38 protein-coding genes, 1 rRNA gene and 1 riboswitch (1 of these 40 running past the window's edge) are annotated in these 45,023 nt (G+C 38.9%); of the genes, 35 read left to right on the top strand and 4 right to left on the bottom strand.

The genetic code is table 11. From position 1 onward, the window contains the following. The first annotated feature begins 11 nt into the window (after positions 1 to 11). From rrf to purD, 14 genes are all read left to right on the top strand, one after another. Positions 12 to 127, top strand: a 5S ribosomal RNA gene (gene rrf / locus MMB68_RS22930). A 166-nt stretch (positions 128 to 293) separates the two neighbouring features. Next, positions 294 to 494 (top strand): NETI motif-containing protein, encoded by a 201-nt coding sequence (locus tag MMB68_RS22925; RefSeq protein WP_014461942.1) that lies wholly within the window; start codon positions 294 to 296, stop codon positions 492 to 494. 84 nt (positions 495 to 578) lie between these two features. Beyond that, positions 579 to 680: riboswitch (purine riboswitch) on the top strand. Positions 681 to 808: 128 nt separating this feature from the next. After that, complete coding sequence (purE, locus tag MMB68_RS22920) at positions 809 to 1,297, top strand: 5-(carboxyamino)imidazole ribonucleotide mutase (RefSeq protein ID WP_013055034.1); 489 nt, start codon at positions 809 to 811, stop codon at positions 1,295 to 1,297. Continuing rightward, entirely contained in the window at positions 1,290 to 2,435 is a 1,146-nt protein-coding gene (purK, locus tag MMB68_RS22915) for a 5-(carboxyamino)imidazole ribonucleotide synthase (protein ID WP_013081438.1), read from the top strand. The genes purE and purK overlap by 8 nt, the downstream gene beginning before the upstream one ends. Further along, a complete protein-coding gene (gene purB, locus MMB68_RS22910; RefSeq protein ID WP_013055036.1) occupies positions 2,432 to 3,724 on the top strand; it encodes an adenylosuccinate lyase in 1,293 nt (430 codons plus the stop codon). Before purK ends, purB begins: the two co-directional genes overlap by 4 nt. Positions 3,725 to 3,798: 74 nt before the next feature. Beyond that, positions 3,799 to 4,506 (top strand): phosphoribosylaminoimidazolesuccinocarboxamide synthase, encoded by a 708-nt coding sequence (purC, locus tag MMB68_RS22905; protein ID WP_128821365.1) that lies wholly within the window; start codon positions 3,799 to 3,801, stop codon positions 4,504 to 4,506. 7 nt (positions 4,507 to 4,513) lie between these two features. Continuing rightward, positions 4,514 to 4,765 carry a phosphoribosylformylglycinamidine synthase subunit PurS gene (purS, locus tag MMB68_RS22900; protein ID WP_221785707.1) on the top strand — a complete coding sequence of 84 codons (252 nt, stop codon included), beginning with the start codon at positions 4,514 to 4,516 and terminating at the stop codon, positions 4,763 to 4,765. Next, entirely contained in the window at positions 4,762 to 5,448 is a 687-nt protein-coding gene (gene purQ, locus MMB68_RS22895; protein WP_013055039.1) for a phosphoribosylformylglycinamidine synthase subunit PurQ, read from the top strand. The genes purS and purQ overlap by 4 nt, the downstream gene beginning before the upstream one ends. Then, the gene (purL, locus tag MMB68_RS22890; RefSeq protein WP_221785705.1) at positions 5,432 to 7,663 is read left to right on the top strand and encodes a phosphoribosylformylglycinamidine synthase subunit PurL; all 2,232 of its coding nucleotides are present in this window, start codon (positions 5,432 to 5,434) and stop codon (positions 7,661 to 7,663) included. Before purQ ends, purL begins: the two co-directional genes overlap by 17 nt. After that, positions 7,639 to 9,054 carry an amidophosphoribosyltransferase gene (gene purF / locus MMB68_RS22885; protein WP_013055041.1) on the top strand — a complete coding sequence of 472 codons (1,416 nt, stop codon included), beginning with the start codon at positions 7,639 to 7,641 and terminating at the stop codon, positions 9,052 to 9,054. The genes purL and purF overlap by 25 nt, the downstream gene beginning before the upstream one ends. Before the next feature lie 26 nt (positions 9,055 to 9,080). Continuing rightward, the gene (gene purM / locus MMB68_RS22880; protein ID WP_028412529.1) at positions 9,081 to 10,118 is read left to right on the top strand and encodes a phosphoribosylformylglycinamidine cyclo-ligase; all 1,038 of its coding nucleotides are present in this window, start codon (positions 9,081 to 9,083) and stop codon (positions 10,116 to 10,118) included. After that, positions 10,115 to 10,693, top strand: a complete 579-nt coding sequence (purN, locus tag MMB68_RS22875) for a phosphoribosylglycinamide formyltransferase (protein WP_221785704.1) — start codon at positions 10,115 to 10,117, stop codon at positions 10,691 to 10,693. The genes purM and purN overlap by 4 nt, the downstream gene beginning before the upstream one ends. Positions 10,694 to 10,796: 103 nt before the next feature. After that, positions 10,797 to 12,335, top strand: coding sequence for a bifunctional phosphoribosylaminoimidazolecarboxamide formyltransferase/IMP cyclohydrolase (gene purH / locus MMB68_RS22870; RefSeq protein WP_221785703.1), 1,539 nt, complete (start codon positions 10,797 to 10,799; stop codon positions 12,333 to 12,335). A gap of 13 nt (positions 12,336 to 12,348) precedes the next feature. Continuing rightward, a complete protein-coding gene (gene purD, locus MMB68_RS22865; RefSeq protein WP_025752919.1) occupies positions 12,349 to 13,623 on the top strand; it encodes a phosphoribosylamine--glycine ligase in 1,275 nt (424 codons plus the stop codon). A gap of 30 nt (positions 13,624 to 13,653) precedes the next feature. Here purD and MMB68_RS22860 read toward each other — a convergent pair whose 3' ends face one another. Further along, on the bottom strand, positions 13,654 to 13,911 hold the full coding sequence (locus MMB68_RS22860; RefSeq protein ID WP_016762773.1) for a YgaP family membrane protein: 258 nt from the start codon (positions 13,909 to 13,911) through the stop codon (positions 13,654 to 13,656). 102 nt (positions 13,912 to 14,013) lie between these two features. Between MMB68_RS22860 and MMB68_RS22855 the strand changes: the two genes are divergently transcribed. Further along, positions 14,014 to 15,762, top strand: coding sequence for an adenine deaminase C-terminal domain-containing protein (locus MMB68_RS22855; RefSeq protein ID WP_221785702.1), 1,749 nt, complete (start codon positions 14,014 to 14,016; stop codon positions 15,760 to 15,762). A gap of 147 nt (positions 15,763 to 15,909) precedes the next feature. After that, on the top strand, positions 15,910 to 16,215 hold the full coding sequence (locus MMB68_RS22850) for a YerC/YecD family TrpR-related protein (protein WP_013055048.1): 306 nt from the start codon (positions 15,910 to 15,912) through the stop codon (positions 16,213 to 16,215). 37 nt (positions 16,216 to 16,252) lie between these two features. Here the strand turns inward: MMB68_RS22850 and MMB68_RS22845 are convergent, their stop codons facing one another. Further along, the gene (locus MMB68_RS22845; RefSeq protein WP_193426970.1) at positions 16,253 to 17,635 is read right to left on the bottom strand and encodes a glycine--tRNA ligase; all 1,383 of its coding nucleotides are present in this window, start codon (positions 17,633 to 17,635) and stop codon (positions 16,253 to 16,255) included. 513 nt (positions 17,636 to 18,148) lie between these two features. Here MMB68_RS22845 and pcrB point away from each other — a divergent pair. From pcrB to MMB68_RS22825, 4 genes are read left to right on the top strand one after another with little or no spacing between them, the layout of a single operon-like run. After that, positions 18,149 to 18,847 (top strand): heptaprenylglyceryl phosphate synthase, encoded by a 699-nt coding sequence (gene pcrB, locus MMB68_RS22840; protein WP_221813535.1) that lies wholly within the window; start codon positions 18,149 to 18,151, stop codon positions 18,845 to 18,847. 52 nt (positions 18,848 to 18,899) lie between these two features. Continuing rightward, complete coding sequence (gene pcrA / locus MMB68_RS22835; protein WP_042992602.1) at positions 18,900 to 21,125, top strand: DNA helicase PcrA; 2,226 nt, start codon at positions 18,900 to 18,902, stop codon at positions 21,123 to 21,125. 20 nt (positions 21,126 to 21,145) lie between these two features. After that, positions 21,146 to 23,152 carry an NAD-dependent DNA ligase LigA gene (ligA, locus tag MMB68_RS22830; protein WP_221813533.1) on the top strand — a complete coding sequence of 669 codons (2,007 nt, stop codon included), beginning with the start codon at positions 21,146 to 21,148 and terminating at the stop codon, positions 23,150 to 23,152. Positions 23,153 to 23,165: 13 nt separating this feature from the next. Then, positions 23,166 to 24,359 (top strand): CamS family sex pheromone protein, encoded by a 1,194-nt coding sequence (locus MMB68_RS22825; protein ID WP_221813532.1) that lies wholly within the window; start codon positions 23,166 to 23,168, stop codon positions 24,357 to 24,359. A gap of 54 nt (positions 24,360 to 24,413) precedes the next feature. Here MMB68_RS22825 and MMB68_RS22820 read toward each other — a convergent pair whose 3' ends face one another. Further along, positions 24,414 to 24,899, bottom strand: a complete 486-nt coding sequence (locus MMB68_RS22820) for a DUF3920 family protein (RefSeq protein ID WP_221813530.1) — start codon at positions 24,897 to 24,899, stop codon at positions 24,414 to 24,416. Between the two features lie 365 nt (positions 24,900 to 25,264). On the opposite strand from MMB68_RS22820, the gene gatC reads away from it, so the two are divergent. The 12 genes from gatC to MMB68_RS22760 all read left to right on the top strand — a co-directional run bounded on the left by gatC (position 25,265) and on the right by MMB68_RS22760 (position 41,403). Beyond that, on the top strand, positions 25,265 to 25,555 hold the full coding sequence (gatC, locus tag MMB68_RS22815; RefSeq protein WP_013055055.1) for an Asp-tRNA(Asn)/Glu-tRNA(Gln) amidotransferase subunit GatC: 291 nt from the start codon (positions 25,265 to 25,267) through the stop codon (positions 25,553 to 25,555). A 16-nt stretch (positions 25,556 to 25,571) separates the two neighbouring features. Continuing rightward, entirely contained in the window at positions 25,572 to 27,029 is a 1,458-nt protein-coding gene (gene gatA, locus MMB68_RS22810) for an Asp-tRNA(Asn)/Glu-tRNA(Gln) amidotransferase subunit GatA (protein WP_013055056.1), read from the top strand. 14 nt (positions 27,030 to 27,043) lie between these two features. Continuing rightward, positions 27,044 to 28,474: an Asp-tRNA(Asn)/Glu-tRNA(Gln) amidotransferase subunit GatB gene (gene gatB / locus MMB68_RS22805; RefSeq protein ID WP_013055057.1), complete on the top strand. Its 1,431-nt coding sequence runs from the start codon at positions 27,044 to 27,046 to the stop codon at positions 28,472 to 28,474. Between the two features lie 234 nt (positions 28,475 to 28,708). After that, positions 28,709 to 29,641: a diacylglycerol kinase gene (locus MMB68_RS22800; RefSeq protein ID WP_016762783.1), complete on the top strand. Its 933-nt coding sequence runs from the start codon at positions 28,709 to 28,711 to the stop codon at positions 29,639 to 29,641. Positions 29,642 to 29,736: 95 nt separating this feature from the next. Beyond that, positions 29,737 to 31,110: a 23S rRNA (uracil(1939)-C(5))-methyltransferase RlmD gene (gene rlmD, locus MMB68_RS22795; protein ID WP_264408776.1), complete on the top strand. Its 1,374-nt coding sequence runs from the start codon at positions 29,737 to 29,739 to the stop codon at positions 31,108 to 31,110. 194 nt (positions 31,111 to 31,304) lie between these two features. Continuing rightward, entirely contained in the window at positions 31,305 to 33,476 is a 2,172-nt protein-coding gene (locus MMB68_RS22790) for a S8 family serine peptidase (protein ID WP_221785695.1), read from the top strand. Between the two features lie 87 nt (positions 33,477 to 33,563). Next, positions 33,564 to 34,211, top strand: a complete 648-nt coding sequence (locus MMB68_RS22785; RefSeq protein ID WP_221813526.1) for a hypothetical protein — start codon at positions 33,564 to 33,566, stop codon at positions 34,209 to 34,211. Positions 34,212 to 34,427: 216 nt separating this feature from the next. Further along, positions 34,428 to 35,243, top strand: a complete 816-nt coding sequence (locus MMB68_RS22780; protein ID WP_013055060.1) for a YitT family protein — start codon at positions 34,428 to 34,430, stop codon at positions 35,241 to 35,243. Positions 35,244 to 35,438: 195 nt separating this feature from the next. After that, positions 35,439 to 38,177, top strand: coding sequence for a GTPase domain-containing protein (locus MMB68_RS22775; RefSeq protein WP_221785693.1), 2,739 nt, complete (start codon positions 35,439 to 35,441; stop codon positions 38,175 to 38,177). Positions 38,178 to 38,190: 13 nt separating this feature from the next. Further along, positions 38,191 to 38,421, top strand: a complete 231-nt coding sequence (locus tag MMB68_RS22770; protein ID WP_013055062.1) for a helix-turn-helix domain-containing protein — start codon at positions 38,191 to 38,193, stop codon at positions 38,419 to 38,421. A 169-nt stretch (positions 38,422 to 38,590) separates the two neighbouring features. Then, positions 38,591 to 39,574: a BMP family ABC transporter substrate-binding protein gene (locus MMB68_RS22765; protein WP_221785692.1), complete on the top strand. Its 984-nt coding sequence runs from the start codon at positions 38,591 to 38,593 to the stop codon at positions 39,572 to 39,574. A 23-nt stretch (positions 39,575 to 39,597) separates the two neighbouring features. Beyond that, positions 39,598 to 41,403: an ATP-binding protein gene (locus tag MMB68_RS22760; RefSeq protein ID WP_221785691.1), complete on the top strand. Its 1,806-nt coding sequence runs from the start codon at positions 39,598 to 39,600 to the stop codon at positions 41,401 to 41,403. Between the two features lie 26 nt (positions 41,404 to 41,429). Here MMB68_RS22760 and map read toward each other — a convergent pair whose 3' ends face one another. Beyond that, positions 41,430 to 42,176 (bottom strand): type I methionyl aminopeptidase, encoded by a 747-nt coding sequence (gene map / locus MMB68_RS22755; RefSeq protein WP_221785690.1) that lies wholly within the window; start codon positions 42,174 to 42,176, stop codon positions 41,430 to 41,432. Between the two features lie 333 nt (positions 42,177 to 42,509). On the opposite strand from map, the gene MMB68_RS22750 reads away from it, so the two are divergent. From MMB68_RS22750 to MMB68_RS22740, 3 genes are all read left to right on the top strand, one after another. Beyond that, entirely contained in the window at positions 42,510 to 43,574 is a 1,065-nt protein-coding gene (locus MMB68_RS22750; RefSeq protein WP_221785689.1) for a lactonase family protein, read from the top strand. Positions 43,575 to 43,906: 332 nt separating this feature from the next. Beyond that, entirely contained in the window at positions 43,907 to 44,086 is a 180-nt protein-coding gene (locus MMB68_RS22745) for a hypothetical protein (RefSeq protein WP_264408778.1), read from the top strand. Between the two features lie 92 nt (positions 44,087 to 44,178). Continuing rightward, positions 44,179 to 45,023 carry the 5' portion of a nitronate monooxygenase gene (locus tag MMB68_RS22740; protein WP_221785248.1) on the top strand. 169 nt of this gene lie beyond the right edge of the window, so the window shows 845 of its 1,014 coding nt (coding positions 1-845); it begins with the start codon at positions 44,179 to 44,181; its stop codon lies off the right edge, out of view.

The following is a 45,023-nucleotide window of genomic DNA, read 5'->3' as shown; positions in this document are numbered from 1 at the left end:
GCAATCTCTTGTCTGGTGGCGATAGCGAAGAGGTCACACCCGTTCCCATACCGAACACGGAAGTTAAGCTCTTTAGCGCCAATGGTAGTTGGGACTTTGTCCCTGTGAGAGTAGGACGTTGCCAGGCCAATAAAAAGACTAGTCATTCAATGACTAGTCTTTTTTGTTTCTAAAAATTACAGCGTGAATTTAACTTTTAAATTATGTTACACTATAGTGGATTCATTTAATTTTTTATTATAAAAGTTCTTTTTGACTTTGTAAGAAACTTCTTTCAAACTGGAGGCTGCATTTTGGGTAAGAAATCAAAAAAAGTACTATACGAATTACAGGAAAATGAAACAATCGCAAGTTGTTTAGATCGAATGAAAAAAGATGGGTATATGCCCGTTCGACGCATGGAAAAGCCTATCTTTGAAGAAAAAGAAATAAATGGTAAAAAAGAGTATGTTCCGGTAAAGCAACAGATTGTTTTCGAAGGGAAAAGTCTCTAAATACGAACATTTTAATGATAAAAATAGTAAACATTCGATTTTTAGGTTGACTTTTTTCCGGTTTGGCTGTTATTATTAAGTTGTCAATTGAGATATCCGAAACCTCATATAATAGTGGGAATATGGCCCACGAGTTTCTACCCGATGACCGTAAATCATTGGACTATGAGGAGAGTACAATTACTAAATAGGTAAACATGATTCCTTTTCAAAAGGAATGTTGATACATGAAACCTAGGGTAGTTGTGGCTTTCCTTTAGTGAGCCATAACGTACCCTAGGTTTTTTTATAACGTGAAAAAGGAGCTTTTATTCATGAATGTAAAAGTTGCTGTTGTAATGGGCAGTCAGTCAGACTGGAGCACTATGAAATATGCGTGTGACATTTTAGATGAATTAAATATTGAATATGAAAAGAAAGTTGTATCAGCACATCGAACGCCGGATTATATGTTTGAGTATGCTGAAACTGCTAAAGAACGAGGGATTAAAGTTATTATTGCTGGCGCTGGTGGCGCTGCTCACTTACCTGGTATGATTGCTGCAAAAACAATTTTACCTGTAATAGGTGTACCGGTTAAATCAAGTAACTTAAACGGTTTAGATTCACTTTTATCGATTGTTCAAATGCCAGGTGGCGTACCGGTAGCTACAGTAGCTATTGGAAAAGCTGGTTCTACGAACGCTGGCCTGCTAGCAGCACAAATCTTAGCAACACAGGATCCAACGTTAAGTGATCAACTTGAAAATCGTAGAGAGTCTATTAAATCATCTGTGTTAGAAAGTAGTGATCAACTTGTCTAATTTACTTATACCTCCTGGTAAAACAATTGGAATCGTAGGCGGTGGACAGCTAGGAAGAATGATTGCACTATCTGCTAAAGAAATGGGTTATTACATTGCAGTGCTTGAACCAACAGAAGATTCTCCTTGCGGTCAAGTAGCAGATATTAAAGTCATTGGCAACTATGATGATAGAAAAGCGGTTGAACAGCTTGCTGAAGTGTCAGATGTCATCACCTATGAATTTGAAAACGTTGATGTTGAGATGATGAAGTGGCTAGAAACAAAATGCTACGTGCCACAAGGCAGTCATTTACTAGCCGTTACACAAAATCGTCGTTTAGAAAAAGAAATGATTACAAAGCTTAATCTAGACGTTCCTGATTACGCAATCGTTACGACTGAAGAAGAACTTTTAAAAGCTGTCGAAACAATTGGTTATCCATGTGTCGTAAAAACTTGCCGAGGCGGATATGACGGTAAAGGGCAAGTTCTAGTGAAAAATGAGAATAATATTCGTGAAGCAGCTGAGCTATTAGCACAGTCGGAATGCATTGTAGAACAGTGGATGAACTTAGATAAAGAAGTATCAGTTATTGTACACCGCAATGCAAAAGGCGAAACGGTATGTTTACCAGTAGCTGAGAACATTCATAAGCATCATATTTTGCACCAAACGATTGTTCCGGCACGTATTACAGCAGATCAAGAAGCGAAAGCTCTTCAATATGCGCAAGAAATAGCAAAAGGATTAGATTTAGTTGGTACATTAGCAGTTGAGATGTTCCTAACTGAAGAAGGTCAGCTTTATATAAATGAAATGGCACCTAGACCTCATAATTCAGGTCATTATTCAATCAATGCTTGTGATCTTTCTCAATTTCAGCAGCATGTAAGAGCCATTTGTAACTGGACCCTAGCACAGCCGACTTTATTAAAACCTGCTGTTATGGTTAACCTATTAGGGGAACATATTGAGAACACAATGGCAAAAATCGAATGTTTAGATGATATGCACTTGCATTTGTACGGAAAAAAAGTTGCAAAAGAGAAGAGAAAAATGGGACATATCACGGTATTAGCTGATAAGATAGATGAGGCGATAGAAAAAGCCGAATCTCTAGGAATTTGGGAAAGAACGGAGGAAGTAACAACATGATTGAACGTTATACAAGACCAGAAATGGCAGCTATTTGGACAGAAGAAAATAAATTTAAAGCTTGGTTAGAAGTTGAAATTCTAGCTTGCGAAGCATGGTCAGAATTAGGACATATTCCGAAAGAAGATGTGAAGTTAATTCGTCAAAATGCATCTTTTGATATTAACCGCATCAATGAAATTGAATTGGAAACGCGTCATGACGTAGTAGCTTTCACTCGTGCAGTATCTGAAACGCTTGGTGAAGAGCGCAAGTGGGTACACTACGGTTTGACTTCAACTGACGTAGTTGATACAGCTCTATCTTATTTATTAAAGCAAGCTAATGAAATCTTGCTAAGTGACGTAGAGCGCTTTGTAGAAGTACTAAAGGAAAAAGCTCAAGAACATAAGTATACGGTTATGATGGGACGTACGCACGGTGTACACGCTGAGCCAACGACATTTGGTTTGAAAATGGGATTATGGTATGAAGAAATGAAGCGTAACCTAGAGCGTTTAAAACGTGCTGCAGCTGAAGTGGAATTCGGTAAAATGTCAGGAGCAGTTGGAACGTTCGCTAACATCGATCCTTTCGTTGAAAAATACGTATGTGAGAAGTTAGGAATTTCACCAGCACCAATCTCTACGCAAACATTACAGCGTGACCGTCATGCACACTATATGTCAGTACTAGCGTTAATTGCAACATCTATTGAGAAATTTGCAGTAGAAGTTCGCGGTCTTCAAAAGAGTGAAACACGTGAGGTTGAAGAGTACTTTGCAAAAGGTCAAAAAGGATCATCTGCAATGCCTCATAAACGTAATCCAATCGGTTCTGAGAACGTAACGGGACTTGCTCGCTTAATTCGCGGCTATATGGTTACAGCTTATGATAATGTACCGCTTTGGCATGAGCGTGACATCTCTCATTCATCGGCAGAGCGTGTCATCTTACCCGATGCAACGATTGCTTTAAATTACATGTTAAATCGTTTTGCAAACATTGTTAAAAACTTAACAGTATTCCCTGACAACATGAAGCGCAACATGGATCGTACACTAGGATTAATTTACTCACAGCGTGTACTGTTAACACTAATCAATAAAGGCATGGTACGCGAAGAAGCATACGACTTAGTGCAGCCAAAAGCAATGGAAGCATGGGAAACGCAAGTTCCTTTCCGTTCTTTAATTGAAGGTGAAGAGCGCATTACTCGCCACTTATCACCAGAAGAGATTGAAGATTGCTTCGATCATAAGCACCATTTAAAAAATGTAGATATGATTTTTGAACGTTTAGGTCTTTAATAAAAAAGGCAAGGCACGTCCTTGCCTTTATCTAAGAAAGTGTATCTGAATATTCTGTATGTAGAGGTGACAGCATGGAAAAGCAAGAGTTACTTTATGAAGGAAAAGCGAAAAAAATTTACGCTACTGATGAGCAAGATGTATTGTGGATTGCTTATAAAAATGAAGCTACAGCATTCAACGGTCAGAAAAAAGCGGAGATTAGCGGAAAAGCACAGTTGAACAATCAAATTAGTAGTTTACTATTTTCAATGTTACATGAGCAAGGGATTACAACTCACTTTGTGAAGCAGCTTTCAGATCATGAACAAGCGGTTAAGAAAGTAGAAATTGTTCCGCTTGAAGTTGTTGTACGAAATGCTACAGCAGGAAGCCTTGCGAAGCGAATTGGCGTAGAAGAAGGTATTCGTTTTGAACAGCCAATCGTTGAACTTTACTACAAAGATGATGCGCTTGGTGATCCATTAATTCTTGCAGAACATGCGATTTTCCTTAAGGCTGCAACTCAAGAAGAGATTGATAGTTTAAAGGCACAAGCACTTCAAATCAACGAAATATTATCGAAATTTTTCAAAGATAAAGATATTTTCTTAGTAGATTTTAAATTAGAATTCGGCCGTACTTCTCAAGGCGACATTATTTTAGCGGATGAAATTTCACCTGACACTTGCCGCTTCTGGGATGTTCATACGAACGAAAAATTAGATAAAGATGTATTCCGCAGAGATTTAGGCGGGTTAACAGAAGCATACGAAAAAATCTTACAGCGAATCGGAGGATAACCCAACCATGTATAAAGTAAAAGTATTTGTCACATTAAGAGAAAGTGTATTAGACCCTCAAGGAGTAGCCGTTAAAAATTCATTGCACCGTATGTCTTATGAAGAAGTAGAAGAAGTACGCATCGGTAAATTTTTAGAGCTAACAATCGACAACACAGATTCATTAGATGAACGCGTAAAAGAAATGTGTGAAAAGCTTTTAGTTAATACAGTAATTGAAGATTACCGTTACGAGGTTGAGGAGGTTGTCGTACAGTGAAATTTGCTGTAATTGTTTTTCCAGGATCAAACTGTGACGTCGATATGTATCATGCTATCAAAGATGAGCTTGGTGAAGAAGTAGATTACGTTTGGCACGATACAGAATCATTAGATCAATATGATGGTATCTTGCTTCCAGGTGGTTTCTCATATGGAGATTACCTTCGTTCAGGTGCTATCGCTCGCTTCTCAAATGTAATGGACGCTGTAAAAAAAGCAGCAAGCCAAGGAAAGCCAGTACTAGGTGTATGTAATGGATTCCAAATTTTATTAGAAGCAGGATTACTGCCAGGTGCTATGCGCCGTAATGAAAACTTAAAATTCATCTGTAAAACAGTGAATTTGAAAGTAGCTAATAACGAAACAATGTTTACAAATGCTTATGGCAAAGATGAAGTAATTGCTATTCCAGTGGCACACGGTGAAGGCAACTACTATTGTGATGAACACACGTTACAAAAATTGATTGAAAACAACCAGATTCTTTTCCAATACGCAGGTGATAATCCAAACGGAAGTCTTCAAGATATTGCAGGGATTACAAACGAAACAGGCAACGTATTAGGAATGATGCCTCACCCAGAAAGAGCGGTAAGCGATCTTTTAGGAAGCGCGGACGGACTTAAATTATTTCAATCAATCGTAAAGCAGTGGAGGGAACAAAATGTCGTTACTTCTTGAACCAAATGTAGAGCAAATTAAAGAACAAAAGTTATATCGAGACATGGGATTAACAGACGAAGAGTTTGCAAATGTAGAGCAACTGCTTGGTCGCACTCCTAATTATACAGAAACAGGTTTATTCTCTGTTATGTGGTCAGAGCACTGCAGTTATAAAAACTCTAAGCCTGTACTGAAAAAATTCCCTATCACGGGTGAAAAAGTATTACAAGGTCCTGGTGAAGGAGCTGGTATCGTTGATATTGGTGACAACCAAGCCGTTGTATTTAAAATCGAAAGTCATAACCATCCATCAGCGATTGAACCTTATCAAGGAGCAGCAACTGGTGTAGGTGGTATCATTCGTGACGTCTTTTCAATGGGAGCAAGACCGATTGCACTTTTAAACTCTTTGCGTTTTGGTGAATTAACATCTCCAAAGGTTCGTCATTTGTTTGAGGAAGTAGTAGCGGGAATCGCAGGTTACGGTAACTGTGTAGGAATCCCAACAGTAGGCGGAGAAATTCAGTTTGAAGCTTCATATGAAGGAAATCCGCTTGTTAACGCTATGTGTGTGGGTTTAATTAATCACGAAGACATTCAAAAAGGTCAAGCTAAAGGCGTTGGCAACACGGTTATGTACGTAGGAGCAAAAACGGGCCGCGACGGTATTCACGGCGCAACATTTGCTTCTGAAGAACTATCTGATCAGTCAGACGAAAAACGTCCTGCTGTACAAGTAGGAGATCCATTTATGGAAAAACTTCTTCTTGAAGCTTGCTTAGAACTTATCAAGTGTGACGCTTTAGTCGGTATTCAAGATATGGGTGCTGCGGGCTTAACAAGTTCTTCAGCAGAGATGGCAAGTAAAGCAGGTTCTGGTATTGAAATGAACCTTGATCTTGTACCTCAGCGTGAAACAGGTATGACACCATATGAAATGATGCTTTCAGAATCTCAAGAGCGCATGCTCATCGTTGTTGAAAAAGGCCGTGAAAATGAAATCGTAGAAATCGTAGAAAAATACGGATTAGAAGCTGTTTCAGTTGGTCACGTAACCGATGATAAGCGCCTTCGTTTAACGCATAACGGAGAAGTAGTAGCAGATGTTCCTGTAGATGCATTAGCAGAAGATGCACCGGTATACCACAAGCCATCTAAAGAGCCAGCATACTATCGTGAGTTCCAAGAGCAGTCAGCATATGCTCCTACTGTTGAAAATCACAGTGATATGTTAGTAACACTTTTAAAACAGCCTACTATTGCAAACAAAGAGTGGGTTTACAACCAATATGACTATCAAGTACGTACAAACACAGTTGTATCTCCTGGATCTGACGCGGCGGTTGTTCGTGTACGTGATACAAATAAAGCATTAGCGATGACAACAGACTGTAACTCTCGCTATTTATACCTAGACCCAGAAGTAGGCGGCCGTATTGCAGTAGCAGAAGCTGCTCGTAACCTTGTATGTTCAGGTGCACAGCCTCTTGCAATTACAGATTGCTTAAACTTCGGTAACCCTGAAAAACCAGAAATCTTCTGGCAAATTGAAAAAGCAACAGACGGTATGAGCGACGCTTGCCGTGAGCTATCGACTCCGGTTATCGGCGGTAACGTATCTCTTTACAATGAAACAAAAGGTGAAGCAATTTACCCAACTCCTGTTATCGGAATGGTTGGTTTGATCGACGATATCAACCATATTACAACTCAATATGCGAAGCAAAAAGATGACTTAATCTATGTTATTGGTAAAGCTGAAGCAGAATTCGCAGGTACTGAGCTTCAAAAAGTACTAGAAAACGGTACGGTATTTGGGCACTCACCTAAATTAGATTTAGCAGTTGAAAAAACACGTCAAGATCAGCTTCTTCAAGCAATTCGTGAAGGTGCAGTTCAATCTGCTCACGATATTGCAGAAGGAGGATTCGCGGTAGCCCTAGCTGAAAAAGTGATGAACGGCAGCGGATTAGGTGTGGACGTAACGGTAGACGGAGAAGCAACAGCAGAGCTATTCAGTGAAACACAATCGCGTTTTATCGTAACGGTTTCTCCAGAGAATAAAGAAAAATTCGAAATGCTTGTACAAGATGTAACATTAGTAGGACGCGTAACAGAAGACGCAACATTAACTGTTAAACATCAAGAAAATGTTCTTGTTCAATTATCAGTTGAAGAATTAACTACTGCTTGGAAAGGAGCGCTTCCATGCTTGCTGAAATCAAAGGCTTAAACGAAGAATGTGGCGTATTCGGTGTATGGGGACATGAAAATGCAAGCCAGATTGCTTATTACGGTTTGCATAGCTTGCAGCACCGCGGACAAGAAGGCGCTGGTATTGCTGTAACAGACGGAGAAAAAGTGACAGTAATGAAAGGCGTCGGTCTTGTTAACGAAGTATTTGGCCACGGAGAGTTAGAGCAACTAAACGGTAAAGCAGCAATTGGACACGTTCGTTATGCAACAGCTGGAGGCGGAGGGTTTGAAAATGTTCAACCCCTTCACTTCCGCTCTCATAGCGGAAGCCTTGCGTTAGCTCATAATGGAAACTTGGTTAATGCAAATGCATTAAAGCATCAGCTGGAAAACCAAGGGAGTATTTTTCAATCAACATCGGATACAGAAGTACTTGCTCATTTAATTAAGCGAAGCGGCTATGAAGATATGAAAGATAAAGTGAAAAATGCTTTATCAATGGTTAAAGGCGCATACGCATTCGTTATCTTAACAGAAGATACGATGATGGTTGCACTTGACCCTCACGGATTGCGTCCGTTATCAATTGGACGATTAGGTGATGCTTATGTAGTAGCTTCTGAGACATGTGCGTTCGATATTGTTGGAGCAGTTCATGAGCGTGATGTAGAGCCGGGTGAATTACTCATTATTAACGATGAAGGTATTCAATCAGAACGTTTCACATTAAATGTAAACCGCGCAATTTGCAGTATGGAATATATTTATTTCTCAAGACCAGATAGCAATATTGATGGAATCAATGTTCACTCTGCTCGTAAAAACCTTGGGAAACAACTTGCAGTTGAGTCGCCAATTGAAGCAGACGTTGTAACAGGCGTTCCCGATTCAAGCATTTCAGCAGCGATCGGTTTTGCAGAACAGTCAGGAATTCCATACGAATTAGGTTTAATTAAGAATCGATACGTAGGCCGTACATTCATTCAGCCTTCACAAGAACTGCGTGAACAAGGTGTAAAAATGAAGCTGTCTCCTGTACGTAAAATTGTAGAGGGTAAACGTGTTGTCATGGTAGATGATTCTATCGTTCGCGGCACAACAAGCCGTCGCATTGTTCGTATGCTTCGAGAAGCAGGAGCAACTGAAGTACATGTACGCATTAGTTCACCCCCTATTAAAAATCCATGTTTTTATGGAATTGACACGTCGTCATCCTCTGAGCTAATTGCTGCTACGCGCTCTGTTGAAGAAATTCGTGAATTGATTGAAGCAGATTCACTTGTTTTCTTAAGCAACGAAGGGTTAGTAGATGCAATCGGCAGACAGTATGAAGGCAACGGCGGACAGTGTATGGCATGTTTCACTGGAAAGTATCCAACTGAAATTTATCCAGATACTGTACACCCTCATGAAAAGGTAACTTGTTAGTTTTAACGTAAAAAAGGAGTGACAACATGTCATATTCATATAAACAAGCTGGAGTTGACTTAGAAGCAGGATATGAAGCTGTTTCACGTATTAAAAAGCACGTAGAACGCACTGCTCGTGCAGGTATTATGGGAACAGTCGGCGGCTTTGGCGGAATGTTCGATTTATCTACATTGAATTTAAAAGAGCCTGTTCTTGTTTCTGGTACAGATGGAGTAGGAACAAAATTGAAACTTGCTTTTCAAATGGATAAGCATGACACAATCGGTGTGGATGCAGTGGCCATGTGTGTAAACGATGTTTTAGCACAAGGAGCAGAGCCTCTTTACTTCTTAGATTATATTGCTTGCGGGAAAGCAGTTCCTGAAAAAATTGAATCGATTGTAAAAGGAATTGCAGACGGCTGTGAACAATCCAACTGTGCGTTAATTGGCGGAGAAACAGCTGAAATGCCAGGTTTATACGAAGAAGATGAATATGATCTTGCAGGATTTACAGTAGGAGCAGTAGAAAAGTCAGAAATTATTACTGGAGATGAGATTAAAGCTGGACAGCTGTTGATCGGTATTTCATCTAGCGGTATTCACAGCAACGGCTACTCTCTTGTACGTAAAATTGTTGATGATCAAGGATTAAACCTTCACGAAACTTACGCTGGTTTTAATGAAAAGCTTGGAGTTGAGTTATTAACACCAACAAAAATATACGTGAAGCCGGTCCTAAAAGCATTACATGCAGCTAAGATTGCAGGTATGGCTCATATTACTGGAGGCGGATTTGTTGAAAATATCCCTCGTATGCTTCCTGAAGGTCTAGGTGTAGAAATCGATTACGGTTCTTGGCCAATTCCATACGTGTTTGATTTCCTTGAAGAGCAAGGCAAGTTGGACCGTAAAGAAATGTTTGAAGTATTCAACATGGGAATCGGATTTGTTTTAGCTGTTGAACCTGAAGATATGAATAAAGTCATTGAAGCAATTGAAAACGAAGGCGAAAAAGCATTTGTTATCGGACGTGTAAAAGAAGGAACAGGTGTTGAGTTTGCTGGAGGGACGTTTGCATGATAAATATTGCAGTGTTTGCTTCTGGAAACGGCAGTAACTTTCAATCCATCTACGAAGCAACTCAGTCAGGTCGATTAAAAGCAAATATTGCGCTTGTTGTTTGTAATAAACCCGATGCATACGTAATTGAACGAGCAAAAGCATGTGGAATACCATGCTTTGTTTGTTCGCCTAAAAACTATGAAGATAAAGAAGCGTATGAAGCAGCAATTCTTGCAGAGCTTACATCAGCTAAAGTAGAATTTCTTGTTTTAGCAGGATATATGCGATTAGTTGGCTCGACGTTGCTTAAGCCATACAAAAATCGTATTGTTAATATTCATCCGTCGCTTTTACCTGCATTTCCTGGGATTGATGCTATTGGTCAAGCTTTTGATGCAGGAGTAAAAGTGATTGGAATTACCGTGCATTTTGTAGATGAAGGAATGGATACAGGACCAATTATTGATCAGCAGGCTATTCGCATTGAAAAAGGCGATACAAGAGAAACAGTTGAGGCCCGCATTCATGAAATTGAACATCAATTTTATCCCGCGGTACTAAATGAATTATTTGAACAAGCCGCAGTTAAATAAATAGGATGTAACCTTGTCAAAAAAGTTTTAATCCTTTACTATGGTAGAGTAGTAGTGAAAGAAAGATTTTAAATGAGAGATCGGATCAGGAGGAGTTTACAAAATGACAGCAAAACGCGCGCTTATTAGCGTATCTGATAAAGAAGGTATTGTTTCATTTGCACAAGAATTAAAGGACTTAGGAGTAGAAATTATTTCAACTGGCGGTACAAAACGCACGCTAGAAGAAAACGGCATTGACGTTATCGGAATTTCTGAAGTAACTGGTTTCCCAGAAATTTTAGACGGCCGTTTAAAAACATTGCATCCTAACGTTCACGGTGCTTTATTAGCGTTACGCGATAACGAAGAGCATCAAGCACAAATGAAAGAGCATAATATCTCGCCAATCGACTTTGTAGTTGTAAACTTATATCCATTTAAAAAGACAATTGAAAAAGAGGATGTAACGCTTGCTGAAGCGATTGAGAATATTGACATCGGTGGACCTACAATGCTTCGTTCAGCTGCGAAAAACTATCGTTCTGTCTCAGTTGTAGTAGATCCAAGCGATTACGCAACCGTAGTAGAAGAGTTAAAAGCTGATGGCAATGTTTCGTTTGAAACCAATCAACGATTAGCAGCAAAAGTATTCCGTCATACGGCAGCTTATGATGCATTAATCGCTGAATACTTAACAAACATTACAGGTGAAACAACTCCTGAGAAATTAACAGTAACGTATGAGCGTGTTCAAGGCTTACGATACGGAGAAAATCCTCACCAACAAGCTTCTTTCTATAAAAAGCCGTTAACACAAAAAGGTTCTATTGCAACAGCTACGCAGCTGCATGGAAAAGAGTTATCATACAATAATATCAACGATGCAAATGCAGCTCTTCAAATCGTAAAAGAATTCAAAGAGCCGGCTATCGTAGCGATCAAACATATGAATCCTTGCGGTGTAGGTGTGGGTGAAACAATTGCTCAAGCTTATCAAAAAGCATACGAAGCGGATCCTACATCTATCTTTGGCGGTATCGTAGCAGCTAACCGTCCTATCGACCGTGAAACGGCTATTCAGTTAAAAGAAATTTTCTTAGAAATCATCATTGCTCCTGCGTTCGATCAAGAAGCATTAGATGTATTAACAGCTAAGAAAAACCTTCGTTTACTAACGATAGAGCTTGATGAAAAGGCAGAAAAAGAAGCTTTCTTAACATCTGTAAAAGGCGGCGTGCTTGTCCAGGATGAAGACGTATTCGGATTTGATGACGCAACGATTACTGTTTCAACGAAACGCGAGCCAACGGAAAAAGAGTGGGCAGATTTAAAATTAGCATGGAAAGTTGTTAAAAATGTTAAGTCTAATGCTATTGTACTTGCAAAAGATGACATGACAATTGGCGTCGGGGCTGGTCAAATGAATCGCGTAGGCGCTGCAAAAATTGCGATTGAACAAGCTGGTGAAAAAGCACAAGGTTCAGCTTTAGGTTCAGATGCGTTCTTCCCAATGGGGGATACAGTAGAAGCAGCAGCTAAAGCAGGAATCACAGCTATTATTCAGCCAGGCGGATCAATTCGTGATGAAGAGTCAATTGCAAAAGCAGATGAATACGGCATTGCAATGGTATTTACAGGCGTAAGACATTTTAAACATTAATGAGGTGAAGAACGTGAATGTTTTAGTTATTGGAAAAGGCGGAAGAGAGCATACAATTGCATGGAAAGCTTCAAAAAGTCCACTTGTTAACGAAGTGTTTGTAGCACCAGGAAATCCGGGCATGAGAGATGTGGCAACGATTGTACCAATCGATGAAAGCAGCCAAGAAGAGCTTGTGCTATTTGCAAAAGAAAACAAGATTGGATTAACAATTGTTGGACCAGAAAATCCGCTAATTGAAGGCATTGTTGATCGATTTGAACAAGAAGGTCTTCCAGTCTTTGGACCGCGCAAACAAGCAGCGATGATTGAAGGAAGCAAAAGCTTTGCAAAAGAGCTCATGAAAAAGTATGATATTCCAACCGCAGCGTATGAAACATTTACGTCTTACGAGGAAGCAAAAGCATATGTGGAAAAGCAAGGCGCTCCAATTGTTATTAAAGCAGACGGCTTAGCCGCTGGTAAAGGTGTAACTGTTGCTTTAACAGTGGAAGAAGCTGTAGATACATTACGTGATTTTCTAGTTGACCAAAAATTTAAAGAAGCAAGTGCAAAAGTAGTTGTAGAAGAATTTTTGGATGGTGAAGAATTTTCATTAATGGCATTTGTACGCGGTACAAATGTATATCCAATGGTAATTGCACAAGATCATAAGCGAGCTTTTGACGGAGATCAAGGTCCGAACACAGGAGGCATGGGAGCTTACTCTCCTGTTCCGCAAATCAGTGATGCAGAAGTACAAGAGGCTGTAGAAAACATCTTACTTCCAATGGCTAAAGGATTAGCTGAAGAAGGCTGTGAGTATACAGGAATTCTATATGCTGGTCTGATTCAAACACAAAAAGGACCAAAAGTTATTGAATTTAATGCGCGTTTTGGAGATCCTGAAACACAGGTCGTACTGCCGCGTATGAAAAGTGATTTAGTCGATGTGCTTCTTCGCATTTTGAAAGAAGAAAAAGTAGAAATTGAATGGGATGATGAAGCGGCTATCGGAATCGTATTAGCAGCAGCAGGCTACCCAGAAGATTATCAAAAGGGTGCGCCAATTAACGGTTTGGATGCGATTAGTGAAGACGCGCTTGTTTTCCACGCTGGTACAGCTTTAGAAAACGACACATACGTTTCAAACGGCGGCCGTGTTCTATTAGTAGGTGCTAAAGGAGCAACTCTTCAAGAAGCGCAGCAAGAAGTATACAAGCAAATGGCTCATATCGATGTAGAAAAAGGCTTTTTCTATCGCAAAGACATCGGCCATCGTGCATTAACAAAAGCAGCTTTAAAATAAAAAAGGAGAGCTTAGGCTCTCCTTTTTACCTTATGAAGGATTATACGTTTCTTCATTTCCATTTGGATGGTGTTCATGTTCATCATGTTTTTGACATGAATCATATGCGTACGTAAGAGGGCAAAAACGCGTGATGCCTTCTGCAACTTTTAAAGCTCCCATTAACCCTAAGAAGATGTATGAATCTTTGTACGGTCTGCGAGATAAACGAGATGTTGTCCAAGAAAGAAGGGTAAAGCCCAGTGTAAGTCGAATTAATGCGTTAACAATACCGATATTTGGTTTCATGTTTTATCACCTTTATTCATAAAATTAATAACAGTTTCTGAATGCGTTTACATCACGGATGTGTTACGATAAAAATACATAGTAAATTAGGGGGAATTTAGCATGCCGGAACAAAGATACCGCTGGAAAAGCAAACATATTAGACAGCAGCTCTTAGTATTAAACGGTCAAAAAGCACCAACTATTGTCTTAAAAGATGCAACATATTTGAACGCTCGAATGAAGCAGTGGAAAAAAGCACATATTTGGGTTTACCAAGATCGTATTGTATACGTTGGCTCAGAGATGCCTAAGCACACAGACGCTTCTACAGAGATTATAGACTGCAGCGATAAATATGTGGTTCCTGGGTATATTGAGCCGCATGTTCACCCGTTTCAGTTATATAATCCCCAGACTTTTTCCCAATATGCAGCCAAGCACGGAACAACGACTTTATTTAATGATAATTTAATTCTCGCTTTACAGCTTGAACAAAAAACGGCATTTTCATTGATTGAAGAAATGAAAACGTTACCACAATCGCTGTACTGGTGGTGCAGATTTGATTCCCAGACGGAAATTGATGAAGAGGCTGACATCTTCTCACATACGAACATTACTTCTTGGCTACAAAATGAAGCTGTCTTACAAGGAGGCGAACTGACAAGTTGGCCGAAGCTTTTAGACGGAGATGATTTAATGCTTCACTGGGTTCAAGAGACAAAACGGATGAGAAAGCACATTGAAGGACATTTCCCGGGGGCGTCAGCATTTACCTTGGCAAAAATGAAATTGCTCGGGGCAGACAGCGATCATGAGTCTATGACGGGGGAAGATGTTGTTGCTCGGTTAACACAAGGCTATGACGTTGCTTTGCGTCACTCTTCAATTCGGCCGGATTTGCCAAAATTGCTTCAGGAGTTAAAAGAGCTTCAGGTAGATTATTTTGACCATATTACGATGAATACAGACGGTTCTCCGCCTTCTTTTTACCAAAATGGCGTGTCAGATATGTTAATTACATTAGCTATTTCAGAAGGGGTTCCCTTGTTAGATGCTTATAATATGGTGTCTGTAAATATTGCTCGCTATTATAACATGGAACATTTGCACGGGCATGTAGCAACAGGCTGTGTGGCTAATATTAATATTTTAGAAGATCCTATGCGGCCTACTCCGGTCTCTGTGCTAGCAAAAGGAAAGTGGATGAAAAAAGAAGGCAAAGAACAAGCATTAGCCTCAGCAGAATTTCCTTGGGAAAAGTTTGGTTTTTCACCGTTAAAGTTGGACTTTGATTTAACGATGGACGATTTTCAATTTTCAATGCCAGTAGGCGTAAAAATGAAAAATGCTGTTATTATGGAGCCGTATTCAATTCACTTGAATGTGAGCGGAGATGTATTAGCCTCTGATCATGATGAAAGTTTTTTAGTGTTGGTGGACCGAGAAGGCAAGTGGCGGATCAATACGCTGTTAAAAGGATTTGCGACAAATGTATCGGGACTGGCGAGTTCATTTTCAAATACAGGTGATTTTATTTTAATTGGAAAATCGAAAAAAGATATGATGTGTGCATTTAAACGTATGAAAGAAATTGGAGGCGGTATTGTCATTACCGAAGATGAGAAAGTAGTATACGAACTGGATCTTCCGTTAAAAGGAGTCATGTCGAATCTGCCGATGGAGGAGTTAAGTAAACGAGAGGTGGAACTCAAGAAAGTGCTGGGTGAGCGAGGATACAAACACGATGATCCTGTCTATTCACTGCTGTTCTTTTCGTCTACACATTTGCCTTATATTCGTATCACGCCAGTAGGAATTTATGATGTTATGAATAAAAAAGTACTTTTTCCGTCTATAATGCGTTAAAATATAAAAGTATCAAAGGAATTTGAAATTTGTATGAAATTGGCTGTCTTCATACAGAATGAATGTATGTGCAAACAAATATAGAAACTGTATTTTATAGATAGAAACAACCAGTAAAGAAAGCCAATGATAAAGGAGTTCGATACGATGCAAATCAACAAACTACGAGGAAAAGAATTAGATCAGCTATTTCAAGCGATTTTATCATTAGAAAACATTGAAGAATGCTATCAATTTTTTGATGACCTGTGTACAGTTAATGAAATTCAATCATTAGCACAGCGCTTAGAAGTGGCAAGAATGCTGAGAGAAGGCAACACGTACCATAAAATTGAGACGGAAACTGGAGCAAGCACAGCGACTATTTCCCGTGTTAAACGCTGCTTGAATTATGGAAGCGATGCGTATCAAATGGTGTTAGAACGCCTTCAAGAAGATTCAAATCAAAAGTAAAGCGTATGGCTGAAGCAGCCATACGCTTATTTTTTAATTAAAATTGAGTTGCTTCTTCAATGATATTTTTAAGGTCGCTAATTGCTACACGTTTTTGTTCCATTGTGTCGCGGTTACGGATTGTTACTTGATTGTCCTCTAATGAATCGAAATCGAATGTAATACAGAACGGCGTACCGATTTCATCATGGCGACGGTAACGTTTACCGATTGAACCAGCATCATCATAGTCAATCATAAAGTATTTTGCTAAATCTTCAAAGACAGCGCGAGCTTCGTTAGAAAGCTTTTTAGAAAGTGGCAATACAGCAGCTTTAAATGGTGCTAAAGCAGGGTGAAGCTGCATAACTGTACGAGAAGAGCCATCTTCTAACGTTTCTTCTTCATATGCATCAATCATATAAGCTAATGTTACACGGTCAGCGCCTAAAGAAGGCTCGATGCAGTAAGGTACATAGCGTTCGTTTGTTTCTTGATCAACATATTGGAAGTCTTCTCCAGAGTGTTCCATGTGCTGCTTTAAGTCATAGTCTGTACGAGAAGCTACGCCCCATAGTTCGCCCCAGCCGAATGGGAACTTGTATTCAAAGTCCGTTGTTGCATTGCTGTAGTGAGAAAGTTCATCATCATCATGGTCGCGAAGACGAACGTTTTCTTCTTTCATACCAAGAGAAAGAAGCCAGTTGTTACATGTTTCTTTCCAGTAGTTAAACCACTCTAATTCAGTGCCTGGTTTACAGAAGAATTCAAGTTCCATTTGTTCAAATTCACGCGTACGAAATGTGAAGTTACCAGGTGTAATTTCGTTACGGAAGCTTTTACCCACTTGGCCGATACCGAACGGAAGCTTTTTACGCATTGAACGCTGAACGTTTTTAAAGTTTACGAAAATACCTTGAGCTGTTTCAGGACGAAGGTAAATTTCGTTTGTTGATGTTTCAGTTACACCTTGGTGAGTTTTGAACATTAAGTTAAATTGACGAATTTCAGTGAAGTTAGCTGAACCACACTCAGGACATGTAATTTCATGTTCTTTAATTAAGTCAGCCATTGCATCAAATGAAAGGCCGTCTACGATCATTTCAATGCCTTTTTCTTGAAGTTTTTCTTCAATTAATTTATCGGCACGATGACGAGCTTTACAATCCTTACAGTCGATCATTGGGTCATTAAAGTTTCCTAAGTGACCAGAAGCTTCCCATGTTTTTGGATTCATTAAAATCGCAGCGTCTAAACCAACGTTGTATGGAGATTCTTGAATGAATTTTTTCCACCATGCTTTTTTAATATTGTTTTTTAATTCTACGCCAAGCGGGCCGTAATCCCATGTATTTGCAAGACCGCCGTAAATTTCAGATCCTTGAAATACAAAGCCGCGGTGTTTAGCGTGAGATACGATTTGATCCATTGTTTTTGACATTCTAATTCCTCCTGTAAATGGTAGTGATTCAAGCGAAACAAAAAGAGCGGGTACAAAAAAACTCTCGTCCCTGGGCATATCAACAATATGCCCAGGGACGAGAGTTTTTCCCGCGGTTCCACCCTGGTTGATACAAAATGTATCCACCTTCGTCTGTATATACTCCAGATTGCCTTTTCCTTAAACCATTCTCTAGGCTCCCACCGTCCCTAGTTCGCTTTGTGAAGAGGATTTAAGTACTATTGATCCTTCAGCGTATATCATATGAATTTTAGTAGCTATATATTAGCATATCCTATGCAGAGAAACAATAACCTTGTGCAAAATGGGCTTTTTTTTGTGATGTTTTCTTCCGAAATTTGAGGATAAAACCATATCTTTTATACATATTTTTTGAAAACAAAAAACGTGATGAAAAGTTCGGTTTTCCTTTCATTTCACCCTCTTAGTTTTGTTATAATGAACAAATGGACGAGCGCGAACTTTTAAGTGTAAAGAAATGGAGGAACCTATATGTATGATATTAAAGAGTGGAGACATGTCTTTAAATTAGATCCTAATAAAGAGATTTCAGATGCAGATTTAGAGAAAATTTGCGAATCCGGCACGGACGCCGTTCTTGTCGGAGGATCTGACGGAGTGACTCTAGACAATGTACTGCAGTTGTTAATGCGTATTCGCCGCTACACGGTGCCGTGTGCGCTTGAAGTATCAACCATTGACTCTGTAACACCTGGTTTTGATTCTTATTTCATTCCGACTGTTTTAAACAGCAAAGATCCAAAGTGGATTGTTGACTTACATCATGCGGCGATGAAGGAATACGGAGAGATTATGGACTGGGATGAAATTTTTGTAGAAGGATATTGCGTTCTTAACCCAGAAGCAAAAGTGGCTGGCTTAACGGAAGCGAAAACTGATTTGGATGCAGAAGACGTTGTAGCGTATGCTCGCATGGCTGAACGCATGTTTCATTTGCCCGTTTTCTATCTAGAATACAGCGGAGCATATGGAGATCCTGCATTAGTCGCAGAAGTGAAAAATTCGCTAAATGAGACGAAGTTATTTTACGGCGGAGGTATTGTAACAAAAGATCAAGCGAGCGAGATGGGAGAGCTAGCCGATACGGTGATTGTAGGAAATGTTATTTATACAGATTTATCTGAAGCGTTAAAAACTGTAAAAGCGGTAAAAAAGAATATTGCACAGTGAAAAATAAATAAAGTAGAATAGAGAATATATGTTCGATATAGGCGGTGAAAACGTGAATTTTTTAAGTGAAAAATTATTAACAGGATTAAACCCTCAGCAGCAAGAGGCAGTTAAAACAACAGACGGACCGTTATTACTTATGGCCGGTGCAGGAAGTGGAAAAACACGTGTATTAACGCACCGAATCGCGTTTTTAATGGCAGAAAAAGAAGTTGCACCTTGGAATATTTTAGCCATTACTTTTACAAATAAAGCGGCTCGTGAAATGAGAGAGCGTGTGGCAAGTATCGTTGGCGGAGTGGCAGAAGATATCTGGATTTCAACGTTCCACTCGATGTGCGTGCGTATTTTACGAAGAGATATTGATCGTATTGGCTTTAATCGTAACTTTACAATTTTAGATTCAACGGATCAGCTGTCCGTTATTAAAAACATTTTAAAAGATCAAAACATCGACCCAAAAAAATTCGATCCGCGCTCGCTATTAGGAAGCATTAGTTCAGCTAAAAATGAACTGAAAGTAGCGGAAGAATTTGATAAAACAGCAGCAGGACCATATGAAGAAGTTGTAAGTAAAGTCTACAAAGAGTATGAAAAGCGTTTAAAGAAAAACCAAGCGCTCGATTTTGATGATTTGATTATGACAACGATTCAGTTATTTAAACGAGTTCCTGAAGTGTTAACGTACTATCAGCGCAAGTTTCAATATATTCATGTGGACGAGTATCAAGATACAAACCATGCACAATATATGCTGGTTCGCTTGCTAGCTGCACGATTTGAAAATGTATGCGTAGTAGGGGATTCAGATCAGTCTATTTACCGCTGGCGCGGGGCTGATATTACAAATATCTTGTCATTTGAAAAAGATTACCCAAAAGCTAAAACCATTTTGCTTGAACAAAATTATCGTTCAACAAAAACGATTTTAGCTGCGGCAAACGGGGTCATTGCAAATAACATGAACCGTAAAGTGAAAAACTTATGGACGGAAAACGATGAAGGCCAGAAGATTTATCATTATCAAGCAATGAGTGAGCACGATGAGGCACAGTTTGTAGCACGTAAAATTAAAGAAGCAGTAGACAGCGGCAAACGTAAATATAGCGATTTTGCCATTTTGTATCGTACAAATGCACAGTCCCGTGTAATGGAGGAAGTACTGCTAAAATCCAATATTAATTATACAATTGTCGGCGGCATTAAGTTCTACGACCGCAAAGAGATTAAAGATTTGCTTGCGTACTTGCGCTTAATTGCCAACCAAGATGATGACATTAGCTTAGCTCGTATTGTGAACGTTCCAAAGCGCGGAGTTGGAGCTACTTCAGTCGATAAAGTAGCCAATTACGGAAACGTTCATGACATTTCTATTTTCAAAGCGCTTGATGAAGTAGAATTGATGGGGTTAACGGGCAAAGCAACAAAGGCACTGCGTGATTTCCAATCAATGATTTCAAACTTAGCTCAAATGCAAGACTATATGTCTGTAACAGAGCTTGTGGAACAAGTATTAGAAAGAACAGGATACCGTGAAGCGCTTAAAGTAGAAAAAACAATTGAAGCACAAAGTCGCTTAGAGAATATTGATGAGTTTTTATCTGTTACAAAAACGTTTGAAGAAGCAAGCGAAGATAAGAGCTTAGTAGCATTTTTAACCGATTTAGCGCTTGTTGCTGATATCGATAAGCTTGATGATGAGGAAGAAGAAGAGAACGAACAAGTGATTCTGATGACGCTTCACTCAGCAAAAGGTCTAGAGTTCCCGGTTGTTTTCCTAATGGGTATGGAAGAAGGCGTATTCCCTCATAGCCGATCATTATTCGAAGATAATGAAATGGAAGAAGAACGACGCTTAGCCTACGTAGGGATTACACGTGCTGAACAAGAATTGTATTTATTAAATGCTCAAATGCGTACACTATTTGGTAAAACAAACGTCAATCCAAAATCGCGCTTCATTGGAGAAATCCCAAGCGAGCTTGTGGAATCTTTAAATGAAACGATGCGCAAGCCTGCTGCTGGTCGTTCAGGGTCTTCAGCTTCGCCGTTTGCAGCACGCCGACAAGCGGCCGTGGCAAAAACGAAGCTTGTATCAACGGGCAGTGAGTCGATTGGATGGAGCGTTGGAGATAAGGCCGAACACAAAAAATGGGGAATTGGTACAGTTGTAAGTGTAAAAGGAGAAGGAGACTCAAAAGAATTAGACATTGCTTTTCCTAGTCCTACAGGTGTAAAAAGACTGCTTGCTAAATTTGCCCCGGTTACGAAAGTGTAATCGTGAAAAGGAGCTAGAATATGGAGTTTGAGACAGCAAAATCACGCGTTCAAGAATTACGCGACTTATTAAATCAATATGGATATGAATATTATGTGTTAGATCAGCCATCTGTTCCAGATGCAGAATACGATAAATTAATGAATGAGTTAATTGAGATAGAAGAATCATTTCCAGAATTAAAAACAGCTGACTCACCTACTCAGCGCATCGGCGGCCAAGTGCTCGATGCGTTTGAGAAGGTTCAGCATCAAACGTCTATGCTGAGTTTAGGAAATGCATTTAATGAAGAAGACCTTCGGGATTTTGACCGCCGAGTGCGCCAAACTGTCGGAGATGAGTTTTCTTATGTATGCGAACTTAAAATTGACGGGCTTGCTGTATCTCTTCGCTATGAAGATGGATACTTAGTGCTGGGGGCTACGCGCGGAGACGGTACGACTGGTGAAAATATTACTGAAAACTTAAAAACAATTCGCTCTATTCCACTGCGAATTAAAGAACCGTTATCAATGGAAGTTCGCGGAGAAGCATTTATGCCGAGAAAATCATTCGAAGCACTTAATGAAGCAAAAATGGAAAGGGATGAAGTTCCGTTTGCTAACCCCCGTAACGCAGCTGCTGGCTCACTGCGTCAGCTAGATCCTAAAATTGCGGCAAAACGTAATTTAGATATCTTTGTCTATGCCATGACTGATACAGGAGAATTAGAAATTGACTCTCACAGTGAAAGTTTGAATTTACTCGATGATCTTGGCTTTAAAACAAATAAAGAAAGACAGACGTGTGAAACCATTGATGATGTGATTGCTTATATCGAAAGCTGGCAAACGAAACGTCCAGAACTATCTTATGATATTGATGGCATTGTTGTAAAAGTAGATTCATTTGATCAGCAGGCTGAGCTTGGAACAACGGCCAAGAGTCCACGCTGGGCTATTGCTTATAAGTTTCCTGCTGAAGAAGTTGTAACCAAGCTTGTAAATATTGAGCTGACGGTAGGCCGGACAGGTGTCATTACGCCAACAGCTATTTTGGAGCCGGTTCAAGTAGCAGGTACGACGGTACAGCGTGCGTCTCTTCACAATGAAGATTTGATTCGTGAAAAAGACATTCGCATCGGAGATTATGTCGTGGTGAAAAAAGCAGGAGATATTATTCCTGAAGTAGTGAATGTGATTGAAGAGAAGCGAACGGGAGAAGAGCAAGAGTTTACGATGCCTACTCACTGCCCGGAATGTGAAAGTGAACTGGTGCGTTTAGAAGGAGAAGTGGCGCTTCGCTGCATTAACCCAAGCTGTCCTGCTCAAATTCGTGAAGGACTTATTCATTTCGTGTCCCGCAATGCGATGAACATTGATGGACTTGGTGAAAAAGTTATATCACAATTATTTCGTGAACAGTTAATTAAAGATGTAGCGGATATTTATACGCTGACAAAACAGCAGTTAATCGAGCTTGAGCGCATGGGTGAGAAATCTGCTGATAATTTGATTTCGGCCATCGAAGCCTCTAAAGAAAATTCGCTTGAGCGTTTGCTTTTTGGTTTGGGCATTCGCCATGTCGGAGCAAAAGCTGCAAAGACGTTAGCTCAGCACTTTGAAACCATAGACAAGTTAACAAAAGCAACGTATGATGAATTAGTGGCAATTAATGAAATTGGTGCCAAAATGGCTGATGCTATTGTCGCTTACTTTACACAAGAAGAGGTTCAAGAACTTATACATGAATTAAAAGAGTATGGAGTAAACCTTACATACAAAGGACCCAAGCTTGTAAGTGTAGAAAATGTAGATTCTGTTTTTGCTGGTAAAACCGTTGTATTAACAGGTAAGCTTGAACAGCTATCTCGCAATGAGGCAAAAGCACAAATTGAAGCACTTGGCGGTAAAGTCACAGGAAGCGTAAGTAAAAAGACAGACCTTGTTGTGGCAGGGGAAGAGGCTGGTTCCAAACTGACAAAAGCTAACGAGCTTGAAATTGAAGTATGGGATGAGGCAAGGCTACTTACGGAATTAAATAAATAAGAGGTGTGTGTAGTTGAAAAAGATATTGTTACTTTCTCTTGCGGTCATGCTTGTAACTTCAGCGTGTGCACCGAACCTTTCGGACGATAAAGAGACTGTTCAACAAACCAACAACAAGAAAGAAAAAGCAGTTATTCCGAAGTATAGTATTTCAGATGATTATTACCGAACAATTCTTCCATTTAAAGCGGGAGTGGCAAGAGGCTTAGTAGCAGCAAACTTAAACAATCGCTTGGATGCGCAAGAATTTGAAACAGGCTTAATGCGCTTATCGACAGATAGCTATTCTCCGAAAAAATATGTGTATCAAGAAGGCCAGTACCTTGATAAAGATACTATTCGCTCATGGTTAAGCCGTAAGCTGAGTGATAAACAGTTTAAAGATCTTCAAAGCAAAACAAAAGATGAGACGGCGAAAAAGAAGCTTAAAAACAATGGGTTAAACCCAATTGATACAGAAAAAGGCGATTTGAAAACTCGCAACGAAACAAGTCCAATGTACTTAGCGAACATTACTGAGCAAGATTATCTTATCCAAGATGGAGACGACAAGGTAAAACTCGGAGGCGTCACAATTGGCCTAGCGATGAATTCTGTTCATTATTATACAGAAGAAAATGGTTATGCACGTGAAGTGAAGCTTACAAATAAAGAGATTGAAGCGCAAGGAAAGCAAATGGCAGATGAAATTGTTAAGCGTATGCGCAACATCAAAGGCTTAGAAAATGTGCCAGTTCGAGTAGCATTATTCAAACAAAGTGCTAAGTCCTCTTTAACACCGGGTAACTTTATAGCTGTCGGAAATGCAGGTTCAAATGATACGGCTGTTGGCAGCTGGGATAATTTAGACGAGCAATATTATTTATTCCCATCATCAGATGCAACAAAAGATCATAGAGACGATGCGATGAAATTTGACGAGTTTAAAGCGCAAATCGAAGACTACTTCCCGAACTTTACAAGCGTAGTAGGGAAAGGGTATTACAAAGATGGACAGCTTCAAAAAATGACGATTGATATTCCCGTACAATTTTACGGAAAAGGTGAAATTGTAGGATTTACTCAGTACGTTGCTGGTTTAATGCTTGATCATTTCCCTTCATATATGGAAACGAGTATCTCTATTAACTCAGTAAGCGGACCGGAAGCTCTCATTGTTAGAAAAGCAGATGAAGACAAGCCGTTCGTTCATATTTACGAAGAGTAAGCAAAAAAGACACTGCTCAAGCAGTGTCTTTTTCTAATTCTATGAAATTGCCTCCTATGAAGGAATGGCGTGAGAATTTTGTCTCGTAAACTTAGCAAGATAATAAGCAGCAAATGCAAATGCATCTTGTTCGGTTGTCCGCTCTTCATACGGGCGCTTTTTATCCAACTCAAACTCTTTCTGATAATAAGGGATGTGATCTTGAATATAGTGGCGCAGCTCGTGAAAGATCGTTTCAATGAGCGGAAGATAGTCATCAAATTTAAAAATAAATATAATGCCCACTTCTCGCCAGTAAACGCCTGATGCAAACTGCAGGTATTCTGCTTCTTCTTCTCCAAGATCAGAAACAATTTTATTGGCTTCGCATGAATCACAAAAAATGATAGGAATATGAAAGGCTTTATTTAAACAAGCAAAAACATCTTTTTGCAAGGTGGACAAATCCCACTTGAATTCTTCATCTAATACAAACCATCTTCCGCTTTGCTGATACACAGGGCGCTGGTGAATGACTGACTGTATAAGTATTTTATTCAATTTTTATAGCACCTCTTTTACGGTAAAGTAGTTATTCGTTTTCTTTACTTTCCCAAAGACTAGTGAAATTAAAACATGGTGGTGTGTTCATCTAAAGCATGTTTCTCTTTCTATCTATCTTTTCTAAAAAGAAGGTTATTTTATACCTATGCAAGAGAGAAATATTTTATGACGAAGGAAAAGTATGGAATGTTGTTTGAATGAAATAGATTTGGTATAAAATAGAAGTGATAAATGTAAGCCCTGTCTTGTCTGGCGGGGTTTTTAATATTTTAGGAACTAGTCTCAGAAATGTTGCCTGTTGCTAGTGAAGTTTGGTATTATCAGTATATTGTAGTGGGACGAATATTCGGAGGTGAAGGAACATGTCAAGAATTTCTGTTGATCAAGTAAAACACGTTGCAAACTTAGCGAGACTTGCGGTGACGGATGACGAAGCAGAACTATTTACAAAACAATTAGATGCTATTATTACATATGCAGAACAATTAGATGAGTTAGATACTACAAATGTAAAACCAACTTCTCACGTATTGGATATGAAAAACGTAATGCGTGAAGATAAGCCAGCTAAAGGCTTACCAATTGAAGACGTAGTAAAAAACGCGCCAGACCACAAGGATGGCTACATTCGAGTACCAACTATTTTAGAATAAGGAAGGAGGCTTTACGATGTCTTTATTCGATCGTAAACTTTCAGAACTACATAGCCTTTTACACAAGAAAGAAGTACGTGTACAAGATTTAGTAGACGAATCATACAAACGTATTAATGAAGTAGATGATAAAGTAGGTGCGTTTTTAGCACTTAATGAAGACAATGCTCGTGCTTATGCAAAAGAGCTAGATGAAGCATTACAAACAAAAGATGAATTTGGCTTATTATTTGGTATGCCAATCGGTGTAAAAGATAATATTGTCACAAAAGATTTACGTACAACTTGCTCTAGTAAAATTCTAGCAAACTTTGATCCGATTTATGATGCAACAGTTGTTCAAAAATTGCAGGCAGCTGAAGCGGTGACAATCGGTAAATTAAATATGGATGAATTCGCAATGGGTTCTTCAACTGAAAACTCAGGTCTTCAGTTAACGCGCAACCCATGGAATTTAGATTACGTACCGGGTGGATCTAGCGGTGGTTCAGCTGCAGCTGTAGCAGCAGGGGAAGTTCCGTTTTCTTTAGGTTCTGATACTGGTGGTTCAATTCGCCAGCCAGCTGCTTATTGCGGTGTTGTCGGATTAAAACCAACATATGGTCGCGTATCTCGTTACGGATTAGTGGCATTTGCATCTTCTTTAGATCAAATCGGACCAATCACAAATTCTGTTGAAGATAATGCATACTTACTTCAAGCAATTTCAGGCGTAGACCCAATGGATTCTACTTCTGCTAATGTTGATGTACCGGATTATGTATCTGCTTTAACAGGTGACGTAAAAGGTCTTAAAATTGCTGTTCCAAAAGAATACTTAGGCGAAGGTGTGGGCGAAGAAGCTCGCCAGTCTGTTTTAGATGCACTAAAAGTGTTAGAAGGACTGGGCGCAACTTGGGAAGAAGTATCGCTTCCACACTCTAAATACGCATTAGCTACGTATTATCTATTATCTTCTTCTGAAGCGTCTGCTAACTTATCTCGTTTTGACGGCGTTCGCTACGGATACCGTACAGATAATGCTGAGAACTTAATTGAAATGTACAAGCAGTCTCGAAGCGAAGGCTTTGGAAACGAAGTAAAACGCCGTATCATGCTTGGAACGTTTGCGTTAAGCTCTGGTTATTATGATGCTTACTACAAAAAAGCGCAGCAAGTACGTACGTTAATTAAACAAGACTTTGAGTCTGTATTTGAAAACTATGACGTTATCATTGGACCAACTACACCAACTCCATCATTCAAAATTGGTGAGAAAACAGACGATCCATTAACAATGTATGCAAACGATATTTTAACAATCCCAGTAAACCTTGCTGGAGTACCTGGTATTTCTGTGCCTTGCGGCTTATCAAATGGATTGCCATTAGGGTTACAAATTATCGGTAAGCATTTCGACGAAAGCACAATCTATCGTGTTGCTCATGCATTCGAACAAGCAACTGAGCATCATAAAGCGAAACCAGCACTGTAAGGGGTGAGATAAAGATGAACTTTGAAACGATTATTGGTCTTGAAGTACACGTTGAGCTTAAGACAAAATCTAAAATTTTCTCAGCAAGTCCAAACGCATTTGGTGCGGCTCCAAATGCCAACACAAGTGTAATTGACTTAGGTTATCCTGGCGTATTACCTGTGTTAAACAAAGAAGCAGTTGATTTTGCAATGAAAGCAGCGCTTGCGCTAAACTGTGAAATCGCAACAGATACAAAGTTTGACCGTAAAAACTATTTCTATCCGGATAACCCAAAAGCTTATCAAATCTCTCAATTTGATAAACCAATTGGCGAGAACGGTTGGATTGAAGTAGAAGTTAAAGGTGAAACGAAGCGTATTCGTATCAACCGACTTCATTTAGAAGAAGATGCTGGTAAGTTAACGCATACAGGCGATGGTTATTCACTAGTAGACTTCAACCGTCAAGGTACACCTCTAATTGAGATTGTATCAGAAGCAGATATGCGTTCTCCTGAAGAAGCATATGCTTATTTAGAAAAATTAAAATCAATTATTCAATATACAGGCGTATCTGATTGTAAAATGGAAGAAGGTTCACTTCGCTGTGATGCCAATATTTCTTTACGTCCAGTTGGACAAGAAGAGTTCGGTACAAAAGCTGAGTTAAAGAACTTAAACTCATTTAACTATGTGCGCCGCGGTCTTGAACACGAAGAAATCCGTCAAGAAAAAGTGTTATTGTCTGGTGGCTTAATCGAGCAGGAAACACGCCGTTTTGACGAGTCTACAGGCGAAACAATTCTAATGCGTGTAAAAGAAGGATCTGACGATTACCGCTACTTCCCAGAGCCTGACTTATTAGAATTACACATCGACGAAGAGTGGAAAGAACGCGTTCGTGCTTCGATTCCTGAACTTCCAGATGCTCGTAAAAAGCGCTATGTAGAAGAGCTTGGCTTACCTGCTTATGATGCAATGGTATTAACGCTAACAAAAGAAATGTCTGATTTCTTTGAAGCAACACTTGCGGCGGGCGGAGATGCGAAGCTATCTTCTAACTGGTTAATGGGTGAAGTTTCTGCTTACTTAAACTCAAACCAAAAAGAACTTTCAGATGTAGCCTTAACACCTGAAGGCCTAGCTGGTATGATTCAATTAATTCAAGAAGGTACAATTTCGTCTAAAATTGCGAAAAAAGTATTCAAAGAATTAATTGAAAATGGCGGAGACGCAAAGAAAATTGTAAAAGAAAAAGGTCTTGTACAAATTTCTGATGATGCAACTTTACGCAAATTCGTAACAGATGCATTAGATGCAAACCCTCAATCTATTGAAGATTTCAAAAACGGTAAGGACCGTGCAATTGGCTTCTTAGTTGGTCAAATTATGAAAGCTTCAAAAGGCCAAGCGAACCCACCGATGGTTAATAAAATTCTTTTAGAAGAAATTAATAAACGCTAAATTTGATAACTAAATGTGAGGTGGATATCCATCTCACATTTATTATGAGTAAGGGCGATCGCGCTGAAGGTATGAATAAAAACCGAAACGTGAATATTGTATATCAAGGTTAATTTCTTTATAATATGTTTGTTCATGCCCCCTCTTGTTGATGATGTAATGTGAGGGGGCATTCTTTCACTGATAAAAGTAGGCAAAGATTTGTGACAAATTATCATTATTAGGATGATGAATATGAAAAGAGCGAGAATTATTTATAACCCGACATCGGGCCGTGAAATTTTTAAGAAAAACTTACCGGAAGTTTTGCAAAAGCTAGAGCAAGCAGGCTACGAAACATCTTGTCATGCTACAACTTGTGCTGGTGATGCAACAGAAGCTGCTAAAGTAGCAGTAGAACGTCGCTTTGACGTTGTAATCGCAGCTGGTGGAGACGGTACCATCAATGAAGTCGTAAACGGTATCGCTGGACAAGACTATCGTCCGCAGCTAGGTATTATTCCTGTTGGAACAACCAATGACTTTGCTCGTGCCATTAATGTGCCGCGTACGATTGAAGGCGCTATTGATGTCATTGTAGAAGGCGTAACAAAGCCAATTGACTTGGGCTGTGTAACAAATGATGGAGAAACGCATTACTTTGTAAATATCGCCGGAGGCGGCCGTTTAACTGAATTAACATATGAAGTGCCAAGCAAGTTAAAAACAATGCTTGGACAGCTAGCTTATTATTTAAAAGGCATGGAAATGCTTCCTTCTATTAAACCAACATCTGTTGAAATTGAGTATGACGGAAAATTCTTTGGCGGCGAGATTATGTTCTTCCTTGTTTCCTTAACGAACTCAGTCGGCGGTTTTGAAAAGCTGGCACCAGATTCCTCTTTAGATGACGGCATGTTTGATTTAATTATTTTAAAGAAAGCAAATTTAGCTGAATTTATTCGAATTGCGACACTTGCGCTGCGAGGGGAACATATCAATGATCCTCATATTATTTATACAAAAGCGAACCGTGTTAAAATTCATACAAATGATAAAATGCAGTTAAATCTAGATGGCGAGTACGGCGGATTATTGCCTGGGGAATTTGTAAACTTATATCGCCATGTAGAAATCTTTGTTCCAAAAGCAACAGCTGAATTGATGGAAAAAAATGAGATCGCCTAATTGCGATCTTTTTTCATGCTTTTCTTTGTTTGGCTTTGGCTCTTATGGTACAATCAGTTCAGCATTTTCAAATGACTAAAAGGATGTAACGATAAATGGAAAAATTAAAACCACCTGTAGAAAAAAATGAATATATAGATGTTGCGTTTGAAGATTTAACGCATGACGGAGCGGGTGTAGCGAAAGTGAACGGATTTCCTATTTTCGTTCAAAATGCGCTGCCCGGCGAAAGCGGCCAAGTAAAAGTCATTAAAGTAAAAAAAGGCTATGCGTTTGGCAAGCTTATCAAGCACCATACAATTAGTGAACAGCGTGTTGAAGCACCCTGTCCGGTATACAAGCAGTGCGGAGGCTGTCAGCTGCAGCATGTAAGCTATGAAGGACAGCTGCAATTTAAACAAAAGCAAGTAAAAGACGTCATGGCGCGAATTGGCCATTTACCTGACATTCCGGTACATTCGACGCTAGGAATGAACGATCCTTGGCGCTATCGAAACAAAGCTCAAGTTCCCGTAGCAGAACGAGAAGGCGGTTTGGTCGCTGGGTTTTATCAGCAGCGAAGCCACGACATCATTAACATGGATGCCTGTTTGATTCAGCAGCAGGCAAATGATGATGTTGTTCAAGCTGTCAAATCAATCTGTGAAAAGCATGGCGTTTCTGCTTATCAAGAACAAAAACATAAAGGCTCACTTCGTCATATCATGGCGCGCTACGGACTTGTAACGGGTGAAATCATGGTTGTCATTGTGACTCGTACAGCTGAGCTGCCAAACAAAAAGCGTATTATAGAAGACATTATCGAAGCCGTGCCGAACGTGAAATCAATTGTTCAAAACGTAAACAGCAAGCGCACAAACGTCATTTTAGGGAACCAAACGAACGTACTTTGGGGAGAAGAATATATTTACGATTATATCGGCGACGTTAAATTTGCCATTTCAGCAAAATCATTCTACCAAGTAAACCCTGAGCAAACAAAAGTGCTTTATGACAAAGCGCTTGAGTATGCAGATTTAACAGGAGAAGAAACGGTAATTGACGCCTACTGTGGAATCGGAACAATCTCGTTATTTCTCGCTCAAAAAGCGAAAAAAGTATATGGCGTTGAAATCGTGCCTGAAGCGATTGAAGATGCAAAGCGCAACGCTGAGCTAAACGGTATTCACAACGCTGAATTTGAAGTAGGCGAAGCAGAAGTCGTCATTCCAAACTGGTACAAACAAGGCATCAAAGCGGACGTCATCGTCGTAGATCCGCCGCGAAAAGGATGCGACGAAGCTCTATTGAATACCATCATTGACATGAAGCCGAAAAAAGTTGTCTATGTTTCATGCGGACCAGCAACTCTGGCACGTGACCTAGCTATTTTAGAAAAAGGCGGATATGAGACGGTTGAAGTTCAGCCTGTTGATATGTTTCCGCATACGACGCATGTGGAGAATGTGGCGGTGCTTACATTAAAATAAGAGGATAAATACGTAGATCGCTATCAATGAAATGATAGCGATTTTTTATTTTCCTTATAAATAAAAAGTATAAGTAAATAATTTTATAGTTCTTTTGTCGCAAAATGTCTAAAAGTAAATAGTTATATTTTCTTAAAATTCTGATATTATAGGTCTGTGGTATTATTTTTGGAATATTGATAAGGGGGACCTATATGAAAAAGTCTTTAAGTGCTTTATTGGGAGTAAGTTTATTAGTGTCTGGATTAACGCTAGGCACGGAGTCAAGTTATGCAGAGTCAAGTACTAATTCTAATGTGAAAAAGGCTACGCAACAGTTGAATCCTACTATCCAAATTCCTGCTAATAAAGTGAAGAAAAAAGAAAAAAATTTATTTAGCAGTAGCTCTAAAAAGGAAACTAGAAGAGGAAAGATAACTGAAGCGGATGCAAAAAGAGGATACATAAAAGACGAAATTATTGTTAAGTTTAAAACGAATAAGTCTCTTAGTAGTCTAGGAGATAAAACAGAGGCAAAAGGGTTAAAGTTAAATAAAACGTTAGATAAGAAACTGGGAATTCAAACGTTAAAGTTTGATACGAATGTATCAACTATGAAAGAAATCTTAAAAAGCTTAAATGCCTCCAACGCTGTGGAATATGCTGAACCTAACTATATTTATAAACCAGCAGCTGTTTCAGAGCCATATTATCAATATATGTGGGGATTAAAAAATACAGGTCAGTATATAGATGGAATGGCAGGGAAAAAAGGTATTGATATAAACGCTGAAAGCGCTTGGGTGAAAACAAAAGGAAGTGCTAGTACTACGGTAGCTGTAATTGATACCGGTGTAGATATTTATCACCCGGATTTAAAGGATAATATTTGGAAAAACACTGGAGAAATTCCTGGTGACGGAGTAGATAATGATCATAATGGTTACGTAGACGATGTGAACGGCTGGAATTTTTATGATGGAAACGAAGATGTTTATTATGACGAAACAGAAGATGATCATGGTACTCATGTAACTGGAACAATCGCGGCTAAGGAAAATTCAGTGGGTGTAATCGGTGTAGCACCTAACGTCAAAGTCATGCCTTTAAAATTTATGGGTCCTGATGGCGGTAGCACAGATGATGCCATTGCTGCAATCAATTATGCAAAATCAAAAGGTATTAAAATATCTAATAATTCGTGGGGAGGCGGACAGTACTCTCAGGCTTTATATGATGTTATTAAAAACTCAAACTCTACGTTCATAGCCGCGGCTGGAAACGATGGTGACAACATTGATTATTATGCCGCTTATCCAGCTGCTTTTGACTTACCTAATATCGTTTCTGTAGCAGCGGTAGATAACCAAGGTAATTTAGGCTACTTTTCGAATTATGGGAGTAAAAATGTAGATATAGCTGCACCGGGTGTTTCTATTTTGAGCACGCTTCCTGAGAATAGTTATGGCTATTTCAGTGGAACATCTATGGCTGCTCCGCATGTAACGGGTGTAGCATCATTGGTTTTAGCAGCAAATCCATCTTTCAGTTCTGCACAACTAAAAGATACATTGATGAAAAGTACCACAAAACTGTCATCTTTAACAGGAAAAGTTGCAAGCGGCGGTCTAGTTAACGCTGGATTAGCGGTATCAGCTGATATAGATGGAGAAATACCTGGAGTGTCTTTAAATGGAAATAGCATAAGCTCTACCTTGAACGCTTCCACAGATAAAGATGATGTATATTCAATAAAGTTAACAAAAGGCGAAAAGTTTACGGTGTCGTTATCAGGAGCTGCGGGGACAGATTTTGATTTGTATTTGTATAATCAAAATGCAAAAACTGTAAACTCTAGCGATGGTATCGTAGCTTACTCAGAAAAGTTGAATACTTCAAGTGAAACTTTAACGTTTGTAGCGTCAGCTGATGGTACTTATTATTTAGATGTATACGCTTATAAAGGAAGCGGAAGCTATAAAGTAGATGTGAAGTACGGAGCAACTGCTGGGGTATACGAAGATACTAGTACAAATTTGGCTTATACAGGAAACTGGAGTAAAGTGTCAAACAGCAGTTCATCAGGAGGATCATACAAAGCTGTAAATGAAGCAAATGCTAGCATGCAGTTTGTATTTAATGGAACTGAAGTATCTTTAAATACACTTAAGGATAATACCCAAGGGCAAGCAAAAGTAACGTTAGACGGCACCGCTTATTGGGTTGATTTGTACGCTGATAAGCCACAGTATAAAGCTACAGTGTTTAACAAAAAAGGATTAAAAGCAGGAAAACATACTCTCAAAGTTGAATGGTCTGGAAAAGTTCATCCTGGAGCTAAAAAGACCGTAACAAAAGTAACGCTAGATTCCATTACAGTTAAATAATCTGAATATGTTTGTTGATTAGGGGCAGCTTTCAGCTTTCACTTTAGGATGCTGTCTCTTCTTAAGTAAAAAAGAGGAGAGACCTTCATGGAAAAGCAATACTTTAATTTAATGTCATTCTTTAACGGTTATGTACGGAGCTATCGAAGAATGAACTTATCAAGTTTACATAATCGATCCATGTTCACAAAACGAGAAATTGATTATTTTGCTCATTTAGGGGAGTTGTTAGGCTTTGATGCCTTTATTGAAGACTCTAAGTTCGATTGCTTGAAAGGTCGTTCTAGACCAATGGATTTATCTTGGTGGAAATGGGATGCTCGATTTGATGACGAATACTTTTTATATCTGGCCTTACATTTAGAACGAGAAAATGTTTGGGAAAAAGATGTCGATACCATTCAAAAGTTATTTTCACAAACGAAAGAAGAATATATTCCTCATAATGTAATAGGAATTCAGTTCGTAGAGTCTTTTGAAAGGATAAAATATCTAAATGAATTGATTCTTCAAAAAAATGCCATTCAAAAGTCTAATGCTTTAATGATTTATCGATATTATGATGCTGAGATTAATTCAGAAAGAATTTATGCGTGCAGCTTTACTCCAAAAGGTATGAGTGAAGTAAGAAAAGCTATATGTGCTCAGGATCAGACGGGGTATTGGTTTATGGTATTTGAAGAAGAATATCAACAAGCTGATTTTGATAACGAGAAAATTAGTATAGAAAGATAAATGGGAAATTCGCTACATGAAAAATCAACCTATTTGAATTTAAAGCGAAAGAGGATACCGCTAAGGTTTTTTCTTTCGCCTTTTTACATTTGTCCACCTCACCAACACAGCAAATTTCTGAATATACTTTTTTTAAGGTTTTCAATATTTTAGGAATTATAATAAAGAAGCAATAAATGAAAACATTATATTTGTGGTAAGAGGTGAAGGGACATCATGTATAGAGCAATTGCTATTATAGCAGGTTCTGTGTTAATTGGATTTGCATACAATTGGTTTTTAATCCCCCATAAAGTGCTAAGCAGCGGTATTAGCGGTATTGCTATGATTATAGGAATTTTAACGCCTGCAAGCACGGGAACAATGAATTTTTTGTTAAATTTACCCCTTTTAATTATTGGTTTTATGAAGTTAGGAAAGCGGTTTGTTTTACATACCCTGCTGTCCGTTGTGGCTTTATCAATTGCTTTATACGTGATTCCCTTGAGAGCTGTTAGTACAGATCCTATTCTGTCAGCTGTTTTTGGAGGAGTTTTAACTGGAATTGGCGTAGGATTTGTTTTTCGTCAGTCAGCTTCGACAGGTGGATTTGATATTATTGCGATGCTTCTTACGCATAAAAAAGAATTTCCGCTTGGCGCTATATTATCAGCGATGAATGCCGTGGTTGTATTTGTTTCAGGTTTTTTTGTGAATTGGGACGCGGCTTTATATACGATGCTTTCGATTTTCGTCACAGGAAAAGTAGTGGATGCGATTCATACTCGCCATATTAAGCTCACGTTAACCATTATTACGAGAAAAGGCGAAGAAATGAAGCAGCAGCTTCTTACGAATTTGGTGCGCGGCGTGACGTTAATGAACGGTGAAGGAGCTTATTCAAGAGAAGACCGTAAAATATTAATGACGGTGATTTCACGCTATGAGCTTGCAAACCTCAAGCAGTTAATTCAATCTGTGGATCCTGAAGCTTTCGTAAATATTACGGAAACGGTAGAAGTAATGGGGCTGTTTCGACGGGATGCCTATTAATATATTTGTTATTTCAGCGCCGATTTATGATAAATAGCCATTTTTATAGTATAAAAGTTATAAAAAAAGCCTTAAGAGTAGTTCTTGAGGCTTTTTTTGCGTAAAATATGAGTAAGAAAATATCGTGTATGAAAAGTATAAAAAAGGGAATTTGATAGAGTACATAAAATATTGACATCAAAAAGGAGAGACTATATGACGGTAGAATATCAGTTAACGAAAAAGAAGTATTACGAAACGTTTATGCAAGAAAATGAAAATCAGCCGCCTGTAAAAGTCCTTGGACAAGCTTATTACGAAGAGCAGCAAAAAGAGTGGTACGACTTATCGCTCATTCGCTTAGCTCAGGGAGAAGTGTACTTCCACAACCAAGATTTTGAATCTGCGATTTTTAAGTGGGAGAATGTAAATGGCGAGTTTAAGCTGTGGGCGAAGAAAAATACGGCCGACGCGCATTATGAATTGGGGTTGTCTACGCTCGCTGAAGAGCTTTACCTATCCATCGAAACGGATTCAAAAGTATTAAAAGCTGAAATAGCGCTGAAGCTGTTTTCGCTTTATACGGACTATAACAATATTGAACGAGCTTATGAAGTCATTAACGAGCTGGTTGCTTCTCAGCCGGATTATCCAAACGTCACGGCGATTGCACGCAGATTTTATGAAGAGCAAGAAGACTTTAACAGCGCAGTGGAGCTTGCGGTAGATGAGTGTATTCGAACGGAATCGTTAAATTGGTTTGCTGTATTAAAGACTTACGTAGATAAAGGATATACAGCAAACTTTATCCCTAACTATTTTTATCAAGTGATGATTTCATTTTACAAAGTGGACCAAGTATATTTCAAACAGCTTGTCTCAGCTTTATGGAAACAATATAAAAGTCAGCCTCCTTATCTTGCTTGGATTAAAACTATCAATGATATTTTCTTGAATATTGAAGTGGGCCTCTATGATTATTGGCAAGAGATTTCAACTCTTTATCAAGAGACGTACACCGACTTAATGGAAAGTGATCATTCTGTAAAGGAATTGCATGAAGTCATTCCGAACGTATTAACAAACTGGCTTAAAATTACCAATAAGTCACGTGCGTTATTTCCGTCTGCAGCTGTGCTTTCATGGAATGAAAAGTTTCCGTCAACTATTGATACCATTACAATCGAAAATGCAGGCAGATTAATTTTTGAGGCGCGTAACGACATTGATGGTCTTGAATATCACTACAAGCTTTGCCATGGCATTATTAAATGGGCTAATGAAAATGGTTTAGAAGTGGGGCATACTTTTAAATGGTGGGTAGACTTTTTATTAGATGCTCATACGACACACTTATTAATTACAGGAACAAATGCTGCAACGTCTTCATTTGTGGGATCGATTACAGAAGAAAAGGTACCGCAAAATCACGAAACAACCTTTGTGTTCATTCATGATGAAGAAGAATCTATCCAGCAAATCGCTGATCAAGAAATCATTCCGATGGAAACGATTGACGGAGCGGAGCAATCTTCTCACCAGGCGCTTGTAGAAGTGAAAAAACCTTTTGCGTTCCTTGATAAGCATAATTGTTCATGCATTGTTACGCCAAGCTTTACAGAACAAGAGGCGCGTAAGCAGGATGCATTTAAATATGCTCCTTTAGCAGATGGTTTACTGTTTGTGCTTGATGCAAAAGAATCGCTGCTTGATGAAGAAAGAGAATTATTGCTGGAGATTAAAGAGCATGCGCCAAATACGCCAGTTCATTTTGTTATCAACAATATGGACAGTCTTTATAATCAAGCAACGATTGAGCGAATTACAAAAGAATTTGAAGCAAGCATTGGAGCTGATTTCCCGCAGGCACATGTATTAGCCTATACGCCTCACTACGTATCGAGTCAGCACCACGGAGACTTGGCTCAGTTTATTAAAGCTAATTTCTATTACGATCCAAACGACGTTGGAGTAGAAGAGCGTGCGCGCAGACTGCTGTTCTTCATTCAAAGCATGCTAAAGAGCTTAGTGGAGAAGAGAAATCAAACAGAAAATCATTTGATTGAAAGCATTAAATGGAACGAAGATATGCTTGTGCGATTAAATGGCTTCTTGCATCGAGTGGATGACTTAGAACAAGAAAAAGCAAGTAGTATTGTTTCGGCTTATCACGGCATCAAAGAGGATATTAGCAAAAAGCTAAAAAATAAAATTCCTCGTTTACTCAAAAAGTCTTCAGAATTAGTGAAGGAAGACAGTGATTTTAGTACGGTTCATATTGAGCTGAATAAACAAATGAATATGCGTGTGGAAGAGCACTTGCAGCAAGATGTCCTACCTAAGTTCCGCATTTCTTTAAAGGACTGGATTGCTACATCAAATGAAGAGCTGATTGCGAGTCAAGTAGATATTGAAGAAGTAGCAGAGTCATTAAATAAGATGTACAATGAGCAAAAATTAACGTTAGCCTGCGATTTTAAAGTGCTGGACGACTGGCGCCGCGACGTTAATCGTATGGCTAATCGGGTTCAGCTGGATGAAGAAAATATTTTACTTCGCGTTAATCCAACGCAGCTCTTGTTAAAAGGAGCAGGAAAGCTGTTTTCTTCCATTCTTCAAAATCAAACGCTGCTTTATAATCAATATAAAAAGTACATTGAAAGTCAAGACTATCAAGATATCACAGAATCTATGCTGGCAAAGTTTTTTATGCAATTTAATTTATTTGAGAAAAATTTAGAAGTTGATATTGAACTATTCTTTGAAAAGCCAAAAGAGGTTTTAAAAGAAACGATTGAAGAAACACAGGCGCATATTAATGAAAATCAAGACGTGTTAAGTCATATGAAAGCCAATCCTGAAGCTTACTATGATCCGTTAACATTATTCCAGCTTCGCTTGCGTCAGTATGAGTTAATGGTTAAAGCTACAGAAGAAGTACAATATAACGTATAAAAGGTGGAGCAGGATGTATTTAACGATAAAAGAAGCAGCAGAGTATCTATCTTTTCCTGAAGAATATGTACAGAAATTGATTCAAGAAGGAAAAGTACGGGCTATATTTGATGGTGAAAACTACTTATTAAATAAAGAGCAGTTTAACACCCATTTAGAGCAAATGGAAAAGTACAAAAAACAAATTGAAGAATACCTAAATGAGCCAATCCCTGAAGATATGGACGTAAAAGATGAAGATTGAAGGCAGAAGCAGAAAACAGATGTTTTCTGCTTTTTTTTGGTGTGAAAGTGTTAAAAAAGGTAAGATATGAAAGAAATGTCGAAAAAAGTTGGAATTTCGTTAAAGATGTAGTCTTTTTAGATGCTTTTTTTATATAATGAAAGTATGCTAAACAAAAAGGAGAAGGTCTATGCAACGATCAAGACAGTTAAGGCTGATCTTATTGCTTGCCCTGATTGTTGTCGCTTCGTTTTTAATTATTATTATTTCGAAAACACATGGGATTATAAGTCAGCAAACGACAAAAAAAGTAGAAAACACAAGCGTTGCAATTCTCACCTCTGATGTACTGACGGATCAAAGCTGGGGCAGTCTAGCTTATAAAGGAAAAATCAACATTGAGCAGCAGTACCCTGTTTCGGCTCAAGTTATTAGCGAAGTAAATACGAACAAAAAAATGAAGGAAGCTGCTGAAAAAGTTATTCAAAATGGAACAAAAGTCGTAATTGGACATGGAAGAGAATTTTCTACCGTTTTTACAGAACTAGCTCCTAAGTATCCTCATGTTCATTTCGTCACCATTCACGGTACTTCAATGTATAAAAACCAAACTGTATATACATTTGATCAAACAAAAATAGAGCATCTGGCAGGTACGGCAGCTGCCATGAAGACAAAAACGAAAAAAATTGGATTACTCGATACATTTGCAAAAGAAAAAAATCCAGGATTCGAACAAGGAATCAAAGCGTATGATTCATCGATTGCTTTTTATTATCGAGTTGTAAACAGCCGAGACGATGGAGCAAAAGCAGTAAAGCTGCTCCGCGAGTTAAAAGCTCAAGGTGTCGATATCGTTTATGCTAAAGGAAATTCGTATAATCAAGAAGTTATTCAAGAAGCGAAAACACAAGGAATGTACGTAATAGGATATTTAGATGATCAGGCGTACATGGGTAGGTCTGTTATTTTAACAAGTGTGATAAATGATGTTCCTCAAGCTTACAACGTGATTATGAAAGACTATTTTAGTAAAAAAGGTCTTCCATCTGGAGAAGTCAAACTTGACGCCAGGGACGGTGTTTATAAACTAGCGCCTTTTGGACCGATGTACAGTAAGCGGGAAAAACAAATTTTATATTCGAAAGTTAGAATGTCTACACAGCCAAAGTAACTATGAAAAAGAAAGAGATGATTATGAATCAATTATTTCGCAACATGTCATTCCGTAGCCAAATATTAACGATTCTTCTTTTGATTACATTCATGTTAAGCGGGTTCTCTTTAGTTTTAGTGCATGCCATTGATAAAATGAATCATGTAAGCAACGAAATTAAAGATGAAGATGTTCCTCAAATGGTGTGGCTTTCTTATTGGGAAGAGCAGCTGAACATAAAAGAATACATTGTGAAAAATAATCTAAAGAACCCCACTGTCTCTTTGATAGAAGAATATCAATCATATGATACACGAGTTATTGAAGACAATGAAAAGTATAAGCAGCCTGTGCCAAAATCGTTGATTCCGCTGAAGGAAAAAATAGAGCTGCTGGATTTTAAGATTTCTAATAACGTGCAGGGACTGCTGAAGTACGGAGATATAGAGGGAGCAAAAGAGTATCTTAAGGAAAATTATTTGCCGGATCTGCATCAGATAAAAAAAGATATTAATAGTTCAAAAGAAGAGACAGTTGATTCACTTGATACACTATCAGATACACTGTCTGCCATTATTAAAGATTCATTAATTTTACTATTGATTTTAACAGTAAGTGCTATTGTGGCTTCTCTTTATGCTTCTTATCGCATGAGTGCGAGCCTTACGAAACCAATTGAACAAATGATTGAAAAAGTGAATGACATCGCAGACGGAGAATACGGTCTTGTTCTTCAAGACACAAAGCAAATTGAGTTGAAGCAGCTTTCGGCTTCTATCAATCAAATGTCGGTTAGTTTAGAAGATTCATTTTGGAAAATCATTAAAGATAAAGCGTATCGCCAGCAGATCTTAAATTCACTGCCTGTTGGAATTATTACAATGGAAGATGAGACAAATAGTATATTTGCCAATACCTCAGCAAAGCAGTTTTTAGATCTCGACGAAAAGGATATTTGCGGGTATATGGAAGAATGTCCTGAATATAATACTGAATTTTGGAGCATGTTGAATTCGGGAGAAATTCACGAAAATAAAAAAGTATTATTTGGAACGAAAGAGACGTGCTATTGCTTTTTAGCCTCTCAAACGCAGCTGTTTAACGAGCAGAACGAAAGCATCGGAAGAATTTTTTATTTCATTGATATATCGGATACCGAAGAATTAGAAAAGCGAATGCATCAGTCTGAGAAACTCGCTCTAGTTGGAGAAGTGGCAGCCGGAGCTGCTCATGAGATTCGTAATCCTCTTGCCGTGATTCATGGATTTATATCTCTTATGAATCAGTCTCTTTCTGATGAGGAGAAAAAGCGTTTTTACTTGCCTTTGCTTATGAAAGAGCTAGAGAGGATTAACTACATCATTGAAGAAATGCTGTTGTTATCAAAACCAGGGACTCCGGTGATGAAAAAAGTCAGCATGCAGGAGATTATTAATGAGCTATTGCCTTTGATTACTCACTCAAGCAAATTCACAGAAAAAGATAAGCTTATCTTCGATGTGAAACTGCAGCCGTATATATTAAAGGTAGATGAAAAGCAAATCAAACAAGTTCTTCATAATTTAATTCGAAACAGTATGGAAGCCATGGATGGAGAAGGAGTCATTACAATCTACTCGCAGGTTCATGAAGATAGCTACTGTCTATACATTGAAGATACTGGAAAAGGAATTCCTTTGCATATGCAGCAGTCTCTGTACCAGCCGTTTTCCACTTCAAAAGATAGCGGCACAGGTCTTGGTCTGCCCATTGCTCAGCGTATTCTAGAAAGCCACGGAGGACAGATTAAATTATTATCTACTTCTTCCAGCGGCACAGTTTTTGTTATTAAATTTCCTCTACATTAAGAAAACAGCCTCAAAAGGGCTGTTTTTTAATGTGCTGTTAAAATAAGAGGACCGTTTTTCGTAATCGCAAGTGTATGTTCAAATTGAGCGGATAATTTACCGTCTGTTGTACGAGCCGTCCAACCGTTTTTATCCATTTTAGAATGCCATGTACCAGCGTTTACCATTGGCTCAATTGTAATAACCATACCTTCTTTTAAACGTGTACCTTTGCCAGCTTTTCCGTAGTGAAGAATGGTAGGTGCTTCGTGCATGGTATTTCCAATTCCGTGTCCTGTGAAGTCGCGTACCACAGAGAATTTTTCGCCTTCTACATAGCTTTGAATAGCATGGCCGATGTCACCTGTGCGATTTCCTGGCTGTGCTTGCTCGATTCCTTTTAAAAGCGCTTCGTATGTAACATCTACTAGACGCTGTGTTTCGGCTGAAATTTCTCCAACGGTATGAGTCCATGCGGAATCTGCTAAGCCTCCGTTTAAATTTACAACCATATCAATGGTTACGATATCACCGTCTTTTAACGGTTTAGTTGTTGGAAAACCGTGGCAAATTTCATCATTTAAAGAAGCGCACGTTGCATATTGATATCCTTTGTATCCCTTTTGTTCCGGCGTTGCTCCGTGCTTTGCTAAGTACTCTTCAACAAATTTATCAATTTGCATTGTTGTTATGCCTGGTTTGATCATTTTAGCGATTTCTTTATGACAAGAAGCTAATAATTTACCTGCTTCGTGCATTAAATTAATTTCGCGTTCACTTTTTAATGTGATCATTGTTGTTCACTCCTTTTTGGATGTAACTTTACGAAAAAAGTTGAGCAGCGGTTATAGCGATGAAAGTCGACTATTCATCAGTTCATTTTTCTTTATTTAAAAATCCAAGAAATACAGAAGCCGTCTGCTATGGGGCGATATAAAATCATCCTTAATCATAACGCCCAATGGTAGGAAAATGCAAGATGCAGGCTTAAAAAGGAAGGGTTTGACGATAGGCATGTAGGGAAAACTGATAAATGAACGTTTAATGAAAGCATTCTCTACAACAAATGCGGTATGATATAGTAAAATAAATGAAACAAAACAATTCTTTAGGAGGGGTATAGGAAAATGAGTGAACATGGAAAATTTATTGGATTTGCAGGTACATACACAAAAGCAGGTAGTGAAGGTGTCTATACATTTACGTTAGATACAAAGGCTAAAAAGATTGTAGAAGTAAAAGCCGTGGCTAAAATTGAAAATCCTACATACTTAAATGCAAGTAAAGACAACGAACATCTTTATACAGTTATTAAAGAAGGAGAAAAAGGCGGAGTAGCTGCTTTTAAGATTGATCCCAACACGGGGCAACTAAAGTTTGTAAACAAACAGCTGCTAGACGGTGCGCCTCCTTGCTATGTTTCGGTGAATGAAGACAATACGCTTGTTTTATCTGCTAACTTTCATAAAGGGAGCGTTGAGACGTATTCTGTTAATGAAGAAACAGGGGAAATTGAATATGTAGCATCCGTAGTGGAACACCCTCATTCAGACCTCAAAAAAGGACAAAAAGGAAAACCACACGTACACTATGCCGATTTTACTCCTGGAGAAAAGCACGTGGCCGTTGTGGACTTAGGTATTGATGAAATCGTGACATATGAAGTGGAAGAGAATAAATTGAAGGAAGTCAACAGTCTTTCTACATCTGTTGGTTCGGGTCCTAGACATTTAACGTTCCATCCAAATGGCCGCTATGCCTATGCAATGACAGAATTCAGCTCTGAAGTTTTATTTTTAACTTATGACGAAGGCAAAGGAAGCTTTACTCAACAACAAGCTACTTTAGCGATCCCGGCTGATTTTACAGAAAATAATCAAGGGAGTGCGATCCACATTTCTTCAGATGGCCGCTTTGTCTATGCAGGAAACCGCGGACATAACTCGATTGCAACATTCAAAGTAGATCAGGATTCTGGACAGTTAACATTCGTAGAATGGACAGGCACTGAAGGCGACTGGCCGCGCGATTTTGTTTTGGATCCAACGGAACAATTTATTGTAGCGTCTAATCAAGAAACAGGAAACTTGGTACTGTTTGAAAGAGACCAAGAAAGTGGAAAGCTAACGCTTCTTCAATCTAATGTTACGGTTCCAGAAGCTGTGTGCGTAAAGTTCCTCCACTATAAGTAATCGATGTAAAAAGCAAGACCTGATCAAAGAACAGTCAGGTCTTGCTTTCAAACCTAAGCGGCTGTCACTCCCCTTGCGGGGTTAGTGCCATCCGCATAGGTGAACCTTTGAGGGAATAATCAGGTAGTGCGCGTTCCTTAGTACGATTTATGATCGTGATTTTTGAAAAGTGCATAATCTATATATGGAAAAAAGATCAGACAAAAGTAGTTTAGTGGAAGGAAGGTCCGAACGATGAATTGAGATTCTTTATGGAGAATCTCAATTCATCGTTCGGATTTTTTCATTGGCATAGTAAACGTAGGTTTCATGTATATAGTAGCTTCTAGCGGTTGATTGGAGGGCAAGACGAAGACTCCTGCGGGAAAAGCGGAACAGGTGAGACCCCGCAGGAGCGTAAGCAACGAGGAGGCTCAACGGCCGCCCGCGGAAAGCGAAGTCTTGCACGGAAATCAAGAGCGGTGTTAAAAGTGATCCATACTAATTCATTTATCCCATTTGTTCGTCTTTAAATTGAATTTATTTTGTTATTTCTCAATCTCTTTTTTTTTCTGGGGTTATAGTAGAATGAAGAGAGAACGCATGAAAGGCTGAGGTGAGAAGTGTGGAAGATATTTGTAAATATCCAATTGTGCAAGCTCCCATGGCAGGAGGAGTTTCGACGCCTAAACTAGCTGCAGCAGTATCTAATAGCGGAGGGCTAGGGTTTTTAGCCGCGGGATATAAAAGCGCGCGTGAATTGGAGCAGGAAATTATAGAGATGCACTCACTTACGAAAAAACCTTTTGGAGTGAATCTGTTTGTTCCGACAAGTGAAAAAGTAGCAGTTGATGCACTTGATTGTTATCAAAAGGAACTGTCAAAAGCAGCTGAATATTTGGAGTGTGAAGTTGGTATACCAAAGAATGATGATGATGAATGGAGTGCCAAGCTCGACATCATTCAAAAACATCGAGTACCTGCTGTGAGCTTTACGTTTGGGTGCCCGGATCGAGAGATTGTAGCAAGTTTAAAAGGAAATGGAAGCCGTGTTTTCGTTACGATTACAACACCTCAAGAAGCCGAAGTAGCTTTGAGAGCAGGAGCGGATGCGCTATGTTTGCAAGGAATTGAAGCCGGCGGCCATCGGTCTACTTTTTTAGAGAGTTCAGTGGACTATCAGCTTATGAATTTGCTAAAAGAAGTCCGTCTAATCACTAAAAAGCCATTGATTGCTGCAGGAGGGTTGATGAGGGGGTCTGACATTAAACGCGTGTTACAAGAAGGAGCTTCTGCTGCACAGTTAGGTACAGCTTTTATTTGTTGTCCAGAAAGCGGAGCGAGTGCTCTTCATAAAGAAAGCATTCTTCAAAAGCGTTTTAATGAAACAGGTGTCACACGAGCTTTTACAGGAAAACGTGCTAGAGGATTTGTGAATTCTTTTTTTACTTTCTATGATAAATCGGCACC

It is taken from the genome of Priestia sp. Y58 (assembly GCF_029522095.1).
Classification (GTDB): Bacteria; Bacillota; Bacilli; order Bacillales; family Bacillaceae_H; genus Priestia; species Priestia megaterium_E.
The sequence above is the reverse complement of the archived record's forward strand: the minus strand, read 5'-3'. Positions and strand labels throughout refer to the sequence as shown.

What these genes read in the sequence shown, in the direction of transcription:
- purM (WP_028412529.1), top strand. Translation starts at nt 9,081, where the DNA reads ATGTCATATTCATATAAACAAGCTGGAGTTGACTTAGAAGCAGGATAT.
- purL (WP_221785705.1), top strand. Translation starts at nt 5,432, where the DNA reads ATGTCGTTACTTCTTGAACCAAATGTAGAGCAAATTAAAGAACAAAAG.
- pcrB (WP_221813535.1), top strand. Translation starts at nt 18,149, where the DNA reads ATGTATGATATTAAAGAGTGGAGACATGTCTTTAAATTAGATCCTAAT.
- MMB68_RS22780 (WP_013055060.1), top strand. Translation starts at nt 34,428, where the DNA reads ATGTATAGAGCAATTGCTATTATAGCAGGTTCTGTGTTAATTGGATTT.
- rlmD (WP_264408776.1), top strand. Translation starts at nt 29,737, where the DNA reads ATGGAAAAATTAAAACCACCTGTAGAAAAAAATGAATATATAGATGTT.
- MMB68_RS22850 (WP_013055048.1), top strand. Translation starts at nt 15,910, where the DNA reads ATGCAAATCAACAAACTACGAGGAAAAGAATTAGATCAGCTATTTCAA.
- MMB68_RS22775 (WP_221785693.1), top strand. Translation starts at nt 35,439, where the DNA reads ATGACGGTAGAATATCAGTTAACGAAAAAGAAGTATTACGAAACGTTT.
- gatB (WP_013055057.1), top strand. Translation starts at nt 27,044, where the DNA reads ATGAACTTTGAAACGATTATTGGTCTTGAAGTACACGTTGAGCTTAAG.
- MMB68_RS22750 (WP_221785689.1), top strand. Translation starts at nt 42,510, where the DNA reads ATGAGTGAACATGGAAAATTTATTGGATTTGCAGGTACATACACAAAA.
- gatC (WP_013055055.1), top strand. Translation starts at nt 25,265, where the DNA reads ATGTCAAGAATTTCTGTTGATCAAGTAAAACACGTTGCAAACTTAGCG.
- MMB68_RS22760 (WP_221785691.1), top strand. Translation starts at nt 39,598, where the DNA reads ATGAATCAATTATTTCGCAACATGTCATTCCGTAGCCAAATATTAACG.
- MMB68_RS22845 (WP_193426970.1), bottom strand. Translation starts at nt 17,635, where the DNA reads ATGTCAAAAACAATGGATCAAATCGTATCTCACGCTAAACACCGCGGC.
- purH (WP_221785703.1), top strand. Translation starts at nt 10,797, where the DNA reads ATGACAGCAAAACGCGCGCTTATTAGCGTATCTGATAAAGAAGGTATT.
- purS (WP_221785707.1), top strand. Translation starts at nt 4,514, where the DNA reads ATGTATAAAGTAAAAGTATTTGTCACATTAAGAGAAAGTGTATTAGAC.
- MMB68_RS22765 (WP_221785692.1), top strand. Translation starts at nt 38,591, where the DNA reads ATGCAACGATCAAGACAGTTAAGGCTGATCTTATTGCTTGCCCTGATT.
- purB (WP_013055036.1), top strand. Translation starts at nt 2,432, where the DNA reads ATGATTGAACGTTATACAAGACCAGAAATGGCAGCTATTTGGACAGAA.
- ligA (WP_221813533.1), top strand. Translation starts at nt 21,146, where the DNA reads ATGGAGTTTGAGACAGCAAAATCACGCGTTCAAGAATTACGCGACTTA.
- purE (WP_013055034.1), top strand. Translation starts at nt 809, where the DNA reads ATGAATGTAAAAGTTGCTGTTGTAATGGGCAGTCAGTCAGACTGGAGC.
- purN (WP_221785704.1), top strand. Translation starts at nt 10,115, where the DNA reads ATGATAAATATTGCAGTGTTTGCTTCTGGAAACGGCAGTAACTTTCAA.
- gatA (WP_013055056.1), top strand. Translation starts at nt 25,572, where the DNA reads ATGTCTTTATTCGATCGTAAACTTTCAGAACTACATAGCCTTTTACAC.
- purF (WP_013055041.1), top strand. Translation starts at nt 7,639, where the DNA reads ATGCTTGCTGAAATCAAAGGCTTAAACGAAGAATGTGGCGTATTCGGT.
- MMB68_RS22855 (WP_221785702.1), top strand. Translation starts at nt 14,014, where the DNA reads ATGCCGGAACAAAGATACCGCTGGAAAAGCAAACATATTAGACAGCAG.
- MMB68_RS22800 (WP_016762783.1), top strand. Translation starts at nt 28,709, where the DNA reads ATGAAAAGAGCGAGAATTATTTATAACCCGACATCGGGCCGTGAAATT.
- MMB68_RS22790 (WP_221785695.1), top strand. Translation starts at nt 31,305, where the DNA reads ATGAAAAAGTCTTTAAGTGCTTTATTGGGAGTAAGTTTATTAGTGTCT.
- MMB68_RS22860 (WP_016762773.1), bottom strand. Translation starts at nt 13,911, where the DNA reads ATGAAACCAAATATCGGTATTGTTAACGCATTAATTCGACTTACACTG.
- purC (WP_128821365.1), top strand. Translation starts at nt 3,799, where the DNA reads ATGGAAAAGCAAGAGTTACTTTATGAAGGAAAAGCGAAAAAAATTTAC.
- map (WP_221785690.1), bottom strand. Translation starts at nt 42,176, where the DNA reads ATGATCACATTAAAAAGTGAACGCGAAATTAATTTAATGCACGAAGCA.
- MMB68_RS22785 (WP_221813526.1), top strand. Translation starts at nt 33,564, where the DNA reads ATGGAAAAGCAATACTTTAATTTAATGTCATTCTTTAACGGTTATGTA.
- MMB68_RS22770 (WP_013055062.1), top strand. Translation starts at nt 38,191, where the DNA reads ATGTATTTAACGATAAAAGAAGCAGCAGAGTATCTATCTTTTCCTGAA.